Genomic DNA, 57671 nt, shown 5'->3' on the forward strand with positions numbered 1-57671 from the left:
CAGAATATGGTTATGAGGCTGTTTCTGCCATTGTTACCACGGTTTCATCAATTTGGTCGTCTATGGTTAGCGGTGTAGCAACTGCTGCCATTACTGTTTTTGGTGTTTGGTGGAGCATCAAAAATGATCGGGAGATGCATGAGAATGAGCAGAGTGTAGAGCATATGCCTTGCATAAAAATGCAGATGTCTTTCTGTGCGTCTAAAGATTATGAATATGATGATGAACCTTATATTACATTAGGAATCAGACCAAGTCTGGAGACAATTCATCTCTTTGAGAATTTTTTTAGTGATGAGAAAACTAAAAAGGAACTTGAAGAAGAACTACCGGAAGAATATCTAAACTATTATAAAGAAGGAGCCAGAATAATAAAAACAAATAAATATAAAAAATCTAACGAAAGAGTTTTTATAAGAAACAATACACGCCGGGCAGTGCAGTTGCCTAAGATAGACAGAGACGAACTTGACTATGAATCGTCGAAATGTGTTTGCGTTGGCTTATTATTGAAAAATAAAGGAACTGGAGGAGCTTTTTTGGACTGTATAGTTGATCAAACCAATGGTCAGGTCTGGAATTATCGAAAATTACTGGAAGTTGACGGATACTGCGAATTGAACGTTATTGTGGAGGACAATATGTTTGGTGAGGTGGATTTCAGTACAGAATTTCAAGACCTTGTGGGGAATCGATACCATCAGAGATATCAGCTTGAAATATTACATTTGCACTCCGCAAGAGCCAGAGGAAGACTTTATGGGGATACAAATTATGTTGATATTTGGGAATCGAAATCGGATTATCCTATGCTTATGATTAGTGAATCCGTAAAAAGAACAAGAAAAGAGAAATGAGAAAGAATCCGAAGTGTAAGGACACTCTCTATAAGACACAGGAGTAAAAAACAATGAACAGGAAAATAGCAGTAGCGGGAACATCGAAGGTATTGTACGATAATCTGTACCCAAGTCGGACGATTGTCGGAACCGATGTGGAGAATACATGTCTTGTAAAGGCGGCGAAGACCTTTGCAGAATTAATCCCTCTGCAAGCATAGGCTTAACAATGCTTTTTTTGAAGTATTCAGTAGTTTTAATTTCACAGAATTTCTGCATCTCCTTGCGGATTTTGGCGGTCGAACAGTATTCAAGCAGTGCAGACAGTTTTCCACTTTCCAGTTTAACCTGCGTAGTGACTTGCGGACTAACTGTGGCTCCCCAACGGAATACATTGAATATTACGACAAAAATGTACCCCCTGTTCCGGAGGAACGGATACCGGAAGTCTGGAACTATGATATCGTGAATCCGGAACAAGGGATACCGTACTTAAGTGATTGTTGCTTGGGTCTGTGAAAAAAAACATAAAAAAGAACGCTTTCAAGCATAATACCTGGAAGCGTTCTTCCTTTTTTGTAAACGCCAAATAGCGAGCACCTTGACATGTTAAATACCAGCAACAAGGGATGCCGTAGCCAGGCTGTTCCGGAACGGATCCGCGGGACGCTCCGCGTGTGCGAAGTTTCCTCCATCCGCACTGACGTATACTTCCACATGATGCTCGATCACTTCGAAGCTGGCCGGGTGGAATACAAGGCGTTTAGCAGGTTCTTTTTCTGTAAATGAAACTGCCACCGCTCGTACCTCCCTTCCGTTTTCTAAGGGATAGTATAACAGAAAAGGCCGGTTCTGCATAGCGGATCAGCAGATTTCTGTACAGTTACATTCCCGGATGGTCAGACCACTGTCATTGCGCTGCTTAATCATTGCGGCCCAGCTGGCCGCACGGATCTGCATTATTTCATTCATACTTGCGATCTCCTTTGAAAACCCAGAAAACTCCAATCAAAGTTTCTGGAGCTTTCCAAGTGGGTTTGATGAGATCATTATCGCATAAAAGCAGTTGCAAGTCAGTCTACGGATTATGGAGCATTTACCAGTCCTAAATGTTCCATCATCTCTGTTTTGCTATGTGGAACGACGCAGAATTCAACAAGCATCATCATTTTTGCAGTTTTATCTTGGATGTTGCCTGTGGTGGTAACTTGGGTGGTATCTGTGGTGGTAACTTGGGAGGTTGGTCCAACAGTTGCAGTCGCCACCTCAGACAGCGGGATTGTGATGCGGAACACATCTCCTTCTACGAACTGTGGCTCCCCACCGGAATACATCTTAGTATATTTATAGGTATTTCGCATACCAGACCCCAGTTCATCGGCAAGCCCTATCTCACGGAATACTTTTGAAATCGGCGGGTTCTTCTGAAACGGGTCGAATGTTGCAAGGTTTAAGATGCCATATCCATGTGAAAGGTTGGCGTTTTCGGTATATAGTTTATCCTTTTCAAGGACCATTTTGGCAACATACCCACTTGAAAAGTCCCGATGCATAAGAAGGTTCGAAACAATTTCACGGAGGATATGATCTCGTGCGCTGACACTCTGCATCCCTTCTAAATGGGAGTGAAAAATGTCTCTAAGACTGGCTTGCTATTCAACTGTCTGTGAGGTAAAATAAAGGCAGGATGTTCAGAAAAGATTGTGTCAGGCAGGAAAGGAGGATGGGATTGCATGCAGAAAAAGAAGCTTCCTGTTGGCATTGACGATTTTGGGAAACTCCGCAGGGAAGATTTTTACTATATAGACAAGACGGGGCTCATCCGGGATTTGCTGAATAACTGGGGAGAAGTTAATCTGTTTACCCGTCCGCGCCGCTTTGGAAAGACGCTGAATATGAGTATGCTGAAAAGCTTTTTTGAAATCGGGACGGACAGGACGCTGTTTGATGGACTGGCAATTTCACAGGAGGAGAAATTGTGTGAAGCGTATATGGGCCAGTATCCTGTTGTGTTTGTTTCATTGAAGGATGTTGAAGGCTTGCGATTTGAGGAGGCTAAAAAACGTCTTATAAAAATAGTGGGTACTGAGGCAGAACGGTTTCGGTTTTTGTTGGATAGTAATTGTCTGTCTGAGAACGAAAAAGAAAAATACCGTGCGTTAGTGGCGCTGGAAAAAGGTCAGTATAATATGGATGATATGATACTTACATCCAGTATAGCTTTACTGTCTTCCCTGCTTTGTCAGCATTACGGGCAGAAGGTAATTCTGCTGATTGATGAGTATGATGTGCCATTGGATAAAGCATTCCAGCATGGTTATTATGAAGAAATGGTATTGCTGCTTCGTGGTCTGTTCGGGCAGGCGCTGAAAACGAATGGATTCCTGCAATTCGCTGTCCTGACGGGGTGCCTGCGTGTTTCCAAAGAGAGTATTTTCACCGGGCTGAACAATTTTGATATCAATTCAATCGTTGATGTAGAACACGATGAGCAGTTTGGCTTTACAGATTCAGAGGTGCAGAGACTGCTGGAAGACTATGATCTGGAAGAAAAGTATGGTATTGTAAAAGAATGGTATGACGGATACCGTTTCGGCAATGCAGACATCTACTGTCCGTGGGATGTGGTTAAGTATACAAAAAAGCTGCTGGCAGACCCCTGTGCAGAACCGGAAGCTTTCTGGATCAATACCAGCGGGAATGATCTTGTAAAGCGTTTTATTGATAAGGCGGATAAAACGACACAGAATGAGATAGAGCGTCTGATTGCGGGGGAAGCGATAGAAAAAGCGGTCCGCCTGGATCTGACCTATAATGAGATTGACGCCAGCATAGACAACCTCTGGAGTGTCCTTTTTACTACCGGCTATCTGACACAGAAGGGCAGGGCGGTAAACGGCGTATACAGACTGGTGATTCCAAACCGTGAGGTGCGGGAAGTCTTTATACTGCAGATACAGGAATGGTTTAAAGTGTGTGTGGCGGGCGACAAAAAGCCGATGCATGCGTTCTGCCAGGCCTTTCTGAATGGAGAGGCGGAGAACATAGAAAAGCGGCTTAACATAATACTGAACCGGATGATCAGCGTCCTGGACACAAAGGCTCCCGATGATAAGAAAGAAAACTTTTACCACGGTCTGCTGCTGGGACTGCTTCGGAGTGAAGCGGAATGGCTGATTCTGTCTAATGCAGAGTCCGGCGATGGCTTCAGTGATATCATAATCGAGCCGGAAGATCCAGATGCGGGGATTGTCATTGAGGTAAAATATGCGCCGGACATTGCAGGACTGGACAAAGCCTGCAGGGAAGCACTGGCACAGATCAAGGATAAGAGATACGATGAAAAGCTGCGTAATGACGGACGGACAAAGGTGCTGGCTTATGGCATTGCCTTCTGCAGAAAGCGCTGCAAAGTGGTCTGCGGTAGGTCAGCAGCGCGGGAAAATAAAATTTAAAAAGAAAGCCTCCGCTCCGGTCTGAGGGAAAAACAGAGTGAAGCCGGATAAAGGTGGCGGACTGAGGCAGAGTAACCTGTTTTCAGTGGTATTCATTAAGAAATGCGGAGGAACCTGTGGTTATGGAAGAAGAGCAGCGGAGAATGAAGCGGGTGAGTGACTCGCAGGTGGAACAGTCGTATCTTCTGATGCCGCGTCATATCAATGGCGGTGGGCGCCTGTTTGGCGGACAACTGGTGGCGTGGATAGATGAGGTGGCAGGAATTGTGGGTAAGCGCCATGCGGAGTCGGATGTCGTGACGGCGTGCTTTGATAATTTGATTTTTAAGGCGGGTGCTTATCTGAATGATACAGTAGTTGTGCGGGGGCATCTTACCTATGTGGGAAATACTTCGATGGAAGTGCGGGTGGATACTTACCGGGAAGCATTGGATGGGACGAGAACGATGATTAATCGTGCGTATGTAGTGATGGTTGCGGTGGATGAAAAAGGAAAAGCACGACCGGTTCCGGGACTTCTGACAGAGGGAGAGAGCGCACGGGCAGAGTGGGAGGCGGCAAAAAAGCGGAACGAATACCGCAGACTGCGCAGAAAAGAGGGATTTTAAAATATAGAAAAATGAAAAATAAGTTTATTCTGACGGAATACACGGTGTCTGCTCCTCTGCCGGAAAAGCTGACAGTCGGTCTGATATCCGACCTGCATGAGGAGGAGCCGGAGGAGGCGCTTGCCCTCTTAAAGAAGGGCAGACCGGATGTGATTATGGTGGCCGGGGATACCTTTGAGCGGCATGGGGAGAGCAGGGACACTATGCGGACAACAAAGGAAGGAAGTCTGGAGAAGCTGCTGCGCGGGATACTGATGAAGGCGGATGATGTGCTGGAGCTGGTATTTGGAAAATATGAACATGATACGGAATATGCCTGGCGCTTCCTGCGGGAGGCGGGAAAAATCGCACCGGTATTTTTAAGCGTCGGAAATCATGAGTGGTACTTCCTGCCGGAGGATGAAAAGGTCATGAAGGAGAGCGGGGCAAAGCTGCTGGACAATGCGGATTGCCTGGTTTATATAAAAGGAATGGCGGTGCGCATCGGCGGACTGTCCACTGTGGCGGATGTGGAATGGCTGGACAGATTTTGCGCAAAGGACGGCTACAGGATACTGCTCTGCCATCATCCGGAATACTATGACGATTATTTAAAAGACAGAAATCTTCCGCTGATTTTGTCCGGTCATGCGCACGGCGGGCAGATACGGATAGGAAAGCAGGGGCTGTATGCGCCGGGACAGGGCGTTTTCCCAAAGTATACAAAAGGCATCTATGATGGCAGACTGGTGGTGACAGCCGGCGCCGCCAACACTGCCTCTGTTCCGAGATGGGGAAATCCCTGCGAGGTCGTGATGATACATCTGGGATGAACAACCCGGACTCACGTGATTACCGGGAACGAATCAGCCGGGCTGCCCTTTGCGTGACACACTGCGGCGGCTCGCTTTTTTATATATCACCCAGGCAACTGCCGAGGTAATCAGCTCCGCGATCCAGAAGGCGTGCCACACGCCGTTTACCCCAAGGAAGCGGCTGAGGAGGAGGGCGGCGGGAATGATAATGACGATATAGCGCAGCAGGGAGATGAGCAGCGAGGGTGCGCCCATGCCCAGTCCCTCCAGTGCACCGGCGGAGGTGACGGAGACGGAGGAGACGATAAAGCCCGCGCTGATGATGCGCAGCGCAGCGGCGCCGGTTTCGACAGTCTGCTCATTTGTGGTAAACAGCCCGATAAGCGTCTCCGGAACCGCCAGACAGCAGATTGTGCCGAGCACCATGATGGAGGCGCATAAGGTCAGCGTAAGCGTGTAAAGCTTCTGCACCCGCCGGTGCTCTCCGGCGCCGTAATTGTAGCCGATCAGAGGGCGCATTCCCTGGATGATTCCGTTGGCGGGCAGATACAGAAAATTCTGCAGCTTGTAATAGACGCCGAGAACCAGCACAGCATCCTGCGAAAAGGCGGCAAGGATGGCGTTGAGTGCAGACACCAGCAGGGAAGGCAGCGCCAGATTCAGAACGGCGGGGATGCCGATGGAGTAAAGCTTTCCGATGAGCTCCCGCGGAAACTGCAGGTTCCGGAAGCTTATCTTTACAGGGAGCGGCCGCGTAAAATAGATAATCAGATAAATCATCAGCGTCAGAACCTGCCCGATTACGGTTGCCAGGGCGGCACCGCTGATGCCAAGGGCGGGAAACGGACCGATTCCGAAAATCAGCAGCGGGTCCAGCAGGATGTTGGCAATGCAGCCGATCAGCATGGCGAGCATACTGACGGTCATTTTTCCAACCGCCTGGAAGAGTTTTTCAAAGCAGAGCTCCGCGGCGATGACAGCGGCAAAGCCGAAGGTGATGCGGGCATACTGCACGCCGGAGGCGATCACCTCCTGGTCGGACGTAAACAGGTTAAGAAAATGCGGAATGATAAAAATGCTGACGATGGATAACAGGACGCCGTGCAGCACACTCAGCAGCAGTCCGAGAGATGCTGCCAGGCTGGCGGTGCGCTGTCTGCCTGCGCCAAGATAAAAGGCAATGACGGCGTTGATGCCGACCCCGAAGCCGATGGCGGCGGCATTGATAAAATTCTGGACAGGATACACGAGAGAGAGCGCCGTCATGGCGCTTTCGCTGATCTGGGCGACGAAGTAGCTGTCAACGATATTGTAGAGCGCATTCACCATCATGGATAGTACCATAGGCAGCGACATCGACAGCAGCAGAGGCAGTACCGGGCGTTCTTTCATAAATGTCTGTTCCATAAAAATCTTCCTTTCTTAATAAAAATGCCGCATAACCATTGGATAATAGTTATGCGGCGAAAAATGGATTGCTCCAGAAAAATCCACATCATGTTTTAGTGGTACTATCGTAGCACCGACCAGGGAAGATGTCAAGGAAAATTAAATTGTACTTATTCGGGAAATTGATAGACAGGGGTAGAAAATTTGATTATAATAAAGACAGAGTGAGAAAACAAAGGAGAACGCAATGAATCATTACGATTATCTGATAGTCGGAGCCGGACTGTACGGCGCGGTGTTTGCACAGGAGGCAAAGAAGGCGGGAAAGACTGCCCTGGTGGTGGATAAACGTCCGCAGATTGCGGGAAATGTATACACGCAGGAGATGGAAGGGATTCATGTCCATGTTTACGGAGCGCATATTTTCCACACGAACAATAAGCGGGTCTGGGAGTATGTAAACCGGTTTGCGGAATTTAACCGCTTTACCAATTCCCCGGTTGCCAATTATCACGGGGAGCTTTATTCGCTGCCGTTTAATATGTATACCTTCAATAAAATGTGGGGCGTTGTGACGCCGCAGGAGGCGGAGCAGAAGATCGAGGAGCAGCGCAGAGCCGCCGGTATCACGGAGCCGAAGAATCTGGAGGAGCAGGCGATCAGTCTGGTCGGCACAGATATTTACGAAAAGCTGGTGAAGGGCTATACGGAAAAGCAGTGGGGCAGACCGTGCAGGGAGCTCCCGGCATTTATTATCAAACGGCTGCCGGTGCGCCTGACGTTTGACAACAACTATTTTAATGCGCTTTACCAGGGAATTCCGGTGGGCGGCTACACGAAGATGGTTGCAGGCATGCTGGAGGGCACGGAGGTGCGGCTGAACACGGATTACCTGGAGCAGAAGACGGAGCTGGATAAGCTGGCGGATAAAGTGATTTACACCGGTCCGGTGGACGCTTATTTCGGCTACCGGCTGGGCGCACTGGAATACCGTTCGGTGCGTTTTGAGACGGAGGTGCTGGATATGCCGAATTTCCAGGGAAATGCGGCGGTGAATTACACCGACAGGGAGACGCCCTGGACGCGGATTATCGAGCACAAGTGGTTTGAATTCGGCACACAGCCGAAAACGGTAATCAGCCGGGAGTATTCCTCGGAGTGGAAGCCGGGGGACGAGCCGTATTACCCGGTGAATGATGAGAAAAACGGGGCGTTATATGCGCAGTATAAGGCTCTGGCGGACAAAGAGGAGCACGTGATTTTCGGCGGCAGGCTTGGAGAATATAAATACTATGATATGGACGCCGTGATTGCATCCGCACTTGCCATGTGCGAAAAAGAACTGTAAAAGACAGGAGAAAATGCGATGAACAGTGAGAAGAGACGTACAGCGTTGGTTATTATGGCTGCCGGAATCGGGGCACGCTTTGGAGGCGGAATCAAGCAGCTTGCGCCGGTCGGACCCTGCGGGGAGATTATCATGGATTACTCCATTCATGATGCGATTGAGGCGGGATTTAATAAAATCGTTTTTATTATCCGCAAAGATATTGAAAAGGATTTCCGGGAGGTTATCGGAAACCGCATTGAGGAGGTCTGCCGGAAGGCGGATGTGGAGGTGGCATACACCTTCCAGTCACTGGAGGATCTGCCGGAGGGGGTAACTGTTCCGGAAGGACGCACAAAGCCCTGGGGGACGGGGCAGGCGGTGCTCTGCTGCAGGGATATTATCAAAGAGCCGTTTGCGGTGATAAATGCGGACGATTATTATGGAAAGCAGGCATACATCAGACTGCATGATTTTCTGCAGGAGTATTCTCCCGAAGAGCCGTACCGCTTCTGTATGGCGGGCTTTATTCTGAAAAATACCCTCAGTGATAACGGCGGCGTGACGCGCGGAATCTGCCGTGTGAATGAGAATGGCTTTCTGGAGGACGTGGTGGAGACGCATGATATCGTAAAGACTGCGCAGGGGGCTGAGGCGGATGGCGTCCCGGTGGACACCGGAAGTCACGTTTCCATGAATATGTGGGGACTGACGCCGGAGTTTATGGGATTGCTGGAAGAGGGCTTTACGTCATTTTTCCGCGACATTTCCGGGAAGGAATTAAAGGCGGAGTATCTGCTTCCGACATACATAGGAGAGCTTCTGCGCGAGAAAAAAGTGACGGTGGAGATGCTGGAGACGACGGATAAGTGGTTTGGCGTTACCTACAAGGACGATAAACCTGCGGTGATGGAAGCCTTTAAAAAGCTGATTGCGGACGGAGTATACCGGGAAGATCTGTTTTCCGATATGTAATGTCCGGGGGCATGTCAGAGCATATCACCTGGACGTTTTTGTCGTATGCATGGAAACAGAAAAAGAAAACCCCCGCCGGATGACGGACCGACGGGGGTTCTTTTTTGTTTCTGTAATATAAGGCAGGGCAGCAGTCCCCTGGCTTATTACATATTATTTACAAGCTTCGCTAAACGGGAAACTTTTCTTGCAGCATTATTTTTATGGTAAACGCCCTTCTTTGCTGCTTTGTCAATAACAGATGTAGCAGACAGCAGAGCCTCGCTGGCAGCAGCCTTATCCTGTGCGGCAACGGCAGCTTCTACTTTCTTTATAGCTGTCTTAACGCCGGATTTGATGGACTTGTTGCGCATAGCCTTTGTTCTGTTTACCAGAATACGCTTTTTCGCAGATTTAATGTTAGCCAATTCCCAGACACCTCCAAAATATTTTCCATTCGTTTTCATCTTAAAGTGTGTTATGTTAATCCCGGACACGGACGTTCTAACATACACATACTTCTATATTTTAGTGCATCCGGTTCGCCATGTCAATACAAAAATTATACTTTTTTATTTCAAAAATCCTACAAATTTGTTTCATTTTTCTCACATTTTTATCACAAGTATGTTATAATATGAGCCGAGGGAGAAACAGACCCAAAAAACAATCAGAGGATTTTTTTATGATTACGAATGTGTTGGATTATCTGGAGCGCTCGGCGGCGCGGTTTCCGGAGAAAACGGCTTTCGCGGACCAGACGTGCCGGGTTTCCTACCGGGAGCTTGAGAAGCGCGCAAAGGCGCTCGGCAGCAGAATTGCCGGATATGGTTACCGGAATCAGCCGGTGGTGGTGGCGACCAATCACTCGGCAGAGTGCCTTGTCACCTTTCTGGCTGTCGTATACAGCGGAAATTTTTATGTTCCGGTGGATGTGAAGCTGCCTGCGGCGCGTATCCGTGCGATTCTGGAGGTTACGCAGCCGGCGCTTGTCATTGTTCCGCAGAAGGAGATGGAGAAATTCCAGGAATTTGTGCCGGAGGATAAGCTGCTCATCCGCGAGGAGCAGCAGGGGCTGCAGGCGGATGAGGCGCTGCTGGCGGACATCCGGAGACGTCATCTGGATACAGACCCGCTGTATGTGATATTTACCTCCGGCTCTACGGGTGTGCCGAAGGGGGTGCTTATCTGCCACCGCTCGGTAATCGACCTTGCGGAGCAGTTTGCGGAAGCGTTTCAGTTTGATGAGACGGAGGTATTTGCCAATCAGGCGCCCTTCGATTTTGACGTGTCAGTAAAGGATATTTACTGCACGCTGCGCAACGCGGCGTCGCTGTACATTGTGCCGCAGGCGATGTTTTCCATGCCGAAGGGGCTGGTGCCTTATTTAAATGAGCATAAGGTGACGACGATTATCTGGGCGGTATCGGCGCTGAGTATCCTCTCATCCATGAAGGTGCTGGAAAAGAGCAGACCGCTTTATCTGAAGAAGGTGATGTTCTCCGGGGAAGTGATGCCCATGAAGGTGCTGAACGACTGGAAGCGGCAGCTCCCGGACGCCATGTATGTCAATCTGTACGGACCGACGGAGATTACCTGCAACTGTACCTATTATATACTGGACAGGGAGTTTTCCGACCAGGAGACGCTGCCGATCGGAGGCGCTTTTCCGAATACGGAGATTCTTCTGCTGGATGAGAAGGGACAGGAGGTGGCGGATGGAGAGACCGGTGAGATCTGTGTGCGGGGAACCTGTCTCTCGCACGGCTATTACCGCAATCCGGAGGCGACGGAGGCGGCGTTCAGACAGAACCCGCGCAACACATCATATCCGGAGAAGATTTATCATACGGGCGATTACGGGCGCAGAAATGAGCAGGGTCTGCTGATGTTTGCCGCCAGGCGCGACTGGCAGATCAAGCACATGGGGCACCGTATCGAGCTTTCGGAGATTGAAAGCGCCGTCAATGCGTTTCCGTGGATCGTGCGCTGCTGCTGCCAGTATGATGAGGCGAAGGGAAAAATTGTTCTTATCTACCAGGCAGAGGAGCCGTGCGACGGCAGGATTATCAGAGAGCTGCAGAATTATCTGCCCAAATATATGTGCCCGAACCGTCTTATCTGGATGAAGCAGATGCCGATGAACCAGCGCGGGAAAACAGACCGCGTATTTCTGAAGCAGAGGTTTATTGAACAGGCAGGAGAGGATCTGTGCAAAGAGGCGGTGCTGCTGGGCGGCGGCAAAGCGGCAGAGCAGTGGAAGCAGGCGCTGACCGGGCGGGGCGTTCACTGCGTGAGTCTGGATATGGAGGACGATGCGGCAGAGACGTATCTCTCCCAGATATGCACGCCCACGCTGGTCGGGGAGTTCTGCGAGGACTGCCGGCTGCCGCAGAGCGTGCTGGATAATCCCTATCTTTTCTTTGCAGAAGAGAAAGAGACGGGAGGTGAGGCATGATGGAGAAGATGACCTCCGCAGAGCTGTTTGGCGGACGGGTGAGGGAATTTAAAAAGAAAAACCGTCCGGTTGTCACCAACTGCTTTTTCGTGCCGTCCGAGGTGGAGGATATGGTCCGGCAGGAGAAGCTGTATGTGGAGGAAACGGAAGGCGCCCTCTGCATCCAGGTGCGGGAGACGTATTACAGCCGCCTGTACTATTACATGAGGGCGGACGCAGAGCTTCCGGCGCTTTCAGACTGGAAGCAGCCGGTGATTCTGGATACGGTGTTCCGCGGGGACGAGACGGCGGCGCTGGAAAAATGCGGGGTTTCCCGCTGGTGCGCGCACGGCTTTGCGCCGTATAAGCGTTATCGCAGAATGGAATGCGCAAAAGAGGACTTCTGCCCGCCGGCGGACCAGACGGAGAAGCTCGCCGCATATCCAATCGTGCCGCTTGCGCCGGAGGATTATCCGGCGGTGGCAGCGCTGTGGGAGAGCAGCCTGGATATTTACAGCACCCTGCTTCCGGGAGCGGCGGAGTTTGCCGGATACTGTGAAAAAAAGCAGGTAATCGGTATGCGGCTGCCGGACGGGACGGCGGGGGCGGTGATCATGGCGCTTCCGAAAGGAAAGACGGGTTTTATGCAGCACCTGGTCGTAAGCAGCGGCTTTCGCGGGCTTGGCATGGGAAGAACGCTTTTTTGCGGCGCGACGGAGTACCTTCTGACGGAAGGCGGCGCCAGTAAGGTGAATTTCTGGGTAGATGAAGAAAATAAACATGCTATTGCTATTTATCAGAAAATGGGTTATATATATGATGGGATTATCTCACGGCAGTTTCTGCTGAGAGAAAAATAAGAAAGATAACCAGAAAGAGGAGAGTAAACACATGGAACAGTTAATGGAAATTTTAAAGGAACTCAGACCGGATGTAGACTTTGAGGCAGAAAAGGCGCTGATTGACGATGCGATTCTGGACTCCTTCGACATTGTTTCCCTCATTGGAGAGCTGAATGACGCATTTGGCGTGGAAATCGAGTTTGAGGACATGGAGCCGGAAAACTTTAACAGCGCGGAGGATATGTACAAACTGATTCAGAGGCTGCAGCAGGAGGCATAAAATGACAGTCAATTCACTGTTCTTTTTGCTGTTTCTGGGCATACTGTACTTGGTGTATTATGTGGTATGTCCTCTGAAGTACCGCTGGATAGCGCTGCTGGGCGCCAGTGTGATTTTTTATGCACTGGCGTGCGCGGCGTCCCCCGTCTATCTGGTGCTGACCAGCATCAGCATCTGGGCGGCAGGAATCGGGATGGAGCGTCTGGAGCAGGAATGCAGACAGATGATCGCCGGGAAAAAGGATTCGGCGGCGGCACTGAAAAAGCAGTACAAAAAGAAGAAAAAAAAGATTCTGACGATCGCGGTCATTTTCAATCTGGGTATTCTGTTAATCTTAAAATACGGCGGGTTCTTTGCAGGAATCGGCAATACGCTGCTCTCCTTTACCGGCGTGCACATTCCTGTTCCAAAGTTTCTGATTCCGCTTGGTATTTCGTATTATACATTAATTGCGATTGGTTATCTGATGGATATTTATAAGGGGAAAATACAGGCGCAGAAGAATTATGCAAAGCTTCTTTTATTTCTTGCGTATTTTCCGCAGATGACCCAGGGACCGATGAACCGTTATAAGCCGATGGCGGCGCAGCTTTACGAGGGACATACCTTCGATTATCATAACTTTTCCTATGGCTGTCAGCGGATGCTGTGGGGATTTTTTAAGAAAATGGTAGTGGCGGACAATCTGCGCCCGGTTATGCAGAGTATTTTTGATAATTACGCGCAGCTGAGCGGGATTACCTGTTTCCTCGGCTGCATTTATATGACGGTCTGGATGTATGCGGATTTCTCCGGCTATATGGATATCGTGGCAGGCGCCTCGGAGCTTTTCGGAATCCATATAGAAGAGAACTTCCGGCGGCCGTTTTTTGCACAGTCGCTGGCGGAATACTGGAGACGCTGGCATATAACCTTAAGCTCCTGGTTCCGCGACTATATGTTTTATCCGCTGGCTGTTTCCTCGCCGGCTGCGAAATTCGGAAAGCTGGGGAGAAAATGGTTCGGAACGCGCGTGGGAAAGCTGTTCCCGTCTCTGTTTGCGCTGGTGTTTGTGTGGACAAGCACGGGACTGTGGCATGATGCGAGCTGGCGTTACATATTGTGGGGCGCGGCGAACGGCGTCTTTATCATGGGCGCCATGATTCTGGAGCCGTACTTTACAAAGGCGAAGGAATTTCTGCATATCCGGCAGGAGAGCAGGGGGTGGAAGTTGTTCTGCATCATAAGGACGTTTCTGCTGGTAAGCCTTCTGAAGGTATTTCCGGGACCGGCGGATACGGCGTCGACGCTGCAGTTTACGAAGAAGATTTTTACGGATATCCGTATGCCGGCGGGGTGGTCGGAGGTTCTTCCGGGGCTGTCGAAGGAGAACGTGCTCTTTCTTGGGTGCGCGCTGCTTCTGATGTTTGCGGTGGATCTGCTGCAGGAAAAGCAGCCGGTGCGCGATACCCTTGCGAAAAAACCGATGCTGGTGCGCTGGTTCTGCTATTTTGCAGTGCTGGGCGTGATTCTGGCAATCGGACAGTTTAACGTTTCGATGACGGGAGGATTTGCTTATGCGCAATTTTAAAAAGGTCTTCCCGCGCATCTGTGCAGTGCTGGCGTTTGTGATTATTTTTGAAAGCGCCGTGCGTTTTGCCTATGAAGACTGGGATACGCTGACGACCGTCTCCAGAACGGAGCGCAGAGAGCTGACGGGGACACTGGATACGCTTTTCTGCGGGACTTCGGTGGTTTACCGCGCCGTCAACCCGGTGACTTACGATGAAAAAATGGGGACAAGCAGCTACAATACCGCCACGGCCTCGCAGCCGGTGAAGGGAACCTATTATCTGATTCAGGAGGCGGTGGAGCAGAATCCCATTAAGGAGATTTATCTTGGCATCACGATCCCGACGCTGAAGGCGGAACGTCTGGACATCCGCTATGTGTCGGCATTTGAAAATATGCTCACCTGGAAATGGAAGCTGCGCTATCTGATGTCCCTGAAGAGCGAGCCGATTCTTACGACGGCGCTTTTCTATTCGACGCGCGTGGAGCATTATTACCAGCCGCGGCTGGTGCTGGAAAATGTGAAGAGCAAGCTGACAAATAAAAAGGCGCGGACCTACGGGCAGCGTGGCTTCCGCGCGTCAAATAAGGTCTATAAGGGCGGAGGCGGTTCTGAGAAAAACAGCGACGGGAATTACTGGGATGGTACACTTGGCGCAGAGCAGATTGAACCGGAGACGCTGGAATATCTGAAAAAAATTGCAGAGTTCTGTAAGGAAAAAGATATTAAGTTTACCATTTTTATCGCTCCGTGGACGCAGGATTATATCGACGGGGCGGGCGACCTGGATGATATGAACCGCGTCTGCCAGGAGCTGGCGGAGGAGCTGGATATTGACTTTTACAATTTTCTTCTCTACAAAAACCGCCAGGAAGAGTTCGGAAACGATAAGTTTAAGGACACCCAGCACTTTAATAAAAAGGGTGGAAATACGTTTACGGACCTTCTGGCAGAGGTGGTAGCGAGTGAAAATCCGCAGGAATATTTTTATGACAGCATGGAAGAATTTGCGTATGCTCCGGGCAACTGACGGCGGGAGGAGCGGTTCATGAAAAATGTGAAAAAGATAGTTGTCAGAGGCTGTGTGATACTGCTGTTTCTTGCCGCTTTTGAGGCTATGGCGCGTTTCTGTTACGAAAACTGGAAGACCTACCTGCTCACGTCAAAACGGGAGCGCACGGAAATGAAGGGGACGATTGAGACGCTGTACTGCGGGACATCGCTTGCCGCCCGTGCTTTTCAGCCGGCGGTCTTAGATGAGCTGCTCGGCACAACGGGCTTTAATCTTGCAAACAACTCGCAGCCGCTGAAGGGTACGTATTATCTTATCCGGGAAACCGTGGAGGAGAATCCGGTAAAGCAGATTTATCTGGCGCCGTCCATTTCGTCTCTGAAGGAAACGGCGAATGCACAGGAATATCTTTCCGCATACGAAAATCTGCGCACCGCGCGGTGGAAGGCGCGCTATCTGCTGTCTGTGCACAGTGAGGAGCTGACGGTATCGGCGCTGCTGTATTCCACGCGGGTGGAGGAGTATCTGGATTTAAAAACGGTGAAGGCAAATGTGAAAAATAAGCTGCAAAAGACAACGGTGAAGCGCTATTACGGGCAGCGCGGCTGGCGCGCGAGCCAGAAGCAGTACCAGGGGCAGAATGCCGGAAAGCAGAATAATTATCTGAATTACTGGGATGGCGATGCGAAAGAGGCGCAAATCAGCGGGGAATCGCTGGAGTATCTTTATAAGATAGCGGATTTCTGCCGTGAGGAGAATATAGAGCTGTATCTGGTGCTTTTGCCGGTCACGCAGGATTATATTGACGGCGCGGGCGATATGGACAATCTGGATACGGTCTGCCGCGCGCTCGCCGAAGAACTGGATGCCGGCTATTATAATTTCATGCTGTATAAAGAGCGGCAGTCTGTTTTTACGGACGACAAATTCGGGGACACGAAGCATTTTAATGCGGAAGGCGGACCGTTATTTTCGGAGATTTTCGCGGAGGTGCTGCAGAGCGGCAGCCCGCAGGAATATTTTTATGATACAATGAGTGATTTTAAGGGAAGCGTTAAGGAGGATGAAGAATGAGCGGATGTGTAAGATGCGGTCTGCCGGAGAATTACGCGGGCATTAAGCTGGACGAAAACGGGGTATGCAATTACTGTCATTTTTATGATGAGCACAAAGAAGAGCTGACGGACTATGAGGCGCTGGAGAAGAAGTTTTCCGCCGAGATTGAGAAGGCAAAGCAGAAGGCGAAGGAAAACGGCGCAAAATATGACTGTATCGTCGGGGTGAGCGGCGGCAAGGACGGTGCTTATATCACGTATCAGTTGAAGCATAAATATGGAATGCGCGTGCTCACCTACACGCTGGACAATGGCTTTTCCACAGATTTTGGCAAGGATAATATCGCGAATCTGGTCGACAAGATGGATGTGGACCATATCCGCATTACGGTGAACGAATCGAAGCTGCGCGGATATTACTCAGCCTGTATGAAGCTGATGCATAATTTCTGCAGCGTCTGCTTCCATCTCTGTCACTATTACAGCCATCTGCTGGCGTCGCAGTACAAAATTCCGCTGATTGTCAACGGAAGAACCCATATGCAGGTGCTGCAGGCGGCGGATTCCACGAAGGGAATCGAGCCGTTTGAGATTTCCCGCAATCTTGCGGATTTTGAGTATCAGATGTTTGGCAGGCTGGTGGAAAAAATGGCATCCACGAAGAGGCTGGATTATCTGCCGGAGGCGGAGGTGACCTCGCTGTCCTATTTTATGTACCATGATGTGACGGACGAGGAAAAGATGGCGTTTCTGCAGGAGAAGGTCGGCTGGAACCGGCCGAAAAGCAAGGTTCCGCACCCGGATTGCTGGGCGCATCATATTGCGGAAAAATGCAGTATTGAAAAGCTGGGATATCCGGTGCGCACCGGTGAGCTGGCGGTGTTTGCGCGCGAGGGCAGCATGACGGTGGAGGAATCGGTAGCGGAGCGCGAAAGGGATACGCAGTATTTCAGCACGGTGGATCCGGAGCTGGAGGCACGCTTCTATGCGCGCATAAAGAAACGCTGATTTTTTTCTTCTGACAGAGCGAAAGACGCAGGCGGATGCGGACACGTATATTTTTTGCGGAAAGTGCAGAAACTATCTCCCGGAAATCAGCATCATTTTCTTACGGTCTTTGCCCACAGGACTAGCTGCGCGTCGCAGCAGGCGCAAAGATTCGTCTGAACTTTTACGAGGAGGTTGTTATGCTGGGAGATTTTAACGTGCGCACAGACCTTGCGCTGGAAGCGAAGGAGAGCTTCGGGGAAGAGGACGTCAAAATCCGGGGTGTGCGGATCGAGGAGGAGACGGACGAGGAACGCGAGATTTATACAACGGTTGTGAGAATAGAGACGGAGAACGGCGCCAGGACGATGGGAAAGCCGGTGGGAACCTATATCACGCTGGAGGCGCCGAACATGTCGTCCGAGGATGAAAATTATCACCGGGAAATTTCCGAGGTGCTGGCGGGGCATCTGCGGCAGCTGCTGGGAGAGGAAGAAAAGACGGTCCTGGTGGTGGGTCTTGGGAACCGTGAGGTGACGCCGGATGCGCTCGGTCCGCAGGTCGTCGGAAATCTGCGGGTGACGCGCCATATTGTGAAGGAGTACGGACGCGCTTCCCTGGAGGGGAGTGCGCACCCTGTGAGTGCGATCGTGCCGGGGGTGATGGCGCAGACCGGCATGGAGACGCTGGAAATTATTCGCGGGGTGGTGCGGGAAACTGCTCCGCAGGCGGTGGTCGTGGTGGACGCGCTGGCGGCGAGGAGTACCCGGCGGCTGAACCGCACCATCCAGATTACCGATACCGGAATCAATCCCGGTTCCGGCGTGGGCAATCACCGCAACGGCATCAACGAGGAGGTGCTCGGCGTACCGGTGATAGCCATCGGCGTGCCGACGGTGGTGGATGCCGCCACCATTGTCAATGACACGATGGAGCATCTGATTGACACGAAGGAGCGGAGACAGAGCCTGCGGGAACAGATATCCCCGCAGCTCAACACTATGTTTGTGACGCCGAAGGATATCGACGAGACGATTAAGCGTGTCAGCTACACGATTTCCGAGGGATTAAACATTGCATTGTCATAAAACGGTTCTGCCGCGCATATATTATGATGCCGGGGAAAAAGCCCCTGGCACCATAGTATGAGCGGTAAGGATGGACAAGATGCATGAAGCTTCTGGACAGGATTATCCGGGCGGTTCTGACAGGTGCCCTGCTTGCGCTGTGCGGCTATATTATTGTGCGCAGCGTGACGATTGCGGGGGAGAACGGTCTGTTTCAAAACACGCCGCTGCTTTCGGCGGTTTACGAAAAGATGGAAGAATGGACGGCGGGTACTTACATACCCGTCATTTCCTATGCCGGAAAAGAGACGGAAAAGCCGGACATTCTGCTGGAAATGGAGGATGGGGTATTTCCGGTGTACGGTTACATCCGCAGACAGCAGGAGGGCGGAGCGCAGGTGGAGAGCGCAGGCGAATATGAAATGATTCTGCGGGCACAGGCGCAGGCGGAGGAAAACAAACGCCCGCGCGAGACAGAGAGCGAAGCCTCGCAGACAGAGACGCCGGCGGGGGAAAATCCGCTGTGGGATTATCCGTATCTGCTGAATCATTATTTTTCGATGGACGTGACCACGACGATCGATGCGCAGCGGCTGGACGGGAAAACGCTGCTGGGCATGGATATGACGATGGAGAAGGACGCATCGCAGCCGCAGATTCTGATTTACCATTCGCATTCCCAGGAGGCGTTTGCCGATTCGGTGGAAGGGGATGTCTCCACCACGATTGTTGGCGTCGGGGAGTATCTGGCGCAGATTCTGCGGGAGGATTACGGCTACAATGTTATTCATGAGGACGGCATCTTTGATCTGGTGGACGGAGTTCTGGACCGTAACCTGGCGTATGATTTTTCCGGGGCGGCGGTGGCGGAGCTTCTGGAGCAGTATCCTTCGATCGAGATTGTAATCGACCTGCACCGGGATGGCGTGGACGGGACGCGCTTTGTGACGGAATATAACGGAAAACCGGCGGCGCAGCTTATGTTTATTGCCGGCATGAGCCGGACGGCAGACGGGCAGGATATCGCATATCTCCCGAACCCTTACATACAGGATAATCTGGCGTTCGCCCTGCAGCTTCAGCTGGCGGCGGAGCGGGAGACGCCGGGGCTGATGCGCAATATTTATCTGATGGCATACCGGTTTAATCTGCATCTGCGTCCGAGGAGCCTGCTGGTGGAGGCGGGTACCCAGCTCAGTACCGTTGCGGAGGAAAAAAACGCGATGGAAGCCTTTGCAAAGGTACTGGATGCGGTTCTGCAGGGGTAATGTTCACGCCGGATGCCGGTCTCCGACAGTTGTTACAGCGAATCCGGGTAGACAAATATTTGGAAGTTATGATACAATAGGCGGTAAGCGCGGGGCGCCAGGGGTGCTTTTGCGCAAAAGCGTGAAAAGAGAGTAAAGGACAGACAGATATATGGTTGAGCAGAGTAAAATTCGGAACTTTTGTATTATTGCACATATTGACCACGGAAAATCCACACTGGCGGACCGCATTATCGAAATGACGGGGCTTCTGACCAGCAGGGAAATGCAGGCGCAGGTGCTGGATAATATGGAGCTGGAGCGGGAGCGCGGCATCACGATAAAGGCGCAGGCGGTGCGGACGGTCTACCGGGCAAAGAACGGGGAAGAGTATATTTTTAATCTGATCGATACGCCGGGACATGTGGACTTTAACTACGAGGTATCCCGCAGCCTGGCGGCGTGCGACGGCGCGATTCTGGTGGTGGATGCGGCGCAGGGAATCGAGGCGCAGACACTGGCGAATGTTTATCTGGCGCTCGACCACGATCTGGACGTCATGCCGGTGATTAACAAAATTGATTTGCCGAGCGCCGACCCGGAGCGTGTCATCAACGAGATTGAGGACGTCATTGGCATTGAGGCGCACGATGCGCCGCTTATTTCCGCGAAGCTGGGAACGAATGTGGACCAGGTGCTGGAGCAGATCGTGGAAAAGATTCCGGCGCCGGACGGAGACGCGTCGGCTCCCCTGAAGGCGTTGATTTTCGACTCGGTATACGATTCCTATAAGGGCGTGATTGTGTTCTGCCGGATACGGGAGGGCAGCGTGAAAAAGGGAACGCCGATTACCATGATGGCGACGGGGGCGAAGGCGGAGGTAGTGGAAGTGGGCTATTTCGGCGCCGGACAGTTTATTCCCTGCGAGGAGCTTTCCGCCGGGATGGTCGGCTATATTACGGCAAGCCTGAAAAATGTGAAGGATACGCGCGTGGGTGATACCATCACGAACACGGAGCGTCCGTGCGCGCAGCCGCTTCCGGGCTACAAAAAGGTGAATCCGATGGTTTACTGCGGCATGTACCCGGCGGACGGGGCAAAGTATCCGGATCTGCGGGATGCGCTGGAAAAGCTTCAGCTCAACGACGCTTCCCTGCAATTTGAGCCGGAGACCTCGATTGCGCTTGGATTCGGTTTCCGCTGCGGTTTCCTGGGACTTTTGCATCTGGAAATTATCCAGGAGCGTCTGGAGCGCGAATACAATCTGGACCTTGTGACGACGGCGCCGGGCGTTATCTATAAGGTGCACAAAACAAACGGTGAAGTGATGGAGCTGACCAATCCGGCGAACCTGCCGGATCCGTCGGAGATTGAATATATGGAGGAACCGGTCGTCGGTGCGGAAATCATGGTGACGACGGAATTTATCGGTCCGATCATGCAGCTCTGCGAGGAGCGGCGCGGCACGTATCTCGGCATGGAATACATGGAGGAGACGCGGGCGCTGCTGAAGTATGATCTGCCGCTCAATGAGATTATCTACGATTTCTTTGACGCGCTGAAATCGCGCTCCAGAGGGTACGCTTCGTTTGATTATGAAATGAAGGGATATGTGCGCTCCGAGCTGGTGAAGCTGGATATTCTGGTGAACCATGAGGAAGTGGATGCGCTCTCGTTTATTGTACATGCCGGTACGGCGTATGAGCGCGGCAGGAAAATGTGCGAGAAGCTGAAGGAGGAAATCCCGCGCCAGTTATTTGAGATTCCCATTCAGGCGGCTATCGGCAGTAAAATTATCGCGCGCGAGACGGTGAAGGCAATGCGCAAGGATGTGCTGGCGAAGTGCTATGGCGGCGATATTACCCGTAAGAAGAAGCTTCTGGAAAAGCAGAAGGAAGGAAAGAAGCGGATGCGCCAGGTGGGTAACGTGGAAATCCCGCAGAAGGCTTTTATGAGCGTGCTGAAGCTGGATGATAAATAAGAGACTGTGCGGCGCGGGCAGAGCGGAAATGCTGCTTTGCGCGGCGCAGAAAGACGGAGAGGATATGCCGCCCGGTGCGGTGCGGGCAGACAGGAGAGGCGTATGAGACCACTGCAGATTTATATTCACATTCCGTTCTGTGTACGGAAATGTGCATATTGTGATTTTCTGTCTTTTGCGGCAGACCAGGAGACGCAGCGCGCATACATCCGTATGCTGCTTCGTGAAATAGAGGCGTGGCAGGACCGCGGGGATGAAGTTATCTCCACGGTCTTTTTTGGCGGAGGAACGCCCTCGGTGCTTCCGGCGGAGGAAATCACGCTGGTTATGGAGGCTCTGAAAAAGAAATTTTCATTTGCCGGGGATGCGGAGATCACGCTGGAGTGTAATCCCGGCACACTGACGGCGGAGGGGCTTTCCAGGTATCGCCGGGCGGGAATAAACCGGCTGAGTATTGGTCTGCAGTCGGCGCAGGATAAGGAGCTGCGGCTGCTCGGCAGGATTCACACCTGGGAGGAGTTTGAGGAGAGCTACCGGCTTGCGCGGGCGGCGGGCTTTGCCAATATCAATGTCGATCTGATGTCGGCGCTTCCGGGACAGTCCCCGGCGGCGTGGCGGGACACACTGGAGAAGGTGCTGGCGCTTGCGCCGGAGCATATTTCCGCATACAGTCTGATAATTGAGGAGGGAACGCCGTTTTATGAGCGCTATCGCGAGGATGCGCAGCGCCGTGAGCGCGGAGAAGTCTGCCGTATCCTGCCGTCGGAGGAGGAAGAGCGGGAAATGTACTGGATGACGGAAAAACTGCTTAAAGAGCGGGGCTATGAGCGCTATGAGATATCAAACTATGCGCAGCCGGGCTTTGCATGCCGCCATAACTGCGGCTACTGGGAGCGCAGGGAGTATCTGGGCTTTGGTCTGGGAGCGGCGTCGCTGATGGACCATACGCGCTTTGCAGATACAGCCAGTCTGCAGCAGTATCTGGACGGGCGCTGGAGGGGAGAGACGCAGGGGCGGCTGACGCGTGCGGAAGAAATGGAAGAGACCATGTTTCTTGGGCTTCGGCTGCGCCGGGGAGTGTCCTTTGCGCATTTTTACCGGACCTTCGGGGTGACAATGGAAGAAATTTACGGGGAGGTCCTGCAGCGGCTTGAGCGTCAGAGGCTGCTGGAGCGGACAGAAGAGCGCATATTCCTTACAAAACGGGGGACGGATATCAGCAACTATGTCTGCGCGGAATTTCTTTTCTGAACAATAACGAAAAATGATTACGAAAGTATTAAAAAAGTAAGAAAAGTTGTTGCAAAGGCAGGAAAAATATAGTATACTTGGAATTGCGAAACGTAAAATTTTTTTAACAAAATATTGACGGAAAAAATCGAATAAACACCATATATAGGAGAAGGGAAAGAGTTATGCAGAAAAAAAGGAAATGGCTGTGGCTTTTATTCGGAGTAATGGTGCTTATGCTGGCGCTTCCGGTGTCGGCAAAGGCGGCTACCGCGACAAAGTATACGCTTTCGGGCATATCAAAGCCAAGTACCATTAAAAAAGGCGGTTACTTCAGTCTGAAGGGGAAAATCACCTGCAACAAGACGATGAAGGAAGTCCGTGTTACGATCTATGATATCTCAGGCAAGAAGTGTTATCAGAGGTACATAGCAAAGCCAAAGAGCAAGACCTTTAATCTGGCACAGGCAGACCCGTATATCGAGTTTAACAAGCTTGGTGTGGGGACCTATTATCTGAAGGTGCGCTGCACCGTTTCCGGCGGGAAAAAGGTTGTAGTAAACAGAAAGTTTTCTATTGTCGGTACCGGAACGATAAAGATAGTAAATCCGAAGCCGGCGGGAAATGTTTCCATCAACCAGGGCGCAGCTTATGCGATTGGCGGTACGATTAAGTCTACCTATAAGCTTGCCAGTGTTACGGCTTCTATTACAAACAGCAGCAATACGACTGTTTATACAAAAACGGTACAGCCGAAAAAGACCTCTTACAGTGTGGCAAACACTGCGCTGGACAGCGCAATGCTGTTTGATAAGCTGGCGGCTGGCACCTATAAGTATACGCTGACGGCGCAGGACAGCCAGGGCAAAAAGGTAACGCTGATTTCACGGACCATTACGGTGAAGGCAACGACAAATGGGTCGAATACGACGCCGGGTTCTACGGGAGGCAATGGCAGCAATGGCAATACAGGCGACTACCTGAATACGAGCGGTGCTGTGACAATTCCGGCAAACTTTACGCCGCGCACCACCAGACCTTCTGCGAGCAGTCCGTATTACTACAATGGCAGCTACAATATTTATTACAAGTATAACAGCCTTGCGCCGACCGGTAAGCCGTATTACGGAAATGTCTATGTGCTTGGCAACTGCACCTGGTATGCGTGCGGACGTGCAATGGAAATCGTGGCGAATGCCGGCGGAAATATCGCAAAGGTACAGTCCATCTTCGGCGGAGACCCGGTTGGTATTTATAATTCCAATGCGGCAAAGGGTGTGTTTGAATACGGCACAACGCCGAAAATCGGTGCGCTGGCGATTTTCAACTACGGTTCCAGCGGAGACGCGCATATTGCTGTAGTAGAAAATATTATCAATGGAGTTCCGTATGTATCGGAATCTGGTTACACAGAATCCACTACGCAGCCCAATGCAGCAAAATCAAATATCGTCTTTAAGTATCAGAGTATTTACAACTGGGCAGGCGGCAGAAGCCTGAGAGGCTATATTTATCTGATATAATGAGGCCAGTGGCACTCGTTTGGCAACGACCGGAGTGAAACGGAGATGCGAAGCACGTAACCCTGAAGGACTAGCTACGCGTAGCAATCCGCAGGCATCATATTTAGGGCTTTTGACCCCAACATCATTATATAATTTTAGAAAGAAAAATTCCCTCTGCGGATGCGCAGGGGGAATCTTTTTCTGTTAAGCTACCTTATCCACCACATAGTTATGAATGTCGTTGTAGCTGGCGTCTGTGTAATGCAGACCGTCCACGGTCTCAAATCCGATTTCATTGAGATAGGAATTGCAGTCCAGGTAGCTGTCCGGAAATGCGCTCTGCAGGGTGGCATTAAATATGGAAATCATTTCGTTCGTGGTGTTAAAGCCTTCGCTGTCTATCAGCGGATTTACGGACATATAGTAAAAGCTGGCGCCGGGATAGGTCTCTTCCAGAGCATTGTAAAGGTCGATGTAGAGACTGATGTTTGCCGGGTCGTTTACCCCGAAATTGAAAATGACGGTCTGTCCGGGATTTCCGGCAAGAACTGCGTCAAGCTCCTGGACGCCCTCGGAGGAGAACCACATATAACCCTCCCCTTCTTTTCCTATGTAGGTGCAGCCGTCGTTTACGGCGTCGCGCATACCGATGGTGCGGGAATCACCGACAAAAACAAGGGAGTGCGCCTTAACTGTCCTGGCAACTTCCGCTTCTGTGCCGGTCATCTGTCCGGAGACGTCCCCGTCGTCTGTATCCGGATAGAGAAGCTGCATAAGCTGTCTGTGCAGCGGGCTGGAATCGTCCGCCACATAGAGGGTTACAAAACCTGCCAGCGCGACCAGTGCCAGAATTGCCAGAACGGCAAACAGAATCGTAAGAAAATTTCGTATCTTCATTGCGGATTCCTTTCGTATATTCAGCTTTTCGTGATGCCTGCGCATCTTTCGTATTTTATACTGCCCGGCATCTTTTTTTAGTGTATCTTAAAATACAAAAAATGTCAAATATAACAGGTCGATGCGATTCGACAGGAAAGTTCACAAAATTTTTTTAAAATAGCTATTGACAATCACAGACAGCAGTGGTATCTTAAAACCGTAGATGTTAGCACTCGATTCGAAAGAGTGCTAACAACAAAAGGAAAGGAGGAGCCGGGATGCAGTTAGATGATAGAAAATGGAAAATATTTTACGCTATCATCCAGACTTATCTGGAAACAGGAGAGCCGGTGGGTTCCAGGACGATTTCCAAGTATGCAGACCTCAACCTCAGTTCCGCTACTATCCGCAATGAAATGGCAGATTTGGAGGAGATGGGGCTGATAATCCAGCCGCACACTTCCGCGGGCAGGATTCCTTCCGATAAAGGATACCGCGTATACGTGGATTATCTGATGGAGCAGAAGGAGCAGGATGTAAAAGAACAGCGGGAACGGCTGAGCCGGCAGGAACAGGATGTAAAAGAGCAGCAGGAGCAGGTGAAGGAACAGCAGGAGCTGCTGATCCAGAAGCAGGATAAGATGGAGCTGCTGCTGAAGCAGGTGGTCCGGGTGCTTGCAAACAACACCAACTATGCGACCATGATCACTGCGCCGCGCTACCATACGACGAAGCTGAAATTCATCCAGCTTTCCGCAATCAGTGAAGACCAGCTTCTGGCGGTGATCGTGACAGAGGGAAATATTGTAAAGAACAAAATGCTTCATTTTCTGCACGGCCTGGATAATGAAATGGTACTGAAGCTGAACATTCTGCTGAACACAAGTCTCAATGGGCTTGCGCTGGAGGAGATCAATCTTGGACTGATTACGAAGCTGAAGGAACAGGCGGGAATCCACAGCGAGGTGGTGAGCAAGGTTCTGGATGCAGTCGCGGAAGCCATTCAGATGGAGGATGATGTGGAGATTTACACAAGCGGTGCGACCAATATCTTCAAGTACCCGGAGCTGAGTGACAGCGAGCGGGCGAGCGAGCTGATCAGCGCCTTTGAAGAAAAGAAGGAGCTGGCAAGTCTTATCAGCGAGTCGATGGAGGAGGAAAACAGCACCGGTATCCAGGTATACATCGGAAACGAGGCGCCTATACGGACAATGCGGGACTGCAGTGTGGTGACCGCAACGTATGAGCTGGGCGAGGGCGTCCAGGGCACGATAGGCATCATCGGACCGAAGCGGATGGATTACGAGAAAGTAGTCGATTCGCTGAAAAACCTGAAGTCCCAGTTGGATACCATATTTGACCGGGATTGACCATAGATTAGAAAAGCATGGAAAGGCAGGCGGTTGCAGTGGCAGAAGAAAACATGGAAAAAGACATGGACGAAGCGATAGAGAAAAATACGCAGGAAGAGGAGGCACCGGAGACGGAAGAAGCTTCCCGGCAGCAGAAAGCTTCGGAACCTGCAGAGGAGACAGAAGAAGCACCACAGAAGGAAAGCAAAAAAGATAAGAAGGATGCGCAGATTGAAGAGCTGCAGGACCGGGTAAAACGCCAGATGGCGGAATTTGAAAACTTCCGCAAACGGTCCGAAAAAGAAAAATCGAAGATGTTTGAAATGGGCGCAAAAAGCGTGATTGAACAGCTCTTGCCTATTGTGGACAATTTCGAGCGCGGGCTGGCGGCGGTTTCTGAGGAAGCAAAGGAAGATGCCTTTGTGAGCGGGATGGATAAGGTCTACCGGCAGATGACCGAAATGCTTGATAAGCTCGGTGTGAAGCCGATTGAGGCGGTCGGATGCGAGTTTAATCCGGATTTCCACAACGCAGTGATGCATGTGGAGGAAGAAGATACCGCGGAGAACACCATCACGGAAGAATTTTTAAAGGGTTATACCTACAAAGACCAGGTTGTGAGACACAGCATGGTAAAAGTAGCAAATTAAATATTACATGAGCAGGAGGAACTTATTATGAGCAAGATTATTGGTATTGACTTAGGTACAACAAATAGCTGTGTAGCAGTTATGGAAGGCGGAAAACCGACCGTTATTACAAATACAGAGGGAGCAAGAACAACACCGTCCGTTGTGGCGTTCTCCAAGACAGGCGAGCGTCTGGTGGGCGAGCCGGCAAAGCGTCAGGCAGTCACCAATGCGGACAAAACGATCTCTTCCATTAAGAGACATATGGGAACCGACTATAAGGTAAGCATTGAGGGCAAAAACTATACGCCGCAGGAAATTTCCGCAATGATCCTTCAGAAACTGAAAGCGGATGCTGAGAACTACCTTGGCGAAAAGGTAACAGAAGCGGTCATCACTGTTCCGGCATACTTCAACGACGCACAGCGTCAGGCGACGAAGGATGCGGGCAAGATTGCCGGTCTGGATGTAAAGCGTATCATCAACGAGCCGACAGCGGCGGCGCTGGCATACGGTCTTGACAATGAAAAAGAGCAGAAGATCATGGTATACGACCTTGGCGGCGGTACTTTCGATGTTTCCATCATTGAAATCGGCGACGGCGTTATCGAGGTTCTTGCGACAAACGGCGACAACCGTCTGGGCGGCGATGACTTCGACCAGAAGATTACCGATTACATGATTTCCGAATTTAAGAAGGCGGAGGGTGTGGACCTTTCCGTTGATAAGATGGCGCTCCAGAGACTGAAAGAGGCTGCAGAGAAGGCAAAGAAGGAGCTGTCCTCCGCAACCACGACTAATATTAACCTGCCGTTCATCACGGCGACTGCAGAGGGACCGAAGCATTTTGACATGACACTGTCCCGTGCGAAATTTGACGAGCTGACACATGACCTTGTGGAAAGAACAACCATTCCGGTACAGAACGCGCTGAAGGATGCCGGCATCACAGCTTCCGAGCTGGGCAAGGTGCTGCTGGTAGGCGGTTCCACACGTATCCCGGCAGTGCAGGATAAGGTAAAATCGCTGACCGGACATGAAGCAAGCAAGACCCTGAACCCGGATGAGTGCGTGGCAATCGGTGCGGCTATCCAGGGCGGTAAGCTGGCAGGCGACGCAGGCGCAGGTGATATCCTGCTGCTGGATGTTACCCCGCTTTCCCTTTCCATCGAGACAATGGGCGGCGTGGCGACCAGACTGATTGAGCGTAATACAACGATCCCGACAAAGAAGAGCCAGGTATTCTCCACAGCGGCGGATAACCAGACCGCAGTTGATATCCACGTTGTACAGGGCGAAAGACAGTTTGCAAGAGATAACAAATCTCTCGGACAGTTCCGTCTGGATGGAATCCCGCCAGCAAGACGTGGCGTTCCGCAGATTGAGGTTACCTTCGATATTGATGCGAACGGTATCGTAAACGTATCGGCAAAGGATCTTGGCACCGGCAAGGAGCAGCATATCACGATTACCTCCGGTTCCAACATGTCTGATGCGGATATCGAGAAGGCAGTAAAAGAGGCGGCTGAGTTTGAGGCGCAGGATAAGAAGCGCAAGGAAGCAATCGATACCAGAAACGATGCAGATGCAATGGTATTCCAGACCGAGAAGGCACTCGAAGAGGTCGGCGACAAGCTGGCTGACGCTGATAAGACCGCTGTGCAGGCTGATCTGACGGCACTGAAGGAACTGGTTGAAAAATCGAATCCGGACGAAATGACAGATGCCCAGGTTGCTGAAATCAAGGCGGCGAAGGAGAAACTGATGGAGAGCGCGCAGAAGGTGTTTGCAAAAGTTTATGAGCAGGCACAGGGCGCGGCGGGCGCAGCCGGTGCGGCAGGCGCAGGTCCGGATATGGGCGGCGCGCAGCAGGCAGATTATTCACAGCCGGATGATGATGTCATTGACGCGGACTACAAAGAAGTGTAAAATAGAGGAGGCCGGCAGGGAGCGCTCATCCATACCCGCGCGGATGTGGAGGAAGAGTCTGCCGCCGGCGTCATAAAGCGATAAGGTAAGAAACGCCCGGTTCCCGCGGCGCCGATTACCGGCGGGCTGTACCCGGCCGGGCGGCAAAGCGGTTCCGGGTATCTTGCGGTACGGGAACCGGATGAGCCATCGATTCTGAAAGAGAAAAAAGGATAGAGCTCATTTAGCGGGCAGCTTATGGTAATGGATAGAAGCAGGTGAGGAAAAATGGCAGAGACAAAGAGAGATTATTATGAAGTCCTCGGTGTGGATAAAAATGCGGACGAGGCAGCGTTAAAAAAAGCATACAGACAGCTTGCAAAGAAGTATCATCCGGATATGAATCCGGGCGATGCGGAAGCGGAAAAGAAATTTAAAGAGGCATCGGAAGCATATGCCGTGCTTTCTGACCCGGAGAAGCGCCGTCAGTATGACCAGTTCGGTCATGCGGCATTTGAGCAGGGTGGCGGCGGAAGCGGATTTGGCGGATTCGACTTCAACAGCGCGGATATGGGAGATATCTTCGGCGATATTTTCGGCGATCTGTTCGGTGGCGGCAGCAGACGGCGTTCCGGCAACGGACCGATGCGCGGCGCGAACCTTCGTGCTTCTGTGCGCATTACCTTTGAAGAGGCGGTGTTCGGATGCGAGAAGCAGCTTGAGCTGAACCTGAAGGATGAATGTACGACCTGTCACGGTACCGGCGCGAAGCCGGGAACCAGCCCGGAGACCTGTCCGAAGTGCGGCGGCAGGGGGCAGGTAGTGATGACGCAGCAGTCTCTGTTCGGCATGGTGCAGAATGTATCGACCTGTCCGGACTGCGGCGGCAGCGGAAAAATCATCCGGGAGAAATGTACAGCGTGCTCCGGCACCGGCTACACCTCCAGCAGAAAGACCATCAAGGTCACGATTCCGGCGGGCATCGACGACGGACAGAGCGTGCGTATTGCGGGCAGAGGAGAACCTGGAAAGAACGGCGGTCCGCGCGGCGACCTTCTGGTAGAGGTGGTTGTACAGCGCCATCCGATTTTCCAGAGACAGGATATGAATATTTTCTCCACGGCGCCGATTACCTTTGCGCAGGCTGCGCTCGGCGGGGATGTTAAAATCAGCACGATCGACGGGGACGTTCTCTACAACGTCAAGCCGGGTACGCAGACCGATACGAAAATCCGTCTGAAGGGCAAGGGCGTGCCGTCTCTGCGCAATAAGGCTGTGCGCGGCGACCAGTATGTCACCCTGGTGGTCCAGGTGCCCACGAAGCTGAACAGCGAGGCAAAAGAGGCGCTGCGGGCATTTGACGCGGCGACAGACCGCTCGCTCGGACAGCCGGCGGGAAAGGCGGAGAACGAGAAGGAAAAGGAGAAGCCGAAAAAGAAGGGCTTCATGGATAAATTAAAAGAGACATTTGAGGACTAGGCGATGAAATATCATAAGTTTACACTGAAAACGCTGTCCGGGGCAGAGGATATCGTAATCGCGTCTCTGGCGGATGCGGGCGTTGAGGGTGTGGAAATAGAAGATAAGGTGCCGCTGACAGAGTCTGACAAACAGCAGATGTTTGTGGATATTCTGCCGGAAGGTGCGCCGGATGACGGCGTGGCGTATTTAAGCTTTTATATCGAAGAAGGCACCGACAAAGAAGCGCTTCTTCAGAGAGTGAAGGAAGAGCTGGACGATCTGCGCATGTTTATGGACATCGGGGAGGGCACGATTACCGAGAGCGAGACGGAAGATAAGGACTGGATCAATAACTGGAAGCAGTATTTCCATCAGTTTTACGTGGATGATATTCTTATCATCCCTTCCTGGGAGGAGGTAAAGCCGGAGGATGCGGATAAGATGATCATCCATATTGATCCTGGCACGGCGTTCGGCACTGGGATGCACGAGACGACGCAGCTCTGTCTTCGGCAGCTCAAAAAATATGTGACACCGGAAACGGAGCTTCTGGATGTCGGCACCGGCAGTGGTATTTTATCGATTGCCGCTTTAAAGCTTGGCGCAAAGCACGCGCTGGGAACCGACCTCGACCCGTGTGCGGCTTCGGCGGTCGCGGAGAATCTGGAGGCAAACCGGATCCCTGCGGGAGCGATGGATATGGTGCTCGGAAACATTATCGACGATAAAACCGTGCAGGATGCGGCGGGCTATGAAAAATATGATATCGTGGTCGCCAATATTCTGGCGGATGTTCTGACGGAGCTGACGCCGGTCATCACGGCGCAGATGAAGCCGGGAGCGGTGTACATTACCTCCGGCATCCTGGATGTGAAGGAGGACGTTGTTACGGAGGCTGTGCGGGCAGCCGGGCTGTCTCTGGTGGAAGTGACGCGCCAGGGAGAGTGGGTATCGGTGACAGCGAGAAAGAACGGGTAGCGATGCATCATTTTTTTGCAGAGCCTGCGCAGATTACCGGCGACGTAGTCTGTCTGACGGGCAGTGACGTAAATCATATCAGAAATGTGCTCCGCATGGAGGCGGGCGCAAGGTTCACGCTAAGCGATGGACAGAGCAGCCGCTTATATACCTGCCGGATCACGTCTGTGGAGAAAGAAAAAATATGGGCAGCCATTGAGAGTGTCAGTGAGGAGGGAACGGAGCTTCCCTCCAGAATCTGGCTCTTTCAGGGACTGCCTAAAAGTGATAAAATGGACTGGATCGTGCAGAAGGCGGTGGAGCTGGGCGTATATGGAATCGTTCCGGTGATGACGAAACGCACGGTTGTCAGACTGGACGCGAAAAAGGAGAAGGCGCGGTGTGCGCGCTGGAATGCCATCGCGGAGGGCGCGGCAAAGCAGTCCGGACGGATGCTGGTGCCGCAGGTGAAGGAGCCGGTGAGCTTTGCACAGGCGCTGCAGATGGCGCAGGATATGCAGATCCGGCTGATTCCCTACGAGCTTGCGGGCGGCATGGAGAAGACGCGCAGGATTTTTTCGCAGATCGCGCCGGGACAGTCCGTAGCGGTGTTTATCGGACCGGAGGGCGGCTTTGAGGAAGAGGAGGTCTGCAGGGCGGAGGAAGCGGGCTTTGTGCGCGTGACGCTTGGAAAGCGCATTCTGCGCACGGAGACCGCGGGACTTTCCGCGCTCGCCATGCTCGGCTATGTGCTGGAGCAGTAAGCGTCTGTCCGCAGGCGCAATCCTGGGGATTTTGCTGCCTGTACGATATCCGTGAAATTCGCTTATGCTCTGAAGGACCGGCTTTGCGTCGCAGGAATAGAGCATTCACGGCTGCCGTCCGGGACTTTCATAGCAAATTTGGGAGAAGAAAGAAGAAAATGGAAGCATATCTGGATAATTCGGCGACAACCAAATGCCTGGACGGTGTGAGGGACGTCGTTGTAAAAGCAATGACGGAGGATTTTGGAAATCCGTCCTCCAGACACACAAAGGGCGTGCAGGCGGAACGGTATCTGCGGGAGGCGCGCGAGGAGATAGCGCGTACCCTGAAGGTGTCGGAAAAAGAGATTTATTTTACTTCCGGAGGGACAGAATCGGACAACTGGGCGTTTATCGGCGCGGCGCTTGCCAACCGGCGCGCGGGCAATCATATTATTACGACTGCCGTGGAGCATGCCGCCATTCTGCAGCCGGCGGCGTATCTGCAGGAGCTGGGCTTTGAGGTGACATATCTGCCGGTGGACGAGCAGGGCTGTATCCGTCTGCAGGAGCTGCGGGAAGCACTGAAAAAGGAGACGATTCTTGTCTCCATCATGTATGTCAATAATGAAGTGGGAACCAGAGAGCCGGTGGAAGAGGCGGCAAAAATCGTGAAGGAGCATAATCCGCAGACGCTGTTTCACGTGGACGCCATCCAGGCATACGGAAAGTACCGGATTTATCCGAAAAGGTCCGGCATCGATCTGTTGTCTGTGAGCGGACACAAGATTCACGGACCGAAGGGAACCGGCTTTTTATATATCGGAGAAAAGGTGAAAATAAAGCCGCTGATTCTGGGCGGCGGGCAGCAGAAGGGAATGCGCTCCGGGACGGACAACGTGCCGGGAGCGGCAGGACTTGGATTGGCCGCCAGGGAGGCGTACAATGGCTTTGAGGATAAAATCAGCCATCTGAACGCGCTGAAGGAGCGCTTCCTTTGTGGAATCGCAGAGCTGCCGGATACGGTCGTGCAGGGGCAGGCGGCAAATATGCAAAACAGTCAGTGCGCGGCTGGGGAGAATGCAGGAGCGCCGCATATTGTCAGTGTGAGCTTTCGCGGTGTGCGCAGCGAGGTGCTGCTGCATGCGCTGGAGGAGCGCGGTGTCTATGTGTCGTCCGGCTCCGCGTGCTCGTCGAATAAAAAGCTGCCGGTGAGCGGTGTGCTGAAGGAAATGAAGCTGGAGAGCAGCCTGCTGGAATCGACAGTACGCTTCAGCTTCAGTGTATTTACAACGGAGGAAGAAATTGATTACTGTCTGGAGCAGCTGAGGGAATTGCTGCCTGTGCTGCGCAGGTTTACGAGACAATAGAAGGTTACTGCGAACGGAGTGAAGAGTAACGATAGAAACACATGGGCAGGAGGGAGCCATGACATTTAAAACTTTTTTGATAAAATACGGGGAAATAGGTATCAAGGGAAAGAACCGCTACCTTTTTGAGGAGGCGCTGGTGAAGCAGATCCGCCATGCGCTGAAAAAGGCGGAGGGTGATTTTGAGGTGCGCCGGGAGCAGGGGCGTATTTACGTGGACTGCCTGGGCTGGTACGATTTTGATGAGACGGTGGAAGCGCTGCAGCATGTGTTTGGCGTGGTCGGCATCTGCCCGGTCGTCGTGACGGCGGATGAGGGCTTTGACGCGCTGGCGGAGACGGTTATTTCCTATATCGGGGAAATGTATCCGCAGAAGAACCAGACCTTTAAGGTGGATGCAAGGCGGGCGCGGAAGAACTATCCGCGCACTTCTATGGAGATTAACGCGGATCTTGGCGAGCGGATTCTGCAGGCGTTCCCGGAAATGCATGTGGATGTGCACGCGCCGCAGATTATGCTTTCGGTGGAAATCCGCGAAAAGATTTATATTTATTCCCGCATTATTCCGGGCGCCGGCGGAATGCCGGTGGGAACGAACGGCAAGGCGATGCTGCTGCTCTCCGGCGGTATCGACAGCCCGGTTGCCGGGTATATGATTGCAAAGCGCGGCGTGAAGATTGACGCGGTCTATTTTCATGCGCCGCCCTACACGAGCGAGCGCGCGAAACAGAAGGTCATCGACCTTGCGCGCATCGTGTCGCATTACAGCGGACCGATTATGCTGCATGTGGTGAATTTTACGGATATCCAGCTTTATATTTACGAGCAGTGCCCGCATGAGGAGCTGACGATTATCATGCGCCGTTATATGATGCGCATTGCCGAGCATTTTGCCAGGGAGAGCGGCTCTCTCGGACTGATTACCGGGGAGAGCATCGGTCAGGTGGCAAGCCAGACCATGCAGAGCCTGGCGGCGACAAACGAGGTGTGCACGCTGCCGGTCTATCGACCGCTTATCGGCTTTGACAAGCAGGAAATCGTCGATGTGTCACTGAAAATCGGTGCCTACGAGACGTCCATCCAGCCGTTTGAGGACTGCTGCACTATTTTTGTGGCTAAGCATCCCGTTACAAAGCCGAATCTGAATATCATAAAACGGTCGGAAGGGAAGCTTTCGGAAAAAATAGAGGAGCTTGTGAAGACGGCGATAGAGACGACGGAGAAAATCTGGGTGGAGTAGAGGTGTGCGGGCTGCGACGGACAGGTGGTGCTGCGAAAGCCCGCTGTCCGCTCCCGGCTGTCGGAATAGCTGTCCCGCAGACACGTTGCTTTTTTGATTTTGCTGCGCCGCTTATCAACAGCTTTCTACGCAAACTCGCCTGCCATGCAGGCTCAGACAAGCTTCGAAAGCTGTCGCTATGCTCGCAAAATCTGCAAAAGCTGCCTATCGTCTGCGGGACAGCTATTCCGGCAGCCGGGGTCTGTGCAGCGCGTGTACGGCAGAGCAGGATGGTGCAGTGCATATGCTGGATGCGGCGGGGAAAAGGATGAAATGAGCAGGAGCGTGCAGAAAATGACCTGCGATAAGAAAACCTCCCGTGAAAGGGAGGCTGGTGGCGGGTCCGGCGAACCGGGATTAGTTGATGATGTAGGGTTTCAGGGCAGTCAGAACGGTGTCGATGTCGTCTTCTGCATGGATGTTTAATTCAATCGGTTTTGATAAGTCAAGACTGAAGATGCCCATGATGGACTTCGCATCGATAACGTACCTGCCGGATACAAGGTCGAAATCATAGTCGAATTTTGTAATGTCGTTCACAAAGGATTTTACCTTGTCAATGGAATTTAAAGAAATTTGTACTGTCTTCATTGCGAAAGACCTCCCTTATATTTAATCAATTTTATCTTACCTTTTGGAAAGGAAAAAGTCAAGATGAAAAAGAAAAAAGTGGCATTTCATAATCTGGGATGCAAAGTGAACGCATACGAGACAGAGGCGATGCAGCAGATGCTGCAGGCGCGCGGCTATGAGATTGTGCCGTTTGACGGACCTGCGGATGTCTATGTTATCAATACCTGTACCGTTACGAATATTGCAGACAGGAAATCACGGCAGATGCTGCACCGCGCGAAGAAAATGAATCCGCAGGCGGTGGTGGTGGCGGCGGGCTGCTACGCGCAGGCGGCGGGTGAGGAGCTTGCCGGGGATACTGCGGTGGATATTGTGATTGGAAATAACCGCAAGAAGGATCTGGCGGATATTCTGGAGGAGTATGAGCAGGAGCGGACCGGTTGTCGTAGCTGTGAGCAGGAGCAGGCAGACGGCTGCGGGCAGGAGCAGGAATGTGAGCAGGCAGGCTGTCGTGAGCAGGAACGGGCGGCGTGTCATCTGCAGGATGTTGCCCATGCGCCGGAGTATGAGACGCTTTCTATTTCGCGGACGGCGGAGCACACCCGTGCTTATATTAAGGTGCAGGACGGCTGCAACCAGTTCTGCAGCTATTGTATTATCCCATATGCCAGAGGGCGCATCCGCAGCCGTGAGCTGGCGGACGTGCTGGCGGAGGTGAGCACGCTGGCGGAAAACGGCTATCAGGAAGTGGTGCTCACCGGGATTCATTTAAGCTCCTACGGGAAGGAAAAAGACGATGGCATCGGTCTTTTGCAGCTTATCGAGGCGGTGCACGAGGTGGAGGGAATCCGCCGCATCCGCCTGGGCTCGCTGGAGCCGCGCATCATTACGGAGGAATTTGCAGAGCGCCTCAGTGAGCTGCCCAAAATCTGCCCGCATTTTCATCTGTCCCTGCAGAGCGGCTGCGATGCGACACTGAAGCGTATGAACCGTCACTATACGACGGAGGAATATTATGAAAAGTGCGTGCTTCTGCGCAGATATTTTGACGATCCGGCGCTGACGACAGATGTGATCGTTGGTTTTCCGGGGGAGACGGAGGAGGAATTTGCACAGACCTGCGCCTTCCTGGAAAAAGTGAAATTTTATGAGACGCATATTTTTAAATATTCCAGACGGAAGGGGACGAAGGCGGCAGCGATGGAAAACCAGGTCCCGGAGGAGATAAAAAATGAGCGCAGCAAAGTGCTGCAGGAGCTGAATAAAAGGAATATGGCACAGTACGAGGCGCTGTTTCACGGCAGACGCGCGGAGGTGCTGTTTGAGGAAAAAACGGTAAAGGACGGCAGGGAATATTACAGCGGACACACCAGAGAATATATCCTGGTAACGGTTCCTGCCGGGGACTGTGATTTAAGAAATAAAATTTGTGATTGTATTTTGTGAAACTCTGATGTAGAATAGAGCAAAAGGATGTTTGTTAAGGACGTGAAAAAATGGGAAAAATCAGTAACACACAATATTTTCGAATGAATCTTGACACAGAAGTGAGTGTAAAGGATATTCTGGACACTGTCTATAATGCAATGGTGGAAAAGGGCTATAATCCGGTCAACCAGATTGTGGGCTACATCATGTCGGGCGACCCTACCTATATCACCAGCCACAACAATGCACGCGCCATGATTATGAAGGTGGAGCGCGACGAGCTGGTGGAGGAGCTTCTGCGCGAGTATATTAAGAACAGGTCATGACGGCGGAAAACAGATACCGGATCATGGGGCTGGATTTCGGCTCTAAGACCGTGGGCGTGGCAATCAGCGATGAGCTGCTGATTACCGCGCAGGGAATTGAGATTATTCGAAGAACGTCTGAAAATAAACTCCGGCAGACATGCGCGAGAATCGAAACGCTTATCGGAGAATACCATGTCGGAAGGATCGTGCTTGGCTTTCCGAAAAATATGAATAATACGATTGGGGAACGTGCAGAAAAATCTCTGGCATTCAAAGAAATGCTGGAGCGCAGGACCTCTCTTCCCGTTGTCATGTGGGACGAACGTCTGACGACGGTGGAGGCGGACCGCACTCTGATGGAAGGCGGAGTGCGCCGCGAGAAGCGGAAGGATTATGTGGATAAGCTGGCGGCAGTGTATATACTGCAGGGTTATCTGGATTATCTCGCAATGAACGGTGCGGACAGCCATGAGCAGGTGGCGGACGGACGCAGCAGGTGAGGGTACCTCTGGCTTTTTATGCGGGAAAATTGCATGCGGAGAAGTGGCATATGGAAAAAATATTATTTGAAATGGCAGATTCCGGGGAATCTGTAGAATTTTTTGTGCTGGAACAAACGAGAATAAATGGAACAAACTATATACTGGTCACCGATTCCGAGGAAGATGACGCGGAAGCGCTGATTCTGCGTGATTTGTCAGAAGACGGCGAGCAGGAAGCAATTTATGAGATCGTAGAAGATGATAATGAATTAGCGGCAATATCCAGGGTTTTCAGTGAAATGCTGGAAGACGTTGATATTACGCTCTGATAAAGAAAGGAGATTTTTTTGAAAAATATTAACAATTCCAAATTGAGAATCATTCCGCTTGGCGGTCTGGAGCAGATCGGAATGAACATAACTGCCTTTGAATTCGAAGACAGTATTATTGTGGTGGACTGCGGTCTGTCTTTTCCGGAGGACGACATGCTCGGCATCGACCTGGTCATTCCCGATGTCACCTACCTGAAGGATAATATCGACAAAGTAAAGGGCTTTGTCATCACGCATGGTCACGAGGACCATATCGGCGCGCTTCCCTATGTGATTAAAGAAATTAACGTCCCGATTTACGCCACCAAGCTGACGATGGGAATCATCGAAAACAAATTTACCGAGCACAATCTGTTAAAATCGACGAAGCGCAAAATCGTAAAGCATGGACAATCCATCAATCTCGGCATGTTCCGCATTGAATTTATCAAGACAAACCACAGTATCGCGGATGCAGCGGCGCTCGCCATTTATTCTCCGGCGGGAATCGTGGTCCACACCGGCGACTTCAAGGTGGATTACACGCCGGTGTTCGGGGACGCCATTGATTTGCAGCGTTTCGCGGAAATCGGGAAAAAGGGCGTGCTTGCGCTGATGTGCGACAGCACGAATGCGGAGCGGCAGGGCTTTACCATGTCGGAGCGCACGGTCGGCAGAACCTTTGATAATATTTTTGCCGAGCACCGCAACACACGTATTATTATCGCGACGTTTGCCTCCAATGTGGACCGCGTGCAGCAGATTATCAATTCCGCGTACAAGTACGGCAGAAAGGTGGTCGTGGAGGGCAGAAGCATGGTCAGCATTATTTCCATCGCTGCCGAGCTGGGCTACCTGAATATCCCGGACTATACGCTGATTGACGTTGAGCAGATGAAGAATTATCCGGACGAGCAGATGGTTCTGATTACGACCGGAAGTCAGGGAGAATCGATGGCGGCGCTTTCACGTATGGCGTCCGATATGCACCGCAAGGTGTCCATCAAGCCGGGCGATACGGTTATTTTCAGCTCACATCCGATTCCCGGAAATGAGAAAGCGGTGTCGAAGGTGATTAACGAGCTGTCCGCGAAGGGTGCCGATGTGATTTTCCAGGATGCTCATGTTTCCGGACATGCCTGCCAGGAGGAAATCAAGCTGATTTATTCTCTGGTACATCCGAAATATGCCATTCCGGTGCACGGGGAGTACCGTCATCTGAAGGCGCAGGCGCAGCTTGCGCAGAGCCTGGGCATTCCGAAGGACCGCATCTTTATCATGAAGAGCGGACAGGTTCTGGAGCTGGATGAGAACGAACCTGCGAAAATTACCGGACAGGTGCAGACCGGGGCAATCCTGGTGGACGGTCTTGGTGTCGGGGACGTTGGAAATATCGTGCTGCGCGACCGTCAGCATCTGGCGGAGGACGGCATTGTGATTGTGGTGCTCACACTGGAGCGTTATACCAACCAGGTGCTCGCGGGACCGGATATCGTATCGCGCGGTTTTGTCTACGTGCGTGAATCGGAGGACCTGATGGGAGAGGCGCGCAAGGTGATTGAGGAGGCGCTCGCATACTGCGAAACGAAGCGCATTTCCGACTGGAGCAAGATTAAAAATACGATTCGTGACGAGCTGAACAATTTTATCTGGAAAAAGACGAAGAGAAGTCCGATGATTCTGCCGATTATCATGGAAGTTTAACGGAGAGCAGCTATGCAGGATACGATAGATATTTATACAAAGGCGCTGATACGCGTCATCCAGGACAGCCGGGAATACCGCGCGTTCTGCCGCGCTAAAAATAAGGTGTCGGGTATGCCGGAGCTGAAAAAGCAGATTGACGATTACCGGACGCAGGTCTACCGTCTGCAGTATGAGGGGGATACCGAAACGCTGTATGACCGGGTGCAGGAATTTAATACAGAGCATGCGCAGTTCAGGAGAGACCCGCTGGTAAACGAATATTTAAACAGTGAGCTTGCCGTCTGCCGGATGCTTCAGAAGGTGGCGGCGGGGCTGGCTGACGCGCTGGATCTGGACCTGGATGAAGTGGCGCAGGAAATCCGCTCTTAAAGAAGGGGGATGCTTATGCAGACCAGACGGATACTGACGGGGATTCTGATGCTTTTGGTGAAGCTGCTTCTTGCGGTGCTCATCGCGGTGGGAATTTATCATCTTGGCGAATATGCCTATTCTTTCGGACACAGCATCTATGACAATGAGACCGTGTCTGACCCGCCGGGCAGGGATGTTGCGGTGGTGATTCCGGATGGCAGCAGTATCAGCCAGGTGGCAAAGCTTCTGGAGGCAAGGGGACTGATACGCGATGAAAAGGTGTTCCGCGTGCAGGAGCGCCTTTCCAGATATCACGGGCAGTTGAAGGCGGGCAATTATATATTGAATACGTCGCAGACTGCGGAGGAAATGCTTGCCATTTTAAGCGGCAATGAGGAAGATTTGTCAGAAAATGAGGACGACGGATGATTGTAGAGGAACGAATGACGGCTTATCTGGATTCGCTGGAGACCGGAAACGGGGAGTTTCTGGATAAGCTGGAACAGAAGGCGAAAAAAGACGCTGTGCCGGTTATCCGCAGACAGATGCAGAGCTTTCTGAAGATGCTCCTGCGGATAAAGCGCCCTGCCCGGATTCTGGAGGTAGGGACGGCAACCGGTTTTTCCGCGATTCTGATGTGTGAGAATACGCCGCCGGAGACGACGGTCACGACGATTGAGAAATATGAAAAGCGGATTTCTGAGGCGAAGGAGAATTTTGCGCGGGTAGGTCTGTCCGGGCGCATTACGCTGCTGGAGGGTGACGCGATGGAACGGTTGAAAGAGCTGGAAGGCTCTTTTGATTTTGTTTTTATGGATGCCGCCAAGGGGCAGTATATTTATTTTCTGCCGGAGGTGCTGCGGCTGCTGGAGCCGGAGGGCATCCTGGTGTCGGACAATGTCCTGCAGGAGGGCGATCTGATTGAGTCGCATTTTGCGGTGGAGCGCCGGAACCGGACGATTTATAAGCGGATGCGGGAATATCTCTATGAGCTGAAGCACAACGGGCAGCTGTTGACGTCCATTGTTCCGGTCGGGGACGGGGCGGCAGTGAGCGTGAAGATACGGTAACGCAGGCTGTGGAAAAGACCCTGCATAATATGCGGGCGCGGCGGCTTCGGAAAATGCGGGAAATGAGGAGTATGATGAGGAAACCAGAACTTTTGATACCGGCGAGCAGTCTGGAAGTGCTGAAGACGGCGGTCGTTTTCGGGGCGGATGCCGTGTACATTGGCGGAGAGGCTTTTGGGCTGCGCGCGAAGGCAAAAAATTTTTCGATGGACGAGATGCGCGCCGGAATCGCGTTTGCGCATGAGCATGGCGTCAGGGTGTATGTGACGGCGAACATTCTGGCGCATAATTATGACCTTGCCGGGGTGGAGGCGTACTTCCGGGAGCTGAAGGATATCCGTCCGGATGCCCTTATTATTGCGGACCCTGGTGTTTTCCGGATCGCCAGGCGTATCTGTCCGGAGATTGAGGTGCATATCAGCACGCAGGCGAATAATACGAATTATGAGACGTACCGCTTCTGGCATGAGCTGGGGGCGAAGCGTGTGGTATCCGCGCGGGAGCTTTCCCTGGCGGAAATCAGGGAGCTGCGCGCAAATATTCCGGACGGGCTGGAAATCGAGACATTTGTGCACGGTGCCATGTGCATTTCTTATTCGGGAAGATGCTTATTAAGCAATTATTTTACCGGAAGGGATGCCAACCAGGGGGCGTGTACCCATCCGTGCCGCTGGAAATATGCCGTCGTGGAGGAGACGCGTCCCGGACAGTATCTGCCGGTCTATGAAAATGAGCGCGGAACCTATATTTTTAATTCCAAGGACCTTTGCATGATCGAGCATATTCCGGATCTGATGGAGGCGGGCATAGACAGCTTCAAAATTGAGGGGCGGATGAAGACGGCGCTCTATGTGGCGACCGTGGCGCGCACCTATCGGAAGGCGATAGACGATTATCAGACGTCCCCGGAAAAATATCAGGAGAATATGCCGTGGTACCAGCAGCAGATTGCGAGCTGTACCTACCGGCAGTTTACCACCGGGTTTTTCTATGGAAAACCGGATGAGAGCACGCAGATTTACGACAATAATACTTATATAAAGGAATACACTTATCTTGGCATTGCGGAGACGGCGCAGGAGAACACCTGCCAGATAGAGCAGCGGAATAAATTTTCCGTCGGCGAGGAAATTGAGATTATGAAGCCGGACGGGCGAAATGTGCCGGCGACGGTTCTTTCTATTGCCGATGAGGAGGGCAATCCGATGGAGAGTGCTCCGCATCCGCAGCAGAAGCTGACAGTGCGGCTGTCCGGAGAGGTGCAGCAGTACGATTTGCTGAGGAGAAAGGAATAAGGCGGCAAAAGGAAAGCAGAGGACATGGCAGAGAACAGGGTGTTAAATGTAGAAGAGGTTATGGAGCTCCTCGATAAAAGCGAAAATTACCGGCTGGTGTTTACAGAGTACCGCAGCGCGATTATGGAGATTGAGACGAAGCTGCGCGTGCTGGACAATGAGCTTTCCATTGACCGTGATAAAAATCCGATTGAGGCGATACATACCCGGCTGAAGAGCCCGGAAAGTATCCTGGAGAAGATGCGGCGCAAAAATTATCCGAAGACGCTGGAGAGTATGCGGGAAAACCTGCTGGATATCGCCGGGGTGCGCGTAATCTGCGATTTTATTGACGATATTTATAAGCTGGAGCGGCATCTGTGCAGCCAGAGCGATATCACGGTCATCCGCAGGAAGGATTATATCCGCAATCCAAAGCCGAACGGCTACCGGAGTCTGCACCTTATTGTGACGGTGCCGATATTTTTGACCGACGGTCCGAAGGAAACGCCGGTGGAGGTGCAGTTCAGAACGATGGCGATGGATTTCTGGGCAAGTCTGGAGCACAAGCTGAAATACAAAAAGGAAATCAGCGGGACAACGGATATCGCAGACCGCCTGAAGGAGTGCGCCGACAGGGCGTTTGCGCTTGATGAGGAAATGATGCAGATTCGCTCGGATATCGATGGGATGGAGTGTAAAAAATGCTGAGAGGCAGGGCGAAAGCGCACCACACCTGCACAGAACGGCTTTCTGTGACGAAGAATTTCAACCTTCCATCCGGGCTGCTTTCGGGGAATAAAATACCGCCCGGCGGGAATATGCACCGCAGATGCGTCGTGTAAACGACCTGCTTTCTGCAGAGGCTGCCCGCCGGGCGGTTTTTCTGTTGCAATTTTTTATGCTTCTTTATTTTTTTCTACTTCTGCCATTTTCATAGCGCGCACCTTCAGCGGCAGACCAAACAGCGTGATGAAGCCGCTTGCGTCGTGGTGGTCGTAAAGCTCGCCGGTTGTGAAGGAAGCAAGGGATTCATTGTACAGGCTGTACGGTGAGGTGGTGCCTGCCTTGATGATATTGCCCTTGTAGAGCTTGAATTTTACTTCTCCGGTCACATACTGCTGTGTGCTGTCCACAAAAGCCTGGATTGCCTCGCGCAGCGGTGTGAACCATTTTCCTTCGTATACGATCTGGGCAAACTGGCTGCCGAGTTTCTTTTTCGTTTCCAGCGTCTCACGGTCCAGAATCAGCTCTTCAAGCTGGTCGTGCGCCTCCATCAGAATGGTGCCGCCCGGCGTCTCATAAACACCGCGTGACTTCATGCCGACTACACGGTTTTCCACGATATCCACGATACCGATGCCGTGCTTTCCGCCAAGCGCGTTCAGCTCCGTGATGATCTCAGAAACCTTCATCGCCTTGCCGTTCAGTGTCTTCGGCACACCGGCTTCAAAGGTCATGGTAACGTATTCCGCCTCGTCCGGCGCTTTCTCCGGAGTAACGCCGAGTACCAGCATATGGTCGTAGTTCGGCTCGTTTGCCGGATCTTCCAGCTCCAGACCCTCGTGACTGATGTGCCAGAGGTTGCGGTCGCGGCTGTAGCTGTGGCTTGCGTCAAACGGAAGGTCGATGCCGTGCTGGCGGCAGTATTCGATTTCATCCTCGCGGGACTGCATGGTCCAGACATCGGTCATGCGCCACGGAGCCACAATCTTTAAATCGGGGGCAAGCGCCTTGATGCTGAGCTCAAAGCGGATCTGGTCATTTCCTTTACCGGTTGCGCCGTGGCAGATGGTGGTAGCGCCCTCCTTGCGGGCAATCTCCACAAGACGCTTTGCGATGACCGGACGCGCCATAGAGGTGCCGAGCAGATATTTGTGCTCATATACGGCGCCTGCTTTTACGCACGGCATGATAAAATCGTCGCAGAATTCGTCAATAATATCTTCAATATATAATTTGGAAGCGCCGGATAATTTTGCGCGCTCCTCCAGACCGTCCAGTTCGTTGCCCTGTCCGCAGTTGATGCAGCAGCAGATTACCTCGTAGTCAAATGTTTCCTTCAGCCACGGAATCAGCGCCGTAGTATCCAGACCGCCTGAATATGCCAGAATTACTTTTTCTTTCATGATGATGTCCTCCTCAAAATCTTCGGTAGCACGGTTACTGCCTGCAGTAACGTATTACAGCCGTTCTTTTATCAGAGATTACTATACATCATATCCGCGGATTATGCAAGCATAAATTCAAAAAAATTTATAAATATGCATAAAATAAAGAAAATAGTGCATAAAATCAAAAACATACTTGCATAATATGCAGAAATAATGTATAGTTATGCATGACGGTGCAGAAAGGCGAAAAGCAAAAAAGAATGCGCTTGCAATATACGCAAAAAGCGCGTATGATGAAAAGATGCCGGAATCAGAGATACTGCAGCCGGCAGGCATCATGTGAAATTATAAAAATACGGGAGACGGAGAATATGATAAAAGCAGGAATTATCGGAGCGACAGGATATGCGGGCGGCGAGCTGGTGCGCCTCCTGATGGGACACCGGGAGGCGGAAATTGTCTGGTACGGTTCCAGAAGCTACATAGATAAGAAATATGCGGATGTATACCGCAATATGTTTGAGATTGTGGAGGATGTCTGCCGGGACGATAATCTGGAAAAGCTTGCGGGGGAGGCGGATGTGATTTTTACGGCGACCCCGCAGGGCTTCTGCGCATCCCTGATGTCGGAGGAGATTTTATCGCAGACAAAGGTGATAGACCTGAGTGCGGATTACCGTATTAAGGATGTCGCTGTTTATGAAAAATGGTACGGGATGGAGCACAAATCACCGCAGTTTATTAAGGAAGCGGTCTATGGCCTGTGCGAAATCAACCGGGAGCAGATCAGAGGGGCGCGGCTGCTGGCGAATCCGGGCTGCTATCCGACCTGCAGCACGCTGTCGGTTTATCCGGCGGTGAAGGAAGGACTGATTGATACGGCGACGCTGATCATCGATGCGAAGTCCGGCACCTCCGGAGCGGGGAGAGGCGCAAAGGTGGATAATCTTTTCTGCGAGGTAAATGAAAATATCAAGGCTTACGGCGTGGCAAATCACCGCCATACGCCGGAGATAGAGGAGCAGCTTGGCTATGCGGCGGGGCATCCGGTGACGCTGAATTTCACGCCGCATCTGGTGCCGATGAACCGCGGCATTCTGATTACGGCATACGCTTCGCTGAAGAAGGATGTCACTTATGCAGATGTGAAGGCGCTGTATCAGAAATATTATGAGAAGGAAAAATTTGTCCGCGTCCTCGACGAGGGCGTCTGCCCGCAGACCAGATGGGTGGAGGGCAGTAATTACGTAGATGTGAACGTTGTGGTCGACGCCAGAACAAACCGCCTGATTATGATGGGCGCGATGGATAATCTGGTAAAGGGAGCGGCAGGACAGGCGGTGCAGAACATGAATCTGATGTTCGGACTGCCGGAGAGCATGGGACTGGAGCTGGCGCCGGTATTCCCGTAGAATGGAAGTGAGAGAAAAATGGAGCAGCAGGATATGATACGCAGTATGACAATCGACGACTTTGCGCAGGTGCATAAGCTCTGGATGCAGATCAGCGGCTTCGGCATCCGCAGTGTGGACGACTCTTATGAGGGCGTTGCGCGGTTCCTTAAACGGAATCCGGGATGCAGTGTGGTGGCGGAGCGGGACGGCAGAATCATCGGGAGCATTCTCTGCGGACATGATGGCAGACGCGGATGTCTCTATCATGTGTGCGTGCATCCGGATTTCCGCAAGCAGGGAATCGGCAAGGCGATGGTCGTATTTGCGATGGAAGCGTTAAAAAAAGAGAAAATCAATAAAGTCTCGCTGATTGCCTTTACCCGGAACGATATCGGCAACACCTTCTGGAAGGAAATCGGCTGGACCAGGCGGGAAGATCTGAATTACTATGATTTTGTGCTGAACGAAGAGAATATCACGGCATTTAACAAGTAAGGCAGGCGGCACCGGCGTGTCAGAAGCAGAAAATGATGTCTGTGATGCGTAAGCCAGGCAGTTGAGGACGGAGAAAACAGGAGGAGATGGAAAAATGAAGCAGACAGAGGGCGGCGTGACAGCCGCGAAGGGATTTGAAGCGGCAGCGGCGGCAGCGGCAATTAAATACAAAGACAGGACGGATATGGCGCTGATTTACAGCAAGGCTCCGTGCCGCGCGGCGGGAACCTTTACGACCAATCTTGTGAAGGCGGCTCCGGTAAAGTGGGATATGGAAGTGGTGAAGCACTCGGAGTACGCGCAGGCGGTGGTGGTGAACAGCGGAATCGCCAATGCCTGTACCGGAGCGGAAGGCTACGGATACTGCAGGGAGACGGCAGCGGCAGCGGCAGCGGCGCTGGATATTCCTGCTGAGGCGGTGCTGGTCGGTTCCACGGGCGTTATCGGAATGCAGCTTCCGATGGAGCGCATCAAAAAGGGCATAAAGGAGCTTGCAGAGACGAAGAACAGCTCCGTGGAAAACGGAACGGCAGCGGCAAAAGCAATTATGACGACGGATACGGTAAAAAAAGAAATTGCTGTGCAGTTTACGCTGGGCGGAAAGGAAGTAACCCTGGGCGGCATGTGCAAGGGCTCCGGCATGATCCATCCGAATATGTGCACCATGTTAAGCTTTCTGACGACGGATGCGGCGATTTCAAAAGAATTGCTGCAGAAGGCGCTGAGCACGGATATCCAGGATACCTATAATATGATTTCGGTGGACGGGGATACCTCCACGAACGATACGGTGCTGCTGCTCGCCAACGGGCAGGCGGGAAATCCGGAAATCACAGAAGAAAATGAGGATTATCACACATTTTTAAGCGCCTTGAATTACGTAAATACATATCTTGCACGCAAAATGGCGGGCGACGGGGAGGGCGCGACAGCGCTGTTTACCGTGAAGGTGATTCATGCGGAATCGAAAGAGCAGGCGGTGACCTTAAGCAAATCTGTGATTACCTCCAGTCTTACCAAGGCGGCGATTTACGGCCATGACGCCAACTGGGGAAGAATCCTCTGCGCGATGGGCTATTCCGGGGCGCAGTTTGACCCGGAGAAGGTGGACCTGACGTTTGAGAGTGCGGCGGGAAGTCTGAAAATCATTGAAAACGGCGTGGCGCTTGATTACAGCGAAAAAGAGGCGAGCAGGATTCTCTCCGAGGAAGAGGTAATCGTGATTGCCGATGTAAAGATGGGAGACGCCCAGGCGACGGCGTGGGGCTGCGACCTCACATATGATTATGTGAAAATAAACGCGGACTACCGTTCATAGATTTTGCAGGGGACGCGGTAAGAGACGCCGGCAAAAGAAATAGCTGCCGGTTACCGGAAAGCATGAGGGAAAGGATACAGTAAAATGGAATCAATGGAAAACTGGCTGCAGAAAGCCGAGGTATTAAATGAGGCGCTGCCTTATATACAGCGTTTTCACGGGAAAATTATGGTGGTAAAATACGGCGGGAGCGCGATGGTGGACCACGAGCTCAAAAAGAGCGTCATCCGGGATGTTGCGCTTCTGAAGCTGGTCGGTTTCCGGCCGATTATCGTACACGGCGGCGGAAAGGAAATCACGAAATGGGTAAACAAAGCCGGACTGGAGACACGGTTTGTAAACGGGCTGCGCGTGACCGATAAAGAAACGATGGAGATTGCCGAAATGGTGCTGAACAGAATCAATAAGGGACTTGTCTCCATGATGGAAAAGCTCGGCGTACATGCGGTCGGCATCAGCGGAAAGGACGGAACACTGCTGCGGGTGGAGAAAAAGCTCTCAAAGGGGCAGGATATCGGCTATGTGGGCGAGATTAAGAAGGTCAACACGGGGCTTCTGGAAAAGCTTTTAAACGACGATTTTGTGCCGGTAATCTGTCCGATCGGTTCCGATGACGCATATCATTCCTACAATATAAATGCGGACGATGCGGCGTGCGCGATCGCCTCGGCGATGGGCGCCACAAAGCTGGCGTTTCTCACGGATATCGAGGGTGTTTACCGCAATCCGCTTGATAAATCCTCGCTGATTTCCGAGATGACGATCCCGGAGGCGGAGGAATTTCTGGCGAGCGGCATGGCGGGCGGCGGAATGCTGCCGAAGCTGCAGAACTGTATCGAGGCGATGAAGGCGGGCGTTTCCCGCGTCCATATTCTGGACGGGCGTATTGCGCACTGCCTGCTTCTGGAATTCTTCACGGACCGCGGCGTCGGTACCGCTATCATAAATGATACAGAAAAGAGGTATTTTCATGGATAATTATATGGAACGGACAGAAAATTATGTGCTGCACACCTACAACCGTGCGCCGGTGGTCTTTGAATCCGGCGAGGGCGTCTATTTAAAGGATACGGACGGAAAGAAATACCTGGATTTTGCCGCCGGGATTGCCGTGATGGGACTGGGCTATCATTATCCGGGCTTTGATGAGGCGCTGAAGGCGCAGATTGACAAAGTAATCCACACCTCCAATCTGTTTTATAATGTACCGCTGGCGGATGCGGCGGAAAGGCTGGTGGAGGCGTCCGGCATGAGCAAAGTGTTCTTTACCAACAGCGGGACGGAAGCGATTGAGGGCGCCATCAAGGCGGCGCGCAAATACGCATTCTTAAAGGGGCCGAAGCCGGGCTATGAGATTATCGCCATGAACCATTCCTTCCACGGCAGGAGCGTCGGGGCGCTCTCGGTGACGGGCAACCCGCATTACCAGGAAGCCTTTAAGCCGCTGATGGACGGCGTGCGTTTTGCTGATTTTAACGATCTGGAAAGCGTAAAGGCACAGATAAATGAGAAAACCTGCGCCATTCTCCTGGAGACGGTCCAGGGAGAGGGCGGAATCTATCCGGCGGATAAAGAGTTCCTGGAGGGTATCCGCGCACTGTGCGACGAGCACGATCTGCTGATGATTCTCGATGAAATCCAGTGCGGCATGGGACGCTGCGGGGAAATGTTCGCGTGGCAGACCTATGGCGTGCAGCCGGATATCATGACCTGCGCGAAGGCGCTCGGCTGCGGCGTGCCGGTGGGGGCGTTTGTTCTGAATGAAAAAACGGCGTCGGCGTCTCTGGTGCCGGGCGACCACGGGACGACCTACGGCGGCAACCCGTTCGCCTGCGCGGCGGCGGCAAAGGTACTGGAGATTTTTAAAGAGAAGGATATCACCGGACATGTGCGGCAGGTAGCGCCGTATCTGGAGCAGAAGCTGGATGAGCTGACAGAGAAGTATGACTGCCTGACGGGGCGCCGCGGCATGGGACTGATGCAGGGCGTGGTAGTCGGAAACGGAAAAACGGTCGGCGAGGTGATAAACGCGGCGCGTGAATGCGGACTGATCGTAATCTCCGCCGGCAGCGACGTGCTCCGGCTGGTGCCGCCGCTCATTATTGAAAAAGAGCATATTGACGAAATGGTGCAGAAACTTTCAGCGGCGCTGGATTCTCTCCAGTAAACGGATGAACGTGTATGAAAAACTCCTTTTTGCAGATACTATCGGAAAGAATGTCTGGGAAAGGGAGTTTTTATTATGTTTGGAATTCTGATCGCACTGTTATCGGGCGCGCTGATGAGCGTGCAGGGAGTTTTTAACACCGACGTCACAAAAAATACCAGCCTGTGGGTGTCGACGGCGTTTGTGCAGTTTTCGGCGCTGCTTGTCTGTCTGGCGGCGTGGCTGATTACCGACCGCAGCAGCTTCGGCGCGCTTATGCAGGTGCCGCACAAATATACGCTGCTCGGCGGAGTGATCGGTGCCTTTATCACTGTCACAGTCGTAAAGAGCATGGGGATGCTCGGACCGGCAAAGGCGGCGATGCTGATCGTCATCGCGCAGCTTGCAGTGGCATGGCTGATTGAGCTGTTTGGAATATTTGGTATGGAGAAAACGGAATTTTCCGTGCGCAGGCTTATCGGGATGCTGGTGGCGATTGCCGGAATTATTATATTTGAGAAATAGGATCCCGGTCTGTAAAATATTACAAAAATATAAAAAGGCTATTGTAATTCCGCAAGATTTCCGTTAAAATAAGTAAGGCATAAGGGGACCTCCGCTGCCGGCAGGCAAAGGAGATTATGCAGTTGAAAAAAAGATTTTTTATGGGAATGATTACCGTATTTGTGCTTTTGTGCGGCGCAGGCTGCGCCGGGAGGAAGCCGGAGGTAATCTGGGAATCCACCGCAAAACAGCCGGGAGCGACCGACGCATCAGAAGAAGCGCGGCAGGCGGACGGCGCAGCGGCGGAAGAAATACAGCAGCCGGACGGTACTGCGGCAGAAGAAGCACGGCAGGCGGATGGCAGTGCCGGGGCAGAAGAAGCATGGCAGGCGGACGGCAATGCCGGGGCAGAGAGCGCGGCTGGCGGGGAACCGGCGGTGGACGGCGCCTTCGGCGTATCCGGGATGGCTGCGGAGACAGAAGGCATCACCGAGACGCCGGCAATTTTTGTGGATATCTGCGGAGCGGTGCAGCGTCCGGGCGTTTATGAGCTGGCGGCGGGAGCGCGAGTCTGCGATGCAGTAGCGGCGGCTGGCGGGCTTCTGGAAAACGCAGATCTTGCGTCGCTTAACCAGGCGGCGTTTCTGCAGGATGCGGCAAAAATCTACGTGTATACGCAGGAGGAAGCCGCGGCGCAGGGAATAGCGGCGCCGGAGCCCGTGCAGAACGCGGCGGGCGGGCAGGAGCAGGCGCCGGGGCAGCAGATGGAAAGCGCAGCCGGGCAGGAGACGAAGGTCAATATCAATACGGCAGATATCGCGCAGCTCTGTACGCTCACCGGTATCGGGGAGGCGCGCGCAAGGGATATCATCGCGTACCGCGAGGCGAACGGCGGCTTTCAGTCGGCGGAAGAGATCATGAATGTAAGCGGCATCAAAGAAGCCACTTTTCAGAAGATAAAAGATGAGATAGCAGTCAGGTAAAGGAGAGACAGATGGCGAAGCAGGTTTTGGTAGTGGATGACGAAAAGTTGATAGTGAAGGGAATCCGTTTCAGTCTGGAGCAGGACGGAATGGAAGTGGACTGCGCATATGACGGGGAAGAAGCACTGCAGATGGCAAAAAACAAGGAGTACGACATGGTGCTGCTGGATTTGATGCTGCCCAAGGTGGACGGTCTTTCTGTGTGCCAGCAGATACGGGAATTTTCCAATGTTCCCATTGTCATGCTGACCGCAAAGGGCGACGATATGGATAAAATCATGGGACTGGAATACGGGGCGGACGACTATATCACAAAGCCGTTTAATATCCTGGAGGTAAAGGCACGCATCAAGGCGATCATGCGCCGCACCGGAAAGCCTGCCGCGGCGGAGAGCAGGAGCAGAGTTGTGGAAGCGGGAGACCTGGTGCTGGACTGCGAGAGCAGAAGAGTGACCATTGCGGGCAAAGAAATCAATCTGACGGCAAAGGAATTCGATGTGCTGGAGCTGCTCGTGTTCAATCCGGGCAAGGTGTACAGCCGGGAAAACCTTTTGGATACGGTCTGGGGCTACGAGTATCCGGGCGATGTGCGCACGGTTGACGTCCACATCCGCCGGCTGCGCGAAAAGATTGAGGAAAATCCCAGCGAGCCGAAATATGTACATACAAAATGGGGTGTGGGTTACTATTTTCAGCACTAAAGGAAGACCATGAAAAATAAACTGAAGTCGATTTTTCAATACAAAGGAGTAGTCCGGCTGCTGAAAAGTCTCCGGCTGCGCATTTTTCTGATCGTCGGTCTGGTCGGTATTATCCCGATTCTGTTGATGAAGATGAGCATTCTGGAAAAATACGAGGAGCAGTCGATTATCCAGCGCGGCAGGATGCTGCAGAACCAGAGCGAGAATCTTGCGGACCGCATGGGCAGCTCTGTTACCGGTCTGAATCTGGATATCAGCGGCTTTGTGACCGAAATGGAGCAGCTTGCGACGCTGTATGGCGGGCGGCTGGTGGTGGTAAACCGCGAATTTGAGATTATAGAGGATACCTATGGTCTGGATGTCGGGAAATATCTGGTATCCGAAGAGGTGATTAAGTGCTTCCGCGGGGAGGACAGCCTTACGCGCGATTCGTCAAACCGGTTCGTGGAGCTGGCGATTCCGATAGAGGAGGCGGTCACAAAAGAGGTGGTCGGCGCGCTGATCGTCAGCTCGGAGACGGCAAGCGTTCTGGAGGGAAAGGATGAGCTGGGCAGGCAGGTATCCATTCTGCAGATAGGGCTGATCGTCGCCGTGCTGGTGGCGGCGCTGTATACGTCCGGCATTCTGGTGAAGCCGTTTAAAAAGGTGACGGAGGCTATGGAAGGCATCAACGGCGGCTTTCTGGGCGACGACCTTACACTGGTGGACTACACGGAGACGCAGGTGCTCTCGGAAGCGTACAACCGTATGCTGGGGCGTATGAAGGCGCTGGACGATTCGCGGCAGGAATTTGTATCGAACGTCTCGCACGAGCTGAAAACGCCGATCACCTCCATGAAGGTGCTGGCGGATTCCCTGCTGATGCAGGAGGACGTGCCGCCGGAGCTCTATAAGGAGTTTCTGCAGGATATCGCGGAGGAGATCGAACGCGAAAACAAGATTATCAATGACCTGCTCTCGCTCGTAAAGATGGACCGCAAGGCGTCTGACGTAAATATCCAGGCGACGAACATCAACGAGCTGATCGAGCTGATTTTAAAGCGCCTGCGTCCGATTGCGGCAAAGCGCAATATTGAGCTGGTGCTGGACAGCTACAAGCCGGTGATTGCCGAGGTCGATGAGACAAAGCTGACGCTGGCGATTTCAAACCTGGTGGAGAATGCGGTGAAGTATAACCGGGAGGGCGGATGGGTGCATCTGTCGATTAACACGGATCACAAATACTTCTACGTGAAGGTGGAGGACAACGGTATCGGCATCCCGCAGGCGGACCAGGAGCATATTTTTGAGCGCTTCTACCGTGTGGACAAGTCGCATTCCAGGGAAATCGGCGGAACCGGTCTCGGACTTGCGATTGCGAGGAGCGCGATCATGATGCACCGCGGCGTAATTAAGGTATACAGTGAAGAGGGCGCCGGAACCACGTTTACCGTGCGTGTTCCGCTGCTCTATTCGGAATAGGCAGGAGGAAGCGATGAAAAGGATTTTTTGCAGTTTTCTGGCTGTGCTTCTGCTGATTGGCATGGCGGGCTGTGCGAAAAAAGGAACTGACAGCTCCGGATATCAGATTTACTATACAAATATGGAGAAGACCAGGCTTGCGACGGAAAGCTATCATGCGCAGGCAGCGGATACCGGGGAGCTGATACCGGAGCTGCTTGATAAGATGGCGTCGCCCTCCGCGCCGGCGGAGCACGCCAGCGTGCTGGCATCCGGCGTGGAAATTACCGGAAATTCCCTTTCGGACGGGCAGCTTACCGTAACCTTTAATGAGGAATACCAGAATCTTGACCCGGCGGCGGAGATTCTTCTGCGCGCGGCGGTCGTCATGACGATGACGCAGATGCAGGAGGTGCGCACAGTCGTTTTTCACATTGGTAATGATGTGCTGCGGGACATTTCCGGGGAACCGGTGGGTGCGATGACCGCCAGTATGTTTCTGAATGCGCAGGTTGGCACCAACTCCTACCGGTATGCGTCGCTCTCGCTTTATTTTTCCAATAAAGAGGGCAACAAGCTGGTGCGCGAGGTGCGCAATGTGCATTACTCCAGCAACACTACGCTGGAGCGGGTGGTTATGGAGCAGCTTCTGAAGGGACCGATGAATTCACAGCTCCTGCCGGTATTGCCGGAGGATGTGAGTGTTATCAGTATAACGGTGGAGGACAATCTCTGCACGCTGAATCTTAGCAAGGAGTTTCTCAGCGTGCGCGATGACGATAATCTTCAGCCGGAGGTAACGATTTACAGCATTGTAAACAGTCTCTGCGATATGCTTGGCGTGGAGCGCGTACAGTTCCAGGTAGAAGGTCAGACGAACGTGCTTTATAAAGAAAGCCTGAATCTGACGGGACCGTTCCACCGGAACAGCGCTCTGATCGAGACAGCGGAGAGCACGGAGGCGGAGCAGGATGCAAAGCCCTCCATCGGATTGTAGGTGTGCGCGGCGCGAATCTTTGAAGGATCGGCGGCGCGCCGCGATCCGCAGCATTGCGGCCGGGGTCAGACCTGGCGTCAGAAAAACAGTAAGAAAAGGAGAGACGGATGCACGAGCGGCATTTATGCTGTATCTGCTGTCTGCTTCTCTTGTGGTTTGTGCTCTCCGGCACTTTCCGGGGAGGGACATCCGGGGAGGATGTCCGCCCGGCGCCGGAGGGGGACGAACTGACGGTAAGCGGCACAGTTTACAGACAGGAATTTAAACAAAACAGTCAGAGAATTTATCTGAAAGACATTTCCATTGAATCACAGGCTGCGGGTTCTTCGCAGAAAACCAGTGAATATAAAAACAGAATAATCGTATATTTAAAGGAAGCGCAGAAGATTGCCCTTGGAAATCGTGTGCGTGTTTCCGGCGTCTGCACTTACCTTAAGGAGCAGAGAAATCCGGGCGGCTTTGACGCGAAGATGTATTACAGCGATATGGGTGTCGGAATGCTTCTGCGAAAAGCAGAGCTTCTTTGGCGGGACGACCGGGTGTATCCGCTGCGCAACGCGATTTCCGATTTCCGGCTGTACGCCAGGGGACTTCTAAAGGAGGCAGGCGTGGAGGCGGACGCCGGCATTTTATCCGCCATGCTGCTCGGCGATAAAGGGATTCTGGACGAAGAAATCAAAGATTTGTATGCGGATACCGGGATTCTGCATCTGCTGGCGATTTCGGGGCTGCACGTCTCCATGACCGGCATGGCGCTGTTCGGGGCGCTGCGGAAGCTGCGCGTTCCGTTTGCGGGAGCGGCGGGCGTCTGCGCGGCGGTGATGGCGGCGTATGCCTGCATGACCGGATATCCGGTCTCTGCAGTGCGGGCGGTGCTGATGTTCGGGATGTTTCTGCTGGCGCAGGTGACGGGGCGCACGGCGGATTCCGCCACCAGTCTGGCGCTTTCCGCTGCGGCGATTCTGCTCGGAAAGCGGCAGGCGCTGCACCAGGCGGGATTTCTTCTGTCCTTCGGGGCGGTGGGCGGCATTCTCCTTGCGAACGGGTGGAAGAGCCGTCTGCTGAAGGGCACGACGCTGGGAATGAGCCTGGGAGTGCAGATTATGACGCTTCCGGTGACAGCGTACTTTTATTATCAGTTTCCGCTGTATAATGTGCTGGTCAATCTCTGTGTGCTGCCGCTGATGCCGTTTGTCCTGGGCTTTGGCATGGCGGGGATCGCCGGCGCCGCTTTAAACCGGGAGGCGGGCAGATTTCTGCTGGCGCCGGCGCATTATCTGCTGGAGGCTGTCCGGATTCTGTGCGGGAAAGTGCGTCTGCTGCCTCTTTCGGGCATCGTGACGGGGCAGCCGGAGCTTTGCCGGCTTATCGTGTATTACGCGGCGCTGCTTCTTTTGCTGGCGTTTTGCGGAAAATTTGAAAAAAAGCCGGGAATCCGTGAAAAATTTGTTAAAACAGGAAAAATAGATTTGATAAAGTGCGGCGCAGCAATTATACTGTTAGCAGGGATATTTTTTGTCAGAGAACCGCGTCCCTTCTCCATGACCTTTCTGGACGTGGGGCAGGGGGACGGCTGCTGTATCCGGAACCGGGAGCATTCCGTCTGGATGATTGACGGCGGAAGCAGCAGTGAGAAAAATCTGGCGGAAAACTGTGTGGAGCCATTTTTAAAAAGCAGCGGCGCCGGACGGGTGGACTACTGGCTGATCTCCCACTACGATGAGGACCATGTGAGCGCGCTGCTTGAGATACTGGAGGGATACGAGCGGGGGCTGGACGGGCGGAACGCGGCGGGAATCACCATTGGAACCCTGCTTCTGCCGGAGGTGGACGATACGCCGGAGCTGGGGCAGAGGCTGCTTGCGCTGGCAGAGCAGCAGGATATAGCGGTGCAGTTTGTGGGCGGAGGCGACGTCATCCGCGCCGGGGAAATGACGGTGCGGGTTTTAGCGCCGCAGCGCGGGAGCGTGTATGAAAACAGCAATGCGGCTTCTGTCGTTGCTGCGGTGGAGTACGGCTCCTTCCGGGCACTGTTTACCGGCGATGTGGAAGGAACCGGGGAGGCGCAGCTTTTAGCGGAAGGGCTTTCAGGGGATGTGGATGTGCTGAAGGCAGCGCATCATGGCTCAAAAAATTCCACGCCGATGGCGTTTCTTGCGCAGACAAAGCCGGAGCTTACCGTTATTTCCTGCGGAGCGGGAAATTCCTACGGACATCCGCATAAAGAGCTGCTTGCGCGGCTGGAAGAGAGCGGCTCCCGTGTGGCGCGCACCGATCTGCTGGGAGCAGTCACGGTCACGGTATCCGGAGGCGGTTATACAGTGACCGGACATTTAAGCCCGTGATGAAACGCGCGGTTGAAAATCAGGTGCGGCAGTGTCCGGCGGCTGGCGAAGTGCGCACAGCGCAGAGCGGGGATTTTGTGAAATGGTATTTCAGAAAAGGAGGGGCAGTCTATGAATATACGGGAAATGGCGGAGCAGAGAGAAGAAGAATTTTTAAGTGAATATGCAAGCCTTAGCAGAAATACGCGCGGCAGGGATATCCAGGAGGCGCAGTGCGACATCCGTCCGGTGTATCAGCGCGACCGCGACCGTATTCTGCACTGCAAGTCGTTCAGGAGGCTGAAGCACAAGACGCAGGTTTTTTTAAACCCGCAGGGAGACCATTACCGGGACCGGCTGACGCATACCCTGGAGGTGTCGCAGATTGCCCGGACGATTGCGCAGGCGCTGCGCCTGAATGAAAGTCTGACGGAAGCTATCGCGATGGGGCACGATATCGGGCATACGCCGTTCGGTCACGCCGGGGAGCGGGCGCTGAACCGTGTCTGCCCGGACGGATTTATTCACAGCGAGCAGAGCATCCGCGTGGTAGAGCTGCTGGAGAAAAAGGGCAGGGGATTAAACCTTACCTGGGAGGTGCGGGACGGCATC

General features: G+C 52.5%; 57 protein-coding genes (2 of these 57 running past the window's edge). 50 read left to right on the forward strand and 7 right to left on the reverse strand.

Annotated elements, in window-relative coordinates; genetic code table 11:
* Together NQ534_RS17480 and NQ534_RS17485 are read left to right on the forward strand one after the other, a co-directional pair.
* Positions 1–857: the 3' portion of a hypothetical protein gene (locus tag NQ534_RS17480; RefSeq protein ID WP_006862509.1), read on the forward strand. 196 nt of this gene lie to the left of the window's left edge; only the last 857 of its 1053 coding nucleotides appear in the window; its start codon lies off the left edge, out of view; its stop codon occupies positions 855–857.
* A 53-nt stretch (positions 858–910) separates the two neighbouring features.
* Positions 911–1060, forward strand: coding sequence for a hypothetical protein (locus NQ534_RS17485; RefSeq protein ID WP_006862510.1), 150 nt, complete (start codon positions 911–913; stop codon positions 1058–1060).
* A 388-nt stretch (positions 1061–1448) separates the two neighbouring features.
* Here the strand turns inward: NQ534_RS17485 and NQ534_RS17490 are convergent, their stop codons facing one another.
* Together NQ534_RS17490 and NQ534_RS17495 are read right to left on the reverse strand one after the other, a co-directional pair.
* The gene (locus tag NQ534_RS17490) at positions 1449–1637 is read right to left on the reverse strand and encodes a hypothetical protein (RefSeq protein ID WP_040783728.1); all 189 of its coding nucleotides are present in this window, start codon (positions 1635–1637) and stop codon (positions 1449–1451) included.
* Positions 1638–1924: 287 nt separating this feature from the next.
* The gene (locus tag NQ534_RS17495; protein ID WP_006862513.1) at positions 1925–2449 is read right to left on the reverse strand and encodes a putative DNA binding domain-containing protein; all 525 of its coding nucleotides are present in this window, start codon (positions 2447–2449) and stop codon (positions 1925–1927) included.
* A 123-nt stretch (positions 2450–2572) separates the two neighbouring features.
* Here NQ534_RS17495 and NQ534_RS17500 point away from each other — a divergent pair, with 123 nt between their 5' ends.
* From NQ534_RS17500 to NQ534_RS17510, 3 genes are all read left to right on the forward strand, one after another.
* On the forward strand, positions 2573–4294 hold the full coding sequence (locus NQ534_RS17500; protein ID WP_006862514.1) for an AAA family ATPase: 1722 nt from the start codon (positions 2573–2575) through the stop codon (positions 4292–4294).
* Positions 4295–4416: 122 nt separating this feature from the next.
* A complete protein-coding gene (locus NQ534_RS17505) occupies positions 4417–4902 on the forward strand; it encodes an acyl-CoA thioesterase (protein WP_006862516.1) in 486 nt (161 codons plus the stop codon).
* Positions 4903–4913: 11 nt separating this feature from the next.
* Entirely contained in the window at positions 4914–5714 is an 801-nt protein-coding gene (locus NQ534_RS17510; RefSeq protein ID WP_006862517.1) for a metallophosphoesterase, read from the forward strand.
* 33 nt (positions 5715–5747) lie between these two features.
* Here the strand turns inward: NQ534_RS17510 and NQ534_RS17515 are convergent, their stop codons facing one another.
* Complete coding sequence (locus NQ534_RS17515) at positions 5748–7103, reverse strand: MATE family efflux transporter (RefSeq protein ID WP_006862518.1); 1356 nt, start codon at positions 7101–7103, stop codon at positions 5748–5750.
* 229 nt (positions 7104–7332) lie between these two features.
* On the opposite strand from NQ534_RS17515, the gene glf reads away from it, so the two are divergent.
* On the forward strand, positions 7333–8433 hold the full coding sequence (glf, locus tag NQ534_RS17520; protein WP_006862519.1) for a UDP-galactopyranose mutase: 1101 nt from the start codon (positions 7333–7335) through the stop codon (positions 8431–8433).
* Positions 8434–8451: 18 nt separating this feature from the next.
* The gene (locus NQ534_RS17525; RefSeq protein ID WP_006862520.1) at positions 8452–9387 is read left to right on the forward strand and encodes a sugar phosphate nucleotidyltransferase; all 936 of its coding nucleotides are present in this window, start codon (positions 8452–8454) and stop codon (positions 9385–9387) included.
* A 146-nt stretch (positions 9388–9533) separates the two neighbouring features.
* On the opposite strand, the gene rpsT is transcribed toward NQ534_RS17525, so the two are convergent.
* The gene (rpsT, locus tag NQ534_RS17530) at positions 9534–9794 is read right to left on the reverse strand and encodes a 30S ribosomal protein S20 (RefSeq protein WP_040783764.1); all 261 of its coding nucleotides are present in this window, start codon (positions 9792–9794) and stop codon (positions 9534–9536) included.
* Between the two features lie 257 nt (positions 9795–10051).
* Here rpsT and NQ534_RS17535 point away from each other — a divergent pair, with 257 nt between their 5' ends.
* The 12 genes from NQ534_RS17535 to NQ534_RS17590 all read left to right on the forward strand — a co-directional run bounded on the left by NQ534_RS17535 (position 10052) and on the right by NQ534_RS17590 (position 24579).
* Positions 10052–11824, forward strand: coding sequence for an amino acid adenylation domain-containing protein (locus tag NQ534_RS17535; RefSeq protein WP_143115726.1), 1773 nt, complete (start codon positions 10052–10054; stop codon positions 11822–11824).
* Entirely contained in the window at positions 11821–12663 is an 843-nt protein-coding gene (locus NQ534_RS17540; protein WP_006862523.1) for a GNAT family N-acetyltransferase, read from the forward strand. The genes NQ534_RS17535 and NQ534_RS17540 overlap by 4 nt, the downstream gene beginning before the upstream one ends.
* Before the next feature lie 31 nt (positions 12664–12694).
* Positions 12695–12925, forward strand: a complete 231-nt coding sequence (locus NQ534_RS17545; RefSeq protein WP_006862524.1) for an acyl carrier protein — start codon at positions 12695–12697, stop codon at positions 12923–12925.
* A gap of 1 nt (position 12926) precedes the next feature.
* Positions 12927–14495, forward strand: coding sequence for an MBOAT family O-acyltransferase (locus tag NQ534_RS17550; protein WP_006862525.1), 1569 nt, complete (start codon positions 12927–12929; stop codon positions 14493–14495).
* A complete protein-coding gene (locus tag NQ534_RS17555; RefSeq protein WP_006862526.1) occupies positions 14482–15507 on the forward strand; it encodes an SGNH/GDSL hydrolase family protein in 1026 nt (341 codons plus the stop codon). Before NQ534_RS17550 ends, NQ534_RS17555 begins: the two co-directional genes overlap by 14 nt.
* 18 nt (positions 15508–15525) lie before the next feature.
* Positions 15526–16563, forward strand: a complete 1038-nt coding sequence (locus NQ534_RS17560; RefSeq protein WP_006862527.1) for a hypothetical protein — start codon at positions 15526–15528, stop codon at positions 16561–16563.
* A complete protein-coding gene (locus tag NQ534_RS17565) occupies positions 16560–17552 on the forward strand; it encodes an adenine nucleotide alpha hydrolase family protein (protein WP_006862528.1) in 993 nt (330 codons plus the stop codon). The genes NQ534_RS17560 and NQ534_RS17565 overlap by 4 nt, the downstream gene beginning before the upstream one ends.
* Positions 17553–17731: 179 nt before the next feature.
* Entirely contained in the window at positions 17732–18619 is an 888-nt protein-coding gene (gene gpr, locus NQ534_RS17570) for a GPR endopeptidase (protein ID WP_006862529.1), read from the forward strand.
* An 83-nt stretch (positions 18620–18702) separates the two neighbouring features.
* Positions 18703–19866 (forward strand): stage II sporulation protein P, encoded by a 1164-nt coding sequence (locus tag NQ534_RS17575; protein ID WP_006862530.1) that lies wholly within the window; start codon positions 18703–18705, stop codon positions 19864–19866.
* Between the two features lie 151 nt (positions 19867–20017).
* On the forward strand, positions 20018–21826 hold the full coding sequence (lepA, locus tag NQ534_RS17580; protein WP_006862531.1) for a translation elongation factor 4: 1809 nt from the start codon (positions 20018–20020) through the stop codon (positions 21824–21826).
* 102 nt (positions 21827–21928) lie between these two features.
* Positions 21929–23077, forward strand: a complete 1149-nt coding sequence (hemW, locus tag NQ534_RS17585) for a radical SAM family heme chaperone HemW (RefSeq protein WP_006862532.1) — start codon at positions 21929–21931, stop codon at positions 23075–23077.
* Between the two features lie 164 nt (positions 23078–23241).
* A complete protein-coding gene (locus NQ534_RS17590) occupies positions 23242–24579 on the forward strand; it encodes a CHAP domain-containing protein (RefSeq protein WP_006862533.1) in 1338 nt (445 codons plus the stop codon).
* A 186-nt stretch (positions 24580–24765) separates the two neighbouring features.
* On the opposite strand, the gene NQ534_RS17595 is transcribed toward NQ534_RS17590, so the two are convergent.
* On the reverse strand, positions 24766–25458 hold the full coding sequence (locus NQ534_RS17595; protein WP_040783731.1) for an SGNH/GDSL hydrolase family protein: 693 nt from the start codon (positions 25456–25458) through the stop codon (positions 24766–24768).
* A 260-nt stretch (positions 25459–25718) separates the two neighbouring features.
* On the opposite strand from NQ534_RS17595, the gene hrcA reads away from it, so the two are divergent.
* The 9 genes from hrcA to NQ534_RS17640 all read left to right on the forward strand — a co-directional run bounded on the left by hrcA (position 25719) and on the right by NQ534_RS17640 (position 35416).
* Complete coding sequence (hrcA, locus tag NQ534_RS17600; RefSeq protein WP_006862535.1) at positions 25719–26810, forward strand: heat-inducible transcriptional repressor HrcA; 1092 nt, start codon at positions 25719–25721, stop codon at positions 26808–26810.
* 17 nt (positions 26811–26827) lie between these two features.
* On the forward strand, positions 26828–27442 hold the full coding sequence (gene grpE, locus NQ534_RS17605; protein WP_006862536.1) for a nucleotide exchange factor GrpE: 615 nt from the start codon (positions 26828–26830) through the stop codon (positions 27440–27442).
* Positions 27443–27469: 27 nt separating this feature from the next.
* Positions 27470–29350 carry a molecular chaperone DnaK gene (gene dnaK / locus NQ534_RS17610; RefSeq protein WP_006862537.1) on the forward strand — a complete coding sequence of 627 codons (1881 nt, stop codon included), beginning with the start codon at positions 27470–27472 and terminating at the stop codon, positions 29348–29350.
* Between the two features lie 267 nt (positions 29351–29617).
* Positions 29618–30808: a molecular chaperone DnaJ gene (gene dnaJ / locus NQ534_RS17615; RefSeq protein ID WP_006862538.1), complete on the forward strand. Its 1191-nt coding sequence runs from the start codon at positions 29618–29620 to the stop codon at positions 30806–30808.
* Positions 30809–30811: 3 nt separating this feature from the next.
* Positions 30812–31768, forward strand: coding sequence for a 50S ribosomal protein L11 methyltransferase (gene prmA / locus NQ534_RS17620; RefSeq protein WP_006862539.1), 957 nt, complete (start codon positions 30812–30814; stop codon positions 31766–31768).
* Between the two features lie 2 nt (positions 31769–31770).
* Positions 31771–32511: a 16S rRNA (uracil(1498)-N(3))-methyltransferase gene (locus NQ534_RS17625; protein WP_006862540.1), complete on the forward strand. Its 741-nt coding sequence runs from the start codon at positions 31771–31773 to the stop codon at positions 32509–32511.
* Between the two features lie 158 nt (positions 32512–32669).
* Positions 32670–33860 (forward strand): cysteine desulfurase family protein, encoded by a 1191-nt coding sequence (locus NQ534_RS17630; RefSeq protein ID WP_006862541.1) that lies wholly within the window; start codon positions 32670–32672, stop codon positions 33858–33860.
* A gap of 58 nt (positions 33861–33918) precedes the next feature.
* Complete coding sequence (gene thiI, locus NQ534_RS17635; protein ID WP_006862542.1) at positions 33919–35100, forward strand: tRNA uracil 4-sulfurtransferase ThiI; 1182 nt, start codon at positions 33919–33921, stop codon at positions 35098–35100.
* Positions 35101–35278: 178 nt separating this feature from the next.
* On the forward strand, positions 35279–35416 hold the full coding sequence (locus NQ534_RS17640) for a hypothetical protein (protein WP_006862543.1): 138 nt from the start codon (positions 35279–35281) through the stop codon (positions 35414–35416).
* An 80-nt stretch (positions 35417–35496) separates the two neighbouring features.
* Here the strand turns inward: NQ534_RS17640 and NQ534_RS17645 are convergent, their stop codons facing one another.
* Positions 35497–35730, reverse strand: coding sequence for an HPr family phosphocarrier protein (locus tag NQ534_RS17645; RefSeq protein ID WP_006862544.1), 234 nt, complete (start codon positions 35728–35730; stop codon positions 35497–35499).
* Positions 35731–35793: 63 nt separating this feature from the next.
* Here NQ534_RS17645 and mtaB point away from each other — a divergent pair, with 63 nt between their 5' ends.
* The 10 genes from mtaB to NQ534_RS17695 all read left to right on the forward strand — a co-directional run bounded on the left by mtaB (position 35794) and on the right by NQ534_RS17695 (position 43354).
* Positions 35794–37158: a tRNA (N(6)-L-threonylcarbamoyladenosine(37)-C(2))-methylthiotransferase MtaB gene (mtaB, locus tag NQ534_RS17650; protein WP_006862545.1), complete on the forward strand. Its 1365-nt coding sequence runs from the start codon at positions 35794–35796 to the stop codon at positions 37156–37158.
* A 50-nt stretch (positions 37159–37208) separates the two neighbouring features.
* A complete protein-coding gene (locus NQ534_RS17655) occupies positions 37209–37466 on the forward strand; it encodes an IreB family regulatory phosphoprotein (RefSeq protein ID WP_006862546.1) in 258 nt (85 codons plus the stop codon).
* Positions 37463–37948, forward strand: coding sequence for a Holliday junction resolvase RuvX (ruvX, locus tag NQ534_RS17660; RefSeq protein ID WP_006862547.1), 486 nt, complete (start codon positions 37463–37465; stop codon positions 37946–37948). Before NQ534_RS17655 ends, ruvX begins: the two co-directional genes overlap by 4 nt.
* 50 nt (positions 37949–37998) lie before the next feature.
* On the forward strand, positions 37999–38259 hold the full coding sequence (locus NQ534_RS17665; protein ID WP_040783772.1) for a DUF1292 domain-containing protein: 261 nt from the start codon (positions 37999–38001) through the stop codon (positions 38257–38259).
* An 18-nt stretch (positions 38260–38277) separates the two neighbouring features.
* Positions 38278–39945 carry a ribonuclease J gene (locus NQ534_RS17670; RefSeq protein ID WP_006862549.1) on the forward strand — a complete coding sequence of 556 codons (1668 nt, stop codon included), beginning with the start codon at positions 38278–38280 and terminating at the stop codon, positions 39943–39945.
* A gap of 12 nt (positions 39946–39957) precedes the next feature.
* Positions 39958–40317 (forward strand): YlbF/YmcA family competence regulator, encoded by a 360-nt coding sequence (locus NQ534_RS17675; protein WP_006862550.1) that lies wholly within the window; start codon positions 39958–39960, stop codon positions 40315–40317.
* A 15-nt stretch (positions 40318–40332) separates the two neighbouring features.
* Positions 40333–40728 (forward strand): endolytic transglycosylase MltG, encoded by a 396-nt coding sequence (locus tag NQ534_RS17680; protein WP_050778329.1) that lies wholly within the window; start codon positions 40333–40335, stop codon positions 40726–40728.
* Positions 40725–41369 (forward strand): O-methyltransferase, encoded by a 645-nt coding sequence (locus tag NQ534_RS17685; RefSeq protein WP_006862552.1) that lies wholly within the window; start codon positions 40725–40727, stop codon positions 41367–41369. The genes NQ534_RS17680 and NQ534_RS17685 overlap by 4 nt, the downstream gene beginning before the upstream one ends.
* Positions 41370–41443: 74 nt before the next feature.
* Positions 41444–42664 (forward strand): peptidase U32 family protein, encoded by a 1221-nt coding sequence (locus NQ534_RS17690; RefSeq protein ID WP_040783777.1) that lies wholly within the window; start codon positions 41444–41446, stop codon positions 42662–42664.
* Positions 42665–42688: 24 nt separating this feature from the next.
* Positions 42689–43354: a GTP pyrophosphokinase gene (locus NQ534_RS17695; RefSeq protein WP_006862554.1), complete on the forward strand. Its 666-nt coding sequence runs from the start codon at positions 42689–42691 to the stop codon at positions 43352–43354.
* Between the two features lie 188 nt (positions 43355–43542).
* Here the strand turns inward: NQ534_RS17695 and NQ534_RS17700 are convergent, their stop codons facing one another.
* Complete coding sequence (locus tag NQ534_RS17700) at positions 43543–44772, reverse strand: argininosuccinate synthase (RefSeq protein ID WP_006862556.1); 1230 nt, start codon at positions 44770–44772, stop codon at positions 43543–43545.
* A gap of 356 nt (positions 44773–45128) precedes the next feature.
* Between NQ534_RS17700 and argC the strand changes: the two genes are divergently transcribed.
* From argC to NQ534_RS17760, 12 genes are all read left to right on the forward strand, one after another.
* The gene (gene argC, locus NQ534_RS17705; RefSeq protein WP_040783737.1) at positions 45129–46169 is read left to right on the forward strand and encodes an N-acetyl-gamma-glutamyl-phosphate reductase; all 1041 of its coding nucleotides are present in this window, start codon (positions 45129–45131) and stop codon (positions 46167–46169) included.
* A 33-nt stretch (positions 46170–46202) separates the two neighbouring features.
* Positions 46203–46646 carry a GNAT family N-acetyltransferase gene (locus NQ534_RS17710; protein ID WP_040783780.1) on the forward strand — a complete coding sequence of 148 codons (444 nt, stop codon included), beginning with the start codon at positions 46203–46205 and terminating at the stop codon, positions 46644–46646.
* A 94-nt stretch (positions 46647–46740) separates the two neighbouring features.
* The gene (argJ, locus tag NQ534_RS17715; protein WP_006862559.1) at positions 46741–47964 is read left to right on the forward strand and encodes a bifunctional glutamate N-acetyltransferase/amino-acid acetyltransferase ArgJ; all 1224 of its coding nucleotides are present in this window, start codon (positions 46741–46743) and stop codon (positions 47962–47964) included.
* 84 nt (positions 47965–48048) lie between these two features.
* Positions 48049–48942: an acetylglutamate kinase gene (gene argB / locus NQ534_RS17720; RefSeq protein ID WP_074679897.1), complete on the forward strand. Its 894-nt coding sequence runs from the start codon at positions 48049–48051 to the stop codon at positions 48940–48942.
* A complete protein-coding gene (locus NQ534_RS17725) occupies positions 48935–50131 on the forward strand; it encodes an aspartate aminotransferase family protein (protein ID WP_040783740.1) in 1197 nt (398 codons plus the stop codon). The genes argB and NQ534_RS17725 overlap by 8 nt, the downstream gene beginning before the upstream one ends.
* Positions 50132–50206: 75 nt before the next feature.
* Positions 50207–50635, forward strand: a complete 429-nt coding sequence (locus tag NQ534_RS17730) for a DMT family transporter (protein ID WP_006862562.1) — start codon at positions 50207–50209, stop codon at positions 50633–50635.
* Positions 50636–50757: 122 nt separating this feature from the next.
* Positions 50758–51597 carry a helix-hairpin-helix domain-containing protein gene (locus tag NQ534_RS17735; protein WP_050778330.1) on the forward strand — a complete coding sequence of 280 codons (840 nt, stop codon included), beginning with the start codon at positions 50758–50760 and terminating at the stop codon, positions 51595–51597.
* Positions 51598–51608: 11 nt separating this feature from the next.
* Positions 51609–52298: a response regulator transcription factor gene (locus tag NQ534_RS17740; protein ID WP_006862564.1), complete on the forward strand. Its 690-nt coding sequence runs from the start codon at positions 51609–51611 to the stop codon at positions 52296–52298.
* Between the two features lie 9 nt (positions 52299–52307).
* Positions 52308–53759: a sensor histidine kinase gene (locus NQ534_RS17745; RefSeq protein WP_006862565.1), complete on the forward strand. Its 1452-nt coding sequence runs from the start codon at positions 52308–52310 to the stop codon at positions 53757–53759.
* A 13-nt stretch (positions 53760–53772) separates the two neighbouring features.
* A complete protein-coding gene (locus tag NQ534_RS17750; protein WP_006862566.1) occupies positions 53773–54735 on the forward strand; it encodes a GerMN domain-containing protein in 963 nt (320 codons plus the stop codon).
* Between the two features lie 107 nt (positions 54736–54842).
* Positions 54843–57080, forward strand: a complete 2238-nt coding sequence (locus tag NQ534_RS17755) for a DNA internalization-related competence protein ComEC/Rec2 (RefSeq protein WP_040783743.1) — start codon at positions 54843–54845, stop codon at positions 57078–57080.
* Between the two features lie 111 nt (positions 57081–57191).
* Positions 57192–57671, forward strand: partial view of a deoxyguanosinetriphosphate triphosphohydrolase gene (locus NQ534_RS17760; protein WP_006862568.1) — the 5' end (the start) only. 528 nt of this gene lie beyond the right edge of the window; 480 of the gene's 1008 nt are visible here — the first part of the coding sequence; it begins with the start codon at positions 57192–57194; the stop codon falls past the right edge of the window.

Origin of the sequence: Marvinbryantia formatexigens DSM 14469 (genome assembly GCF_025148285.1) — a bacterium.
GTDB lineage: Bacteria > Bacillota > Clostridia > Lachnospirales > Lachnospiraceae > Marvinbryantia > Marvinbryantia formatexigens.

Coding starts and splice junctions, on each gene's coding strand:
- mtaB (WP_006862545.1), top strand. CDS start 35,794: ATGAAAAAGAAAAAAGTGGCATTTCATAATCTGGGATGCAAAGTGAAC.
- NQ534_RS17740 (WP_006862564.1), top strand. CDS start 51,609: ATGGCGAAGCAGGTTTTGGTAGTGGATGACGAAAAGTTGATAGTGAAG.
- NQ534_RS17595 (WP_040783731.1), bottom strand. CDS start 25,458: ATGAAGATACGAAATTTTCTTACGATTCTGTTTGCCGTTCTGGCAATT.
- ruvX (WP_006862547.1), top strand. CDS start 37,463: ATGACGGCGGAAAACAGATACCGGATCATGGGGCTGGATTTCGGCTCT.
- NQ534_RS17500 (WP_006862514.1), top strand. CDS start 2,573: ATGCAGAAAAAGAAGCTTCCTGTTGGCATTGACGATTTTGGGAAACTC.
- NQ534_RS17725 (WP_040783740.1), top strand. CDS start 48,935: ATGGATAATTATATGGAACGGACAGAAAATTATGTGCTGCACACCTAC.
- lepA (WP_006862531.1), top strand. CDS start 20,018: ATGGTTGAGCAGAGTAAAATTCGGAACTTTTGTATTATTGCACATATT.
- glf (WP_006862519.1), top strand. CDS start 7,333: ATGAATCATTACGATTATCTGATAGTCGGAGCCGGACTGTACGGCGCG.
- NQ534_RS17680 (WP_050778329.1), top strand. CDS start 40,333: ATGCAGACCAGACGGATACTGACGGGGATTCTGATGCTTTTGGTGAAG.
- dnaJ (WP_006862538.1), top strand. CDS start 29,618: ATGGCAGAGACAAAGAGAGATTATTATGAAGTCCTCGGTGTGGATAAA.
- NQ534_RS17495 (WP_006862513.1), bottom strand. CDS start 2,449: ATGCAGAGTGTCAGCGCACGAGATCATATCCTCCGTGAAATTGTTTCG.
- NQ534_RS17685 (WP_006862552.1), top strand. CDS start 40,725: ATGATTGTAGAGGAACGAATGACGGCTTATCTGGATTCGCTGGAGACC.
- NQ534_RS17750 (WP_006862566.1), top strand. CDS start 53,773: ATGAAAAGGATTTTTTGCAGTTTTCTGGCTGTGCTTCTGCTGATTGGC.
- NQ534_RS17700 (WP_006862556.1), bottom strand. CDS start 44,772: ATGAAAGAAAAAGTAATTCTGGCATATTCAGGCGGTCTGGATACTACG.
- NQ534_RS17625 (WP_006862540.1), top strand. CDS start 31,771: ATGCATCATTTTTTTGCAGAGCCTGCGCAGATTACCGGCGACGTAGTC.
- NQ534_RS17645 (WP_006862544.1), bottom strand. CDS start 35,730: ATGAAGACAGTACAAATTTCTTTAAATTCCATTGACAAGGTAAAATCC.
- NQ534_RS17560 (WP_006862527.1), top strand. CDS start 15,526: ATGAAAAATGTGAAAAAGATAGTTGTCAGAGGCTGTGTGATACTGCTG.
- NQ534_RS17565 (WP_006862528.1), top strand. CDS start 16,560: ATGAGCGGATGTGTAAGATGCGGTCTGCCGGAGAATTACGCGGGCATT.
- NQ534_RS17505 (WP_006862516.1), top strand. CDS start 4,417: ATGGAAGAAGAGCAGCGGAGAATGAAGCGGGTGAGTGACTCGCAGGTG.
- grpE (WP_006862536.1), top strand. CDS start 26,828: ATGGAAAGGCAGGCGGTTGCAGTGGCAGAAGAAAACATGGAAAAAGAC.
- NQ534_RS17655 (WP_006862546.1), top strand. CDS start 37,209: ATGGGAAAAATCAGTAACACACAATATTTTCGAATGAATCTTGACACA.
- gpr (WP_006862529.1), top strand. CDS start 17,732: ATGCTGGGAGATTTTAACGTGCGCACAGACCTTGCGCTGGAAGCGAAG.
- NQ534_RS17515 (WP_006862518.1), bottom strand. CDS start 7,103: ATGGAACAGACATTTATGAAAGAACGCCCGGTACTGCCTCTGCTGCTG.
- NQ534_RS17555 (WP_006862526.1), top strand. CDS start 14,482: ATGCGCAATTTTAAAAAGGTCTTCCCGCGCATCTGTGCAGTGCTGGCG.
- NQ534_RS17525 (WP_006862520.1), top strand. CDS start 8,452: ATGAACAGTGAGAAGAGACGTACAGCGTTGGTTATTATGGCTGCCGGA.
- NQ534_RS17745 (WP_006862565.1), top strand. CDS start 52,308: ATGAAAAATAAACTGAAGTCGATTTTTCAATACAAAGGAGTAGTCCGG.
- NQ534_RS17485 (WP_006862510.1), top strand. CDS start 911: ATGAACAGGAAAATAGCAGTAGCGGGAACATCGAAGGTATTGTACGAT.
- NQ534_RS17550 (WP_006862525.1), top strand. CDS start 12,927: ATGACAGTCAATTCACTGTTCTTTTTGCTGTTTCTGGGCATACTGTAC.
- NQ534_RS17690 (WP_040783777.1), top strand. CDS start 41,444: ATGAGGAAACCAGAACTTTTGATACCGGCGAGCAGTCTGGAAGTGCTG.
- NQ534_RS17590 (WP_006862533.1), top strand. CDS start 23,242: ATGCAGAAAAAAAGGAAATGGCTGTGGCTTTTATTCGGAGTAATGGTG.
- NQ534_RS17710 (WP_040783780.1), top strand. CDS start 46,203: ATGATACGCAGTATGACAATCGACGACTTTGCGCAGGTGCATAAGCTC.
- NQ534_RS17575 (WP_006862530.1), top strand. CDS start 18,703: ATGAAGCTTCTGGACAGGATTATCCGGGCGGTTCTGACAGGTGCCCTG.
- hemW (WP_006862532.1), top strand. CDS start 21,929: ATGAGACCACTGCAGATTTATATTCACATTCCGTTCTGTGTACGGAAA.
- NQ534_RS17640 (WP_006862543.1), top strand. CDS start 35,279: ATGCTCGCAAAATCTGCAAAAGCTGCCTATCGTCTGCGGGACAGCTAT.
- argC (WP_040783737.1), top strand. CDS start 45,129: ATGATAAAAGCAGGAATTATCGGAGCGACAGGATATGCGGGCGGCGAG.
- NQ534_RS17540 (WP_006862523.1), top strand. CDS start 11,821: ATGATGGAGAAGATGACCTCCGCAGAGCTGTTTGGCGGACGGGTGAGG.
- NQ534_RS17675 (WP_006862550.1), top strand. CDS start 39,958: ATGCAGGATACGATAGATATTTATACAAAGGCGCTGATACGCGTCATC.
- NQ534_RS17545 (WP_006862524.1), top strand. CDS start 12,695: ATGGAACAGTTAATGGAAATTTTAAAGGAACTCAGACCGGATGTAGAC.
- argB (WP_074679897.1), top strand. CDS start 48,049: ATGGAATCAATGGAAAACTGGCTGCAGAAAGCCGAGGTATTAAATGAG.
- prmA (WP_006862539.1), top strand. CDS start 30,812: ATGAAATATCATAAGTTTACACTGAAAACGCTGTCCGGGGCAGAGGAT.
- argJ (WP_006862559.1), top strand. CDS start 46,741: ATGAAGCAGACAGAGGGCGGCGTGACAGCCGCGAAGGGATTTGAAGCG.
- NQ534_RS17730 (WP_006862562.1), top strand. CDS start 50,207: ATGTTTGGAATTCTGATCGCACTGTTATCGGGCGCGCTGATGAGCGTG.
- NQ534_RS17665 (WP_040783772.1), top strand. CDS start 37,999: ATGGAAAAAATATTATTTGAAATGGCAGATTCCGGGGAATCTGTAGAA.
- NQ534_RS17755 (WP_040783743.1), top strand. CDS start 54,843: ATGCACGAGCGGCATTTATGCTGTATCTGCTGTCTGCTTCTCTTGTGG.
- thiI (WP_006862542.1), top strand. CDS start 33,919: ATGACATTTAAAACTTTTTTGATAAAATACGGGGAAATAGGTATCAAG.
- NQ534_RS17695 (WP_006862554.1), top strand. CDS start 42,689: ATGGCAGAGAACAGGGTGTTAAATGTAGAAGAGGTTATGGAGCTCCTC.
- NQ534_RS17510 (WP_006862517.1), top strand. CDS start 4,914: ATGAAAAATAAGTTTATTCTGACGGAATACACGGTGTCTGCTCCTCTG.
- dnaK (WP_006862537.1), top strand. CDS start 27,470: ATGAGCAAGATTATTGGTATTGACTTAGGTACAACAAATAGCTGTGTA.
- hrcA (WP_006862535.1), top strand. CDS start 25,719: ATGCAGTTAGATGATAGAAAATGGAAAATATTTTACGCTATCATCCAG.
- NQ534_RS17630 (WP_006862541.1), top strand. CDS start 32,670: ATGGAAGCATATCTGGATAATTCGGCGACAACCAAATGCCTGGACGGT.
- NQ534_RS17535 (WP_143115726.1), top strand. CDS start 10,052: ATGATTACGAATGTGTTGGATTATCTGGAGCGCTCGGCGGCGCGGTTT.